Source organism: Aeromonas sp. Y318-1, assembly GCF_027706125.1.
Classification (GTDB): Bacteria; Pseudomonadota; Gammaproteobacteria; order Enterobacterales; family Aeromonadaceae; genus Aeromonas; species Aeromonas hydrophila.
In genome coordinates this window covers 1-57,066 of the sequence record NZ_JAPDCM010000021.1, presented here as the reverse complement: position 1 = coordinate 57,066, position 57,066 = coordinate 1, and the positions used below count along the sequence as shown (strand labels likewise).

Below are 57,066 nucleotides of genomic sequence, written 5' to 3'. Positions count from 1 at the left end.
TGATTTTATCTAGTCCAGTCAATATTTTCCCTGAGATTTCATTAAGTTTATCAAGTAGGCCGTGGTTAATAAATTCGGAGAAGTGATTAAGATTTAAACCATTATTTATAGATGTTTGTCTTGAATGTGCAACTTTTTCCTGAACGTGCGAAGTTGTGTGTCGTGCAATGGTATAATTATAAGCGTAGATAGCTTGTGCTATGATCGTATTATACGTATTTCCGCCAGATATAATAGAGTGTTTTATATATTCATCTTTAGAAAGCCATGAGTCATTGCTGTTTCCTATAACGTGCTGAGATGCACGTGTAGGGACAAAAACGATGCCTTGATGGTTTATAATGTCATTAACCTGTTGCATTAAAGAACCATTCTTAATCGCCTTCCACTTTAAATTGTACATTAATCCAATTTTTAGCACAGCTAGCGCATGTTTAATAAACCCGAATGTAGATAGATTTTCTCTATCTACACTATCGATTATGTCTAAAGCCATTGCTGGGTCTTCATTTTTAATGCAATCAAGTGCGTCTATTAGCACGATATATTGAGAGAGATATTTTTGGTATCGATTGGCTACTTGTTTCGTTAGCGTGATGATTTTAGTGACATTATTTTTGTTAAATTCAACCACTCTCTGATAGTGGTCTTCCGCTTTAATTTCTTGATAATCAAGGATGTTTGAACTGTAATTTAAGTGGTTAGCTATAGGTGGCAGAGATACCATATTTGATAGATAAATTATCTGATATTCAAGTTGATATAATAATTTATTGTCGTTGTCAAATCGATACACTGCTGGGGTTTCAAAAAATGAAATAATTATTTCAACGATCCCATCTAAGTACAGAGTTTTACGTTCATTCAAATCATCAAGGTGCAATGATATAATGGCGGCAGGCATACCAAGCCTTGCAGCTTTAATATGTGCTTTTTCATTTTTAAGATCAAGTAAAGTGCAGATGTGTTGTGCAAGCAGGTTAAGCTTTTCGTTACCAAGGGTGAGTTTCCTATAGATGTTATAAAAATGGCCAAACATACCTGTTTTGTTATCTATATCTTGGAGGATGATTATAGCGGTGTAAGCAGCGGCTATAGGTCTAATGCTAAAAACAGAATTATCAACCTTTGCAGCAGAAAATTTGTGGTTGCAAATTTTAATGATTTGATTCAATTTTGTACAGGTTTGATTTTTTGATCCTGTTAAATAATAAAGGTATTTTAATAAGTCATTAATTAACGACTTATCGCCTTTTAAATTATACTTAATAAGTATGTCTTTATGTATGTCAAAGTAGTTTTGAATATAATTATGCATGTATTGTTTTGCAGCTTCCCTTCCAAATCGCCTCTGTCCGTTATCTTGTATCATTACATTTTCTAATCTTAGAATCTTGTCAAGATGATAATATATAGACATTTCACTTGCTTGTTGCTTAAAAATAGAAATGTCTACGCACATCAACGGAATTAATGCATTTTTAATATAAAGCTTAATTGTATCCTCGGCTGATTCTTTAAGAATATATTCCCTTCGAGCTAATGCAATATACACACTTTCTAATACATCAACATGGTTTGAAATCATGTCGGGCGATAAATTACAGCCAATATGTAAGAGTTCACATATCTCTTCTAGTCTTGGCAGGAGATCATCTTTGTCCGTTTTATTCTGAAAGTGTTCACGGTGCGCATCGAAAGAGCGTTTACTGGTTTGCTCTGTTTTCCGAGCTTCATGCCAAAGGCCAAGGGTGTCTTCTACAGAGTAGATAAATTCAGCAAAAGGATGTGTCTTCATGATTCGTCTGTTGGGTTTGTTGCAGAGTGGTTGTATGTGCATTTTTTGAACACTCAAGATTTGTTTTGTACGAACACAGTTGGATATGGGCGATTAACAATTGATTGGCACAATTGAGAGTTGGCATGGGTGAGTACGAATCGCTCAATCTGTGCTCACCCCATAGGCTTTTCGCTCAAAAAATACTCACAAACTTGCCTTGGAATTGGGGCCGTAGTTTGTCTCCTTTTAACCTACACCATGGTCTCGTCATAATGCGAGCTCATTCAATCAGACGTTAGAAGGATTTCACATGACGCTAGAGACAGTAGATCGCATCATTAGGATGACTGAGCTCACCAAGCTAATTAGTCTTGCTAGATCAACTATTTACGACAAGCTCAACGCCAAGTCTCCTCGACATGATCCCAGCTTTCCGAGGGCGGTTAAGCTTGGCGCATCAGCGATCGGCTGGCGTCAGAGCGAGGTCAATCAATGGATCGCAACCAGGTCACAAAGTAGCCAAACAATGGAGGTCAAAAATGAATCAACACAGAGCCATTGAAGCTGTCATTGAGCGGTTAGATCAGTCCCTTTGGGATACACTGGATGTCGTCGCCTATAAAACAAAGGCCCCGAGATTTATGATCTTGACTCAAATGTTGTCTGTAATGGCTATCGCATCGCAGCAGTTGGTAGATATTAGCCCAAAAAGTGAGATGAAAATACCGGCATCACTTTACACTCTAATTCTAGCTGCTTCTGGCGAGAGAAAAAGCACGGTCGATAAGCTACTGATGAAACCAGTCCGTGAATTTGAAAAATGCTTGGCTGAGCAGGTAGATGCTGCACAGCAGAAATATCAGATCGAACTGGAATTGTGGAATATGAAGGAAAAAGTGTTAAGGAGGGAATTAGGTGAGATGTATAAAAAAGGTGATGAGCAGCCCATTATAATAGAGGCATGGCACACTCACCATTCAAATATGCCTATAGCTCCGTTAGTTAAGAGGATTTTAGCTGAGGATATAACAGTCGCAAAACTGAAGTCGATGTTAGCTGAGAAGAATACGTCATTAGCTCTGGTGTCCGATGAAGCTGGGACACTACTGTCCAGTGACTTGATGAAAGATAATGCATTGTTTAACTCACTATGGTCAGGTCAAACTATACGTGTTGACAGAGCCAATGCCCCTGAAGTTCATATTGAAGGTGCTCGTTTGACTTTGAGCATGCAAATCCAGCCTGATATATATAGAATATTCAGAGATAGTAATGGTGATGCGATGAGAAGCTCTGGATTAGACGCTCGAATTCTACTGTGTGAGCCTGAGTCAGAGATTGGCTATCGTCAAGAAGATAGGGATGATAGCGCATCACTAGATGATAAAATTAAATTAGGTAGATTTAGCTCAAGGATTGATGCATTACTGCAAGAAGGGCTCGAGATGAGAGCACAAGGCAAGGAACGTCATTGCCTGAATTTAACAGAGAGTGCTAAGAAAATTTGGAATGACAAGTTTAATGACATTGAATACGCAATGAGGGGCGGGGAATATTTGGAACACTATAAAGATTTTGGTTCAAAGTTTATGGAGCAGGCGTCAAGAATTGCGGCGGCACTTCATGTATTTACAAACATAAACTACAGAAACACGCTTGTGACTCATGAAACTATGCAGACAGCCATTGCACTGGCTGAAATATATTTGCATCAAGCATTGATAATATTTAGATCGCCCGAGGCTAGGGAGTTCGTGGACGAGACACATGTTAATAAGCTACTGGAGTGGATTATTCATAACTGGAATAATGAGCTGTTTTTGAAAGGTGACATTAGACGAAGTGGCCCACATTGTGTTCGTAATTCGAATAAGCTAGAAGATGCAATAGAAGTTCTTATTGCTCGAGGAGATATCATTTGCTTTAAAAAGAAACAGTCAATCTATATTTCTTTATCTTGGAAGAAATACCCTAGGCTTGTTAGGCGCTCTTCAGTACGTACTCACGATAGGATTTATGTTAACGAACTTGTAGAGTATCGTGGAAGACGCCATTTAGGGATACCATCAGTTGAACTTTTTGAAAGACCGTTGATGGACATGAGGAGTCAATTGCGATGATAAGAGTATGCCCCATACTCATGCAGTAAGATGCAGCATTAACGATTTCGATACCTCGCCTTAAGTAACTTAAGAGTGTTGTTATATATGGATGTATCATTATTGCATCTGAATTAGGAACCCTATATTGATATTTTAGTGTATATATCGATTTGATTGAGTTGTGAGTTAGGTTATTTAAATGAGGCATAGTGCGGTATATGTATTATATATAACAATACATACACTCTTATATACATCCATAGCCATGCACACTACTAACGTTCAGCAGCATACGCTATGCAATCTAACGATGAGAGGAGCATGAAGACTACATGCCTCTAAGCATGTACCACTATGGATAGCATCCAGAGCATGGTGTATTTACTTAAGCAAAAAGCACATCTATTTATTTAATTCAATAACTATACCTCTGTGTCTATTCACCAAGGTAGGGACTCCTATGTTGAATCACTTAAAAAATTCAGTATTGAAGATGAAAGCACTTACTAAATTATACACAGACAGTTACGGCCCCATGAATTGCACCTATTTGAGACGTAGTCTGGATGTTGTTTCCGATACCCTTGCCAGGTATCCCCGTGTTTATGCGCTGCGGGTAGACCTGCGCTTTGCTGTTGAGTCACCTGAAGATGATGCTGACACGCTGACCTGCCTACAGCGGGCTGACCCGTCAGTGATTACTCGCTTTATGGAGTCCCTGAAAAGCCAGCTACGTGCGGACCATTATCGTCAGAAGCGACGTGGTACTCCATCTCTACCGGCCTTTATCTGGTGCCGTGAGCAGGACTCCTCGGCATCTCCTCATTACCACCTAGTGCTGCTCTTTAACAAAGACGTCTATGCCTTTCTGGGAGACTATCGGGACTATGACGCTAACAATATGGGGACCAGGATCCAGAAGGCATGGTGCAGCGCCCTGAGCCTCCCTTACCCTGATAACGCGACGCTAGTGAATTTTCCGGATAATCCGCAGTACTGGTTTGATCGCCAGTCAGCCCGAGAGCTAGACGACAACTTCGAAGCATTTCTGTTTCGTATGGCGTACCTGAGTAAAAAGAATACGAAGAGCGGCGGTGATGGTTACCGCAACTTTGGTACTAGCCAACTGAATCGAACTGAGCATTGATTTATTAGGGGGGCGAATGAAGCTTGCATCAACTGTGTTTACAGATGCTCGATCATTACGATCGGTATTAAAGGGTTTGTCATCGGAGGATTTGTTAGCTCTGAATGGGGTAATCGAGGCGATAGCGCTGGAGCGCATTGAGGAGGAGGAGGCTGCGAGAGTACAAGCGCATGAACGACAGCAGGTGATAGCTGACATTAAAGAATTGCTTGCTTTAGAGTGTATTACTCCTGAAGAGTTGTTAGCGTTCACCAGAAGCCGGTAACTTGGGTAGTATAAACAGCAGCTGCTTCTGTATGAACATTCTAGTAGCATTAATTGGGGTGATTAGGCTGTTAAGCATAGCGAGGGGACCAACCCCCTCGTTTTTTTGTGTTGCGCATAAATACAACAAATTCGAATGGGCACTGCTGGCGGTGGAATGCTATAACAATCATTAACGACAATTGCATCGATGGGGCGTAATAGCGTAATATTAAAAACTATTATTACTACCTGAATCGTGCTGTTCACTATTCAGACCAGTCACCAGAGCGATCCAGATTGAAAGACCTATATCACCAGAGTCAGTAGCTATCCATGTTGCTGACGGTGTGCCCCTTATTGAGAGATCTTAATCATGACTGAATTTCTGAAAGTGTTGCTGAATATCCGTAGCTTGCGGGCTGCATTGCGTGAGCTCTCCTTTGAACAGTTGCAAGAAGCGAATGAGAAGTTCTCCTCGATTTATAACGAGCGGGTTGCTGAGATAGAAAAGACCCGCGCAGCCGATGCCGAGCGTTTGGCCAAGCTGGCCGAATTCCAAGCAATGCTGGCTGATGCTGGCATTGACCCTACTGAGCTCGTACAGGGCGTTCCAGCCGGGAAAGCTCAACGTGATGGCACGAAACGTGCTCCGCGTCCGCCGAAGTATCGTTATATGGCAAATGGTGAAGAGCGCACCTGGACCGGCCAGGGACGCACTCCTAAAGCGTTGGCCGCCATGCTGGAGCAAGGCAGGCAGTTGGAAGAATTCCTGATTTGATGTCAAAAGGACTGGCTAACCAGTCCTTTTTCTATTGCGTTGTTGAGTTATTGAAACTTAGCTCAGCTGACATTTGACGATGGCAACCACGTCAGTGCTGAACCGACTCTGGATGCTGCATCGATATATTCTGACCACCAGACCATCATTTCTCGGCGACGTTCCAGATAATCCGTGCGGTTGTATGCGCTACGGACTTCATCTTTGTCAGAGTGCGCCAAGGCAGCTTCTATAACGTCTCGATCAAATCCTCTCTCGTTCAGGGTGGTGCTGCCCAAGGCTCGCAGGCCGTGAGCGACCAAGGTCCCTTCATATCCCATTCTTTTCAAGGCCGCATTGGCTGTTTGCTCGTTGGTGTGCGTTTTAGGATTACGGATACCAGGGAAGATAAATTCACGATGGCCGCTGATCGGTCGCATGAGGTCCAGGTAGGCAAGTGTCTGCGGCGTCAAGGGCACGTCATGACCTCTGCGCTTCTTCATTCTCTCTGGTGGGATCCGCCAGAGTTTCTTTTCCATATCGATCTCTGCCCACCTTGCTCCGGCCGCCTCGCTGGGGCGAGCCAAGGTATGCAGGCTCCATTCGATGAGGCAGCGGGTCTGCAAATTGATGCTGGCCTTCGATAGCCTGTTCATCAGTTCTGGTAACTGGTTGGGGTTAATGCTGGGCATGTGCTGTTTGGCTGGCCGCTGAAACACCTTGCTGATCCCCGAGCAAGGGTTGGCGTCGATCAGACCAGAGTTAACAGCAAAGGTCATGATCTCGTTCACCCGTTGCGTGAGGCGACGCACGGTTTCGAGTTTTCCAGCAGCAGCGATGGGCTCGATGATCTTGATGGCTCGCTGTGCCTTTATTTCCATAACGGGCACTGTGCCTATCTCGGGGAACAGGTACATTTCGAGAGAACGCCAGAGATCCTCGGCATATGCCGGGGTGACGGAAGGGCGCTTAACATCAAACCAGCGCTTGGCGACGGCTTCAAAGGTGTGCTCGCTCTGTGATAACGCAGCGGATGCCTGCTCATCACGATGGTGTTGGGGATCGATGTTTTGTTGCAGCAACGTTTTGGCTTCGGAGCGTTTCTCTCTCGCTTCAGCCAACGACATCTCCGGCCAGGAGCCAAAGCTGATCATGTTTCTCTGTTTAGTTAGGGGGCGGTAGTAACGCAGGCGCCACAACTTGGAGCCATTGGGCTTGATGACGAGCTCCAGACCAGCCCCGTCGCAGAGGGTGTATTCCTTCTCTTTGGGCTTGGCTGCTTTGATCTCGGTTGGGGATAAGGGACGGGTGATACGAGGCATAGGCATACGCTCCGGAAGGCATACAAAACGATATGCCTAACGATATGCCTAAAAGGGCTGGATGGCAACGCACCCCATTGGACAGCATAAGACAACAAAAAACCCGCAAAGCCTTATGCTATGCGGGTTTCTTGGACTTCGTTGGTCACTGTTGGACCGGTATTTGGTGGAGCTGGGGGGATTTGAACCCCCGTCCAAAATTACTACATCCTTGGCACTACATGCTTAGTCACTCTTTACATTCGCCAACCCGCTGCGGAGAGACACGCCACGAATTGACTAGCTCGATTGGTTTTAATGCTTCCGCCCCGAGCAGGACTTCCACACGATCCTGTGAAGGATGACCTTCCGATTCCCTAGGACACAGGCAAGCTAGGGTAGAAGGGCTCAGCGCAGGTTATTAAGCTGCGAGTGCGTAGTTTTCGTCGTTTGCGACTATTTTTTTGCGGTTTATTAACGAGGCCTACCGCACCTCGGCATGCACCTTGGGTTTCGTGAATCTTGTCGAATCCAGAATCAGCCCCAAGTTGTTAAGAGCGATTGTACGCAAAAATCCTGTCATGGCAAGGCGTTGATGGCAATCGACCGGCCTTGGCCGGTCGATTGCTGGTTTATTGGGCGACGCCCGGCAGGCGGCGCACCATCAACCGCGGTGCTTGTTCTTCATGATGCGCGCTTTTTCCCGATCCCATTCGCGGGCCTTGGTGTCTTCGCGCTTGTCGTGCTCTTTCTTGCCCTTCACCAGGCCGATCTCGACCTTGACCCAGCACTGTTTCCAGTAGAGGGCGAGGGGAACGACGGTGTAGCCCTGGCGGGCAATCAGGCTCTCGAGCTTGTCGAGTTCACGACGGCTCAGCAGCAGTTTGCGGGTCCGGGTCGGGTCGCACACCACATGGCTGGAGGCCGCTTGCAGTGGCAGGAAGCTGGAGCCAAACAGGTAAGCCTCACCATCGCGGAAGATGACATAGGCTTCGCTGATGTTGGCCTTGCCCGCCCGCAGAGATTTGACTTCCCACCCTTGCAGGGACAGACCCGCCTCGATCTTCTCTTCGATGAAGTATTCGTGGCGCGCGCTTCTGTTGAGTGCAATGGTGTTGGACCCGGCTTTGTTTTTACTGTTTTTTTTGCTCATGACGGGCGATTTCCGGCAATGACTGGGAGGAGGGCATTATACGTGGGCAAGGGCGGCTGTAAAACGCGCAGCGGGTCAACTGATGGCTTTATGAGCAGTTTGACCGAGGTTTTACCTCCACAAGATGAAACATGATGATAAAATCGCGGCGATTGGATGAGGAAAAGCCATGCCCCGTATTACTCGCAGTGCCCTGGTGATGTTCAGCGCCGAACAGATGTTCAGGCTGGTCAATGATGTTCACGCTTATCCGGAGTTCCTGCCCGGTTGTGTCGGCAGCCGTGTCCACGAAACCGGCGATGACTATATGACTGCCTCGGTCGATGTGGCCAAGGCCGGGATTGCCAAGACCTTTACCACCCGCAATCTGCTCGATGCCAACCGGCAGATCAAGATGGAGCTGGTGGAGGGGCCCTTCAGCAAGCTGGCGGGCTGGTGGACCTTCACGCCGCTGGACGTGGATGCCTGCAAGGTGGAGTTCGATCTCGACTTCGAGTTCACCTCCAAACTCATCGAGCTGGCTTTCGGCCAGATCTTCCGCGATCTGGTGAGCTCCATGGTGCTTGCCTTCTCCAACCGCGCCAAGGTGGTGTACGGTGCCTGATCAACTCAACATCGAAGTGGTCTACGCCCTGCCCGAGCGGCAGACGGTGCTGCGGCTGCGGGTGCCTGCACAGACCTCGGTGCTGGCCGCCCTCGAGCAATCCGGTATAGTGCAAAAACACCCCGAGATCGATCTGGCGGTCAACAAGTTCGGCATCTACAGCCGACCGGTCAAGGGCTCTGAGTTGCTGCAAGATGGCGATCGTATCGAGATCTACCGTCCGCTCATCGCCGATCCTAAGGAGATGCGCAAGAAGCGCGCGGAAAAGGCCAAGGAAGAGGGGCGTGCCGACGTGGTCACGGGTGGCCGTCCCAATGCCAATCGCAAACAGTCTGACTAAATGCCTGCATTGGCAGGCATGATACTTCGTAAAAAAAGAGTCAGTACTGGCACGCGCCTCATATAAAAAAGGCGCCTTGGCGCCTTTTTTGATCCCGTCATCTACCCGCCAAGTCGAGGGGCTTCACTACAGCTGGAGCAGCTGCTCGTTTTCGACCACTTCGCAGCCGGCGGGCTGGCGGGAGAGGGCGATCATGGCGCGGGCTACCTGGCCGGCTTCGATGGCGCGCCAGCGGCGCAACCTGCCGACCAGGAGCGGCTTCAGCAACGGGTAGATGGCCTGGAAAAACTGCTCCGAGCGGCGCGGCGGCTGACGATCTCCCAGCAACATGGCGGGGCGCACGATAGCGAGTCGTAGCCAGGACTGGGCCAGCAATGCCTGCTCCATCTCCCCCTTGGTGCGGGGATAAAGGGCAGGGGAGTGCGGGTTGGCCCCCAGGCTCGAGACCACCACCAGTCGCTGGCAGGCGTGGCGGCGGGCCAGCTCGGCAAAGGCCAGCACATAGTCGAGATCGACCCGGCGAAAGGCCTCGGCCGAGCCGGCTTCCTTGCGGGTGGTGCCAAGGCAGCAGAAGGCGAGATCCACCGGTTCGGGCAGATTCACCTCGGCCAGCATATCGAAATTGACCGGCAGCCAGTGGTGGGCGGGTTGCGGCTGCCCGGGCTTGCGACAGAGCAGGGTTAGCTCGTGCTCTGCTGGCAGTTGTCGTACCAGCTCGCGGCCGATGAGGCCGCTGGCTCCGGCGATCAGGATCCGGCTCATGCTGCTCTCCCTGTGTGATGAAATTGACGCCCGCAATCCGCTGAGGGGGGACTCTCTGCCAGCGGGTCGTCCGTGGCTGGCGGCGCTAAAACAAAACCGGCGCGAGGCCGGTTTTGTGGATGGGATCAGAGCGGGGTATGGAAGGCCGCTGGCAGCGGGAAGTCGCCGGTGACCGTGGCCAATCTGTCGTTGGCAAAGGTCAGGGTGAGCTCCTTGCGCTCTTTCTCGCCGCGCCCCGGCTGGAATTCATAGAGGTAATACCAGGTGTTCGGGTCAAAGCCATCGCGCAGCATGGCGGAGCCCAGCACGAACTCGACCTGCTCGCGGGTCATGCCCTGGCGCAGTTTGTCGACCTGTTTTTGTTCCACATAGTTGCCCTGAGGAATATCGATGCGATAGACCAGGCTGCAACCAGACAGGGTGAGGGCGGTCAGGGCCGCGGCAATCAGGTGTTTCATCCGCATATCGAGTTCAGATCATCCATTCAAGTCTTTTTAAGCTCGGCAAATCATACCGGCTCCCTCTACGGAAGTAAAAAGCCATTGATCCATCAGCCAATAAAAAGGGCCGCCATGCGACCCTTTCTGCCGATTGCCCCCTTACATGGCGGCGCGGAAGATGGCGACGATCTCTTCGTGGCTCGCCTGTTTCGGGTTGGTGAAGCCGCAGGCGTCTTTCAGGGCATTCTCGGCCAGCAGGTTGAAGTCATCGGCCTTGACGCCGAGCTGCTCCAGTCCAGCCGGGATCTTGACGTCGCGAGCCAGCTGCTGGATGGCGGCAATGGCGGCGGCGGCCCCTTGCTCGTCATTCATGGCGCTCACGTCCACCCCCATATGACGGGCTACATCCTTGAGCCGGCCGGCGCACACCTGGGCGTTGTAGGCCTGTACGTGGGGCAGCAGCACGGCGTTGCAGACCCCGTGCGGCAGGTCGTAGAAGCCGCCCAGCTGGTGGGCCATGGCGTGCACATAGCCCAGGCTTGCGTTGTTGAAGGCCATGCCGGCCAGGAACTGGGCGTAGGCCATCTGCTCGCGGGCGTGCAGATCGTCCCCCTGATTGACCGCGGTGCGCAGGTGCTTGGCGATGAGCTGGATGGCCATGATGGCGCTGGCATCGGTCACCGGGGTGGCGATGGTGGAGACATAAGCCTCGATGGCGTGGGTCAGCGCATCCATGCCGGTGGCGGCGGTGAGGCCGGCCGGCTTGGCCAGCATCAGCTCGGGGTCGTTGACCGACATCAGCGGGGTGACGTGCTTGTCGACTATGGCCATCTTCACGTGGCGAGCCTCGTCGGTGATGATGCAGAAGCGAGTCATCTCGGAGGCGGTGCCGGCGGTGGTGTTGATGGCGATGAGCGGCAGCTGCGGCTTGGCAGAGCGATCCACCCCTTCATAATCCTTGATGCTGCCACCGTTGGCGGCCACCAGGGCGATGCCCTTGGCGCAGTCGTGGGGCGAGCCGCCGCCCAATGAGATGACACAGTCGCAGCCATTGGCCTTGAGCATGGCCAGGCCCGCTTCCACGTTGGTCATGGTCGGGTTGGGCTTGGTCTCGTCGAAAACTGCGCTTTCAATGCCATGTTCTGCCAGCAGGCCGGCGACCTTGGCGACCACGCCGATCTGATTGAGGATCTTGTCGGTGACGATCAGCGCCTTGCGATGGCCATAACCCTTGATATCGGCTGCCGCCTCTTGCAGACAGCCTGCTCCCATCAGGTTGATTGCGGGAATGTAGAACTTGAATGTCGCCATGATGGACTCCGTTTTATTAGCCATTAAGTGGTATGCGGGCGCCAACATAGCATCGTTAGAGGGGATGAAAAGGGGTCAATGGTATCTGCTTTGCAACTTTATGGACTCGATCACGTACCGGAAACATGGGTCGCGACAGGGATTGACAAGGGCCTTTGCCCGTTCGTGGGAAGAAAAACGTTTTTCAATTAATTCATCAGGTTAGCAAACGTTTTGCGCCGAATTTGTCACTGTCAATGCAAGGAAGTGTGAGATGCTTCAAGGAATTGGAAAGCGCTTTCGACCATAGTTGGCGCCTCCCCGACGAGGGGAGTGAAGGCTTGAAAGTACCATAAAGAATCATCTTAACTTGCGCCCTGACCATGCTGGTGGGGAGCAACCAGGAGTCCACTATGTCTGATGTATTTCACTTGGGTTTGAAGAAAGCGGATCTGCAAGGCGCCACCCTGGCGATCGTCCCTGGTGATCCCGAGCGCGTGAAGCGTATCGCAGAGCTGTTGGATAACCCGGTGCACCTGGCCAGCCATCGTGAATTCACTACCTGGCGCGGCGAGATGGACGGCAAGGCCGTGATCATCTGCTCCACCGGTATCGGCGGCCCGTCCACTTCCATCGCGGTGGAAGAGCTGGCTCAGCTGGGCATCCGTACCTTCCTGCGCATCGGCACCACCGGCGCCATCCAGCCGCACCTGAACGTGGGCGACGTGATCGTCACCACCGGTTCCGTGCGCCTCGACGGTGCCAGCCTGCACTTCGCGCCGATGGAGTTCCCGGCCGTGGCCGACTTCGACTGCACCACCGCGCTGGTCAACACCGCCAAAGAGCTGGGTTCCAAGCTGCACATCGGTGTGACTGCCTCCTCCGATACCTTCTACCCGGGTCAGGAGCGTTACGACACCGTATCCGGCCGCGTCGTGAGCCGTTTCCAGGGTTCCATGAAAGAGTGGCAAGCCATGGGCGTGCTGAACTACGAGATGGAATCTGCCACCCTGCTGACCATGTGCACCAGCCAGGGCCTGCGCGCCGGTATGGTGGCTGGCGTCATCGTCAACCGTACCCAGCAGGAAATCCCGAACGCCGAGACCATGGCGAAAACCGAATCTGATGCCATCAAGATCGTACTGGGCGCCGCCCGCAAGCTGATCTGATAGCACCACACCGAGTGGGGGGTGGGGGCCGTTGCGAAAGCGCGGCCCCTATCTTTATCCGCCGTTTACCGCTTTGCCCCTCTTCTGCTTGCCTGCCCCTTGTTTCCCTGCTCCAGGTTACCCCGGTTGCCCCGTCATGGTCGCCAGCGCCAGCGCAAAGGGCGCCTCACAGCGGATCTGCATCGGTTCGCCGCTGACCGGATGAACAAAATCGAGTTCACTGGCGTGCAGCATCAGCCGCGGCGCCTGTTCGCAGCCGGGCGGCAGCAGGCCGCCATAGAGATCGCAACCAAGGATGGGATGGCCCAGCTGCTGGCTGTGGATGCGCAGCTGATGGGTGCGGCCGGTCTCCGGCACCAGTCTGACCCAGGTCAGCGGCACTGTCTGTCCCTGAATCTGCTGCGCTAGCCGCTCAATCACTTGATAGCGGGAGCGGGCGGGTTTGCCGTTGACGGTGCAGATGCTCATCAGCGGAAACAGCGCCGGATCCTTGGCGATGGGGGCGTCGATCACCCCTTCCTCTTCGGCCAGGTGACCGCACAGCAGGGCGCTGTAGGCCTTGCTCACCGCCCGCTGGCTGAACTGGCGGCAGAGCAGGGCGTTGATGGCCTTGTTCCTGGCCACCAGCATGAGACCTGAGGTACCAAAATCGAGGCGATGGACCAGGGTGCAGCCGGGGTAATCCTGTACCAGCCGATGGTGCACCGAGTCGAGGTTCTGCGGATTCTTGCCCGACAGGCTCAGCAGGCCGCTCGGCTTGTTGATGAGCAGCAGGTGCTCATCCTCAAACAGGATCTCGATGGTGGCCGCACAGGGCGGGGCGATGAAGGTGTCGACGATGACGGACATGGGGCGCACGGTTAGAAAAGGGAGGGGGATCATACCCGAACCGGCGAAGCGCGGCGAACTGACTTGAGTGCTGCCGGCAAGTGATTGATCTGTTTGGCCAAGGCGTTTTGTGACTCCCTCCAGAGTTAATCCTGCCTCAGCTTGCTAAGGTATGGCTCCCTGTCATGTTGTAAGGAGTCCGTCCATGGCGTTGCCCGTTATTCTCGATTGCGATCCCGGTCACGATGATGCCATCGCCCTCATCCTGGCGCTGGCCAGCCCCGAACTCAAGGTGCTGGCGGTCACCACCAGCGCCGGCAACCAGACGCCGGACAAGACCCTCAACAATGCCCTGCGCATCCTGACCTTGCTGGGGCGCGACGACATTCCGGTGGCGGCGGGCGCCCCCAAGCCGCTGGCCCGGGAGCTTATCATCGCCGACAACGTCCACGGCGAATCGGGTCTCGATGGCCCCAAACTGCCTGATCCGGGCTTTGCCCCCGTGGCCATGACCGCCCTTGAGCTGATGGCCAAGTGTCTGCGCGAGAGCCCTGAGCCCGTAACGCTGGTGCCGACCGGCCCGCTCACCAATATCGCCCTGTTGCTGGCGGCCCACCCCGAGCTGAAATCCAGGATCGCCCGCATCGTGCTGATGGGCGGCGCAGCCGGAGCAGGCAACTGGACCCCAGCGGCGGAGTTCAACATTTATGTGGACCCGGAAGCGGCCGATATGGTGTTCAAGTCGGGGCTCCCCATCACCATGTGCGGGCTGGACGTGACCCATGAGGCGCAGGTGATGGACGAGGATATCGAACGGGTACGCGCTATCACCAATCCGGTGGCCCAGTGCGTGGCCGGCCTGCTCGACTTTTTCATGATCTACCATCGGGATCCCAAGTGGGGATTTGCTGGCGCGCCGTTGCACGACCCCTGTACCATTGCCTGGTTGCTGGCCCCCGCGCTGTTTCACGGGGTCGAGTGCCGGGTCGATATCGAGACCGGCGGCACCCATACTAGCGGCATGACGGTGGTGGATCGCTACGGTCTGACCGGCAAAGCGGCCAATGCGCTGGTGTTGCTGGGGCTTGATCGGGCCGGTTTTATCGATCTGCTGGTCACGCGGCTGCGGGCCTTTGACTGAACGCAGTTCCACTCTTGCAAGAAGGGGCGAAGCGATGTGGAAGACAGGGCTGGCACTGCTGGCCGGGTTGCAACTGACGGGGTGTGCCACGCCGTTTGAGTCGATGTGGCAGGGGCTGGCGACCTGCGAGCTGGACGATCTCTATCTCGACAGCGAGACCGGCCAGCCGGTGCACCCGCAGCTCAAACACTTCACCCCCTACAAGGTGACGGACGGCTTCGCCTGGTACAAGACCCGCCAGGATCTGCACGGTCTGCCCATCAGCGGCTTTCTCATCCCCTCGTCCACCTTCGAGGTGCATGCCCTGTTCGTGGATACCCCCATCGCCAATGCGCGGCGTCTGACCCACAACGCCTATGGCAGCGAGTTTTCCGACGAGCAGCAGCACGACGCCGGGCTGGCTCCCCTGCTGTTGCGCGACCCCAACAACCCCAAGCGCTCCATCATCGACTGCACCAAGGGGGAGACCCAGGATCCATTGCCGGAGGAGCCGTTCCCCGAATAGGTGCAAGGCCGAAGCCTTGGCACAGATAAATAAAAGAGGGCCAGCCTACAAGGCTGGCCCTCTTTTATTTTGGTGGGCAGAGACCTGATTAGGGATACCCCAGGGTTTCCTTGATGGCCGGCAGTTGGGCCTTTATCCAGGCAGGATTGCTCGGATTGTCCCCCAGTCACAGACGACCTCAGGGGTAACCCAGCGTCTCCTTGATGGCAGGCAATTGCGCCGCGATCCAGGCAGGATTGATGGGCCCCCAGTCACTGATGCGATAGTGCCCCTGCAGATGACGAGCCCCCTCGGTCTGCTCGAAGCCGCAGCTGATGTCCAGCTCGGCCAGGGCGCTGAGCGTATCCTGCGCGGTGCGGCGCGGCATGCCGGTCGCCTCCATGATGGCCGGTACCGTATCCGTGCCCTGGCTGATGAGCCAGGCCACGTAGAGACGGCGATAGAAGCTGGTGCGCGTCTTGCTCGGCTCACTCATTGTCCGTTCCTCCGGCAAGCGGCGTCGCTCATATCTCGTCCTCGAGCCGATCGAAGTAGCGCCAGGTGGCGATGGCAGCCTTACCCATCACCAGAGCCCAGATGCCGAACCAGAACCAGCGGAAGAAGCTCCAGGTGGAGGCGTCGGGCTCGGTGCTCTCAATCTTGGTGACGTTGGGGAACATGGAGAACATGTTGATGCGCCAGCCGTAGGAGGTAATGATGGCCAGCCGTTTTTCGAACTCCATCGACTTGGCCTTGGCCTGCACGTCGGCGGCGTTGAACTTGAAGTAGAAGGGCCAGCCCCACTCGGTGTCTTCGTTGCGGAACACGCGGATCTTCTCGCCGGGCCGCTCGGTATAGATGTAGTAGACGTCGGTGGTGGGACCGTCGGCCGGGTTCTTCTGGCTGATGGGGCCATCCTTGTCGGTGCGTTTCACCTCGACCCCGGTGATGGTGGCGATGGTGTGCTCCGGCAGATAGAAATCGAGCCAGATGGCGGAGACGAGGGCGATGAGCCCGAGGCCGATGAAGGCCGGTTTCTTGAAGGACAGCTTCATGATGATCTCGCATGAGGGGGAGTGACGTGCCTCTACCATACCCACATTTGGTGAGGTAGCCCAGCCCCCAATGAAGCCATGTTATAAAAAAGAGCGTTTAAAACAACAACAAGCCGTCAGCTTCATTAACAGCAAGGCCCCGGATCCGGGGCCTTGTCTGCACTCACGAGGGCGTGGTTACAGCTGGAACTGGGCCAGCTGCTTGCGCTGCTGCTCGGCGAGCTGTGACAGTTCGTGACTGGCGGCGGCACTCTGGCTGATGCCGGCCGCGTTCTGGTTGACGATCTCGTGGATGTTGGTGATGTTGCGGTTGATGTCGGCGGTGACGCAGGACTGCTCCTCGGCGGCGGTAGCCACCTGGGCGTTGGCGCCGTTGATCTGGTTGACCGCTTCGGTGATGCCGCCCAGCAGCGCCTGCACCTCGCCGGAGAGCTGCTGGTTGTGGGCCAGGATGGCGAGGGTCTCCTGCACGCCGCTGTTGGCCGACTGGGACTGGCTCTGCAACTGCTCGATGATGGCCTGGATCTCCTTGGTGGAGTCCTGGGTGCGGGCCGCCAGCATGCGTACCTCGTCGGCCACCACCGCAAAGCCGCGGCCGGTTTCGCCGGCGCGGGCGGCCTCGATGGCGGCGTTGAGGGCCAGCAGGTTGGTCTGCTCCGAAATCCCTTGAATGACCTCGATCACCTTGCCGATCTGCTCTGACTGGGACTTGAGCTGGGCCACCTGCGCGGCGGCGCTCTCGAGGCTGCCCGCCATGCGGCTGTTGGCCTGGATGCTCTCGGCAAACAGCGTCAGCCCCTGCTCGACCCTGTCGTTGGCATCGCGCGCCAGTTCATCGGCCAGGGCGGCGTTGTGGTTGACGTTGTCGGCGGTGCTGGCCAGCTCGGTGACGGCGGAGGCCACCTGCTCGGTCTCGCTGCGCTGCTGCTGGGCGTTGGCTTCGGACTGGGTCATCACGGCGGCGAGCTCGGTGGCGGCGGAGGCCACGTTGCCGCTGATGCCGGTCAGGGTCTGGATGGTGTTGCCAAGCTGGGTCAGGGTCTGGTTGATGTCGGTAGCCAGCTGGCTCAGCTCGTTGTCGCCGTCGGCGGCGGCGCGCACGTTGAAGCGGCCTTGGGCCACGGCACGCATCACCTGCTGCAGCTGGCCGATGGGGCGTACTATCCGGCCGGAGAGCCACCAGCCGCCGAACAGGGCGGCCAGCAGGGCAGCCCCCATCAGCAGCAGGGTGCGCAGCAGGGTGGCGTGGTAGTGGGCCTGCTCCTGGGCGATCTCATCCTGGATCAGCTGGTTGATATGGGCCGACATGGCATCGATCTGCTTGATGAGCTCTTCCCCCAGATCGCGAAAGCGCAGGCGGGCCTGCTCGTAGGCGGCGGGATCGCCGCTGCCCTGGTGCTTGGCGGCCAGCAGCGGCAGCATGTTGTTGCGGGTGTGGCCGAGGTAGGCCTGCAGGGCGGACGCCACCCGGCTGTTGTCCTGCTCGGCGCCGGCGATGACCAGTCTGGCCAGGATGGAGCCGATCTCCTGTTCGGCGGCGGTCAGGTCACCTGGCAGCGTGGCAAAGCGTTCGGGGTCGTAGAGGCCATAGATGGCGGTGGTGCGCAGCCGGTAGGTGGCGTGGATCAGGGTGGCGATATCGTCCTTGTGACGGGTCACGCTGACGGTGGTGTCATTCATGTCGCCGATGGCGCTGTCGATGTCCTGCTTGCCGATCCCGATCATCAGGATCATCAGCAGGCTGGCGAGCAGGAGAGGAATGAGTACTTGCAGACGGATAGAGAGATTATTCAATGACATGAAAGATCCTGGCCCAGAAGAGGAACAAGGCGGCATCTTACACAGGCGCGACAAACCTTGTCACAGGTTTTTATGGCTGAAATCATGCTGAACGAAAAGGTTTTTTCTTGTGTTAAATGAATGTGATAGGCAAGATCGTCGGTCTGTTACCATGGAGGTGTAGTGTGTCCGACTGGATCGATCCCGCCATTCTGGCGCTGTTTATTCCCACGTTCTTTTTTGTCTCCGTGACCCCCGGCATGTGCATGACCCTGGCGATGACCCTCGGCATGAGTCTGGGGGTACGCCGCACCCTGCACATGATGTGGGGGGAGCTCATCGGGGTCGGCCTGGTGTCGGTACTGTCGGTGATCGGGGTGGCGGCCGTCATGCTCAACTACCCGGCGCTGTTTGCCGCCTTCAAATACGTGGGCGGCGCCTATCTCATCTGGCTCGGCATCCAGATGTGGCAGGCCAAAGGCAAGCTGGCCATCCCGGCGGATCTGTCGGCGGCCCAGGAGACCCGTCCCCTGGCGCTGGCCATGCAGGGTTTCGTCACCGCCATCGCCAACCCCAAGGGGTGGGCCTTCATGGTCTCCCTACTGCCCCCTTTCATCAACGCGGCCAAGCCGATGGCACCGCAGATCAGTGCCCTGGTGGCCCTGATCCTGGTCATCGAGTTCTCCTGCCTGCTGCTCTACGCCAGCGGTGGCCGCACCTTGCGCCACTTCCTTGCCAAGAGCGGCAACGTCACCCTGATGAACCGGATTGCCGGCTCCCTGATGTTCGGTGTCGGGGTCTGGCTGGCGCTGGGTTGATGCCATCGCTTGCCAGCTGGCCTGACTCTGCCGAAAAGCCCCGCCCAGCGGGGCTTTTTCGTGATGTCTGCGGATACAAGGACCGACCATGAATACGGTCGCCAAGGCGGGATGGGGAAGGTCGGCCACATTTGCTTACATTTATCCGGTTTGCAAACGGCCGGGATGCCGTCAGTCTCGAATGGCATTCTCTTGCGCCTGCGAGAGAGTGCACAGGGTCCGTTTATTAACATTCCGAGCAAGGAGATTTAAGGATGATGAGGCTGACCAGTATTGCATTGCTGCTGTTTGCCGGCGCGGCAGTCGCCGGCAAAGAGAGAAACCTCGATTTTTACAACATCAAGGAGCCGCAGCTTATCGAGCTGTTTGCCCGTCAGCAGGGGGCGCCGGGTCAGTCGATCAAGACCTTCTCCAGCCTGTTTCTGGGCAATCCCTATGTGGCCAACCGGCTGGTGGGGTCGAACGAGGTGCAGGAGAAGCTGGTGGTGGATTTTGGCGGGCTCGATTGCTTCACCTATCTGGATTATGTCGAGTCGCTGCGTCGCGCAACGAGTGTGCATCACTTCATCGAGAACCTGATGCACACTCGTTACGTGAACGGTGAGGTCAACTACCTGACCAGAAAGCACTTCTTCACCGACTGGGTGCATGGCGACAACAAGGTGAACGACGTGACCCATCTGGTGGGGGGCGCCGCGGTGACCACGGCCAAGCAGCTCAACCAGAAGGCCGACGGCGGCCACTACATTCCGGGGCTGGGGGTGACGGCGCGGGACATCACCTACATTCCCTCCGCCAGCATCGACGAGAACACCCTGAGTCTGCTGGAAGAGGGGGACTACATCGGCATCTACACCGATCTCGCCGGGCTCGACGTGACCCATACCGGCATCTTCATCCGTGGCGAGAACGGCCCCGTGCTGCGCAATGCCTCCTCCCTCTCGAGCAAGATGCAGGTGGTGGACTCCCCCTTCCTGGAGTACGTGCAGAACAAGCCGGGGATCCTGGTCTATCGGCCTCAGGCCGAGGACTCGAGCTCCTAGGGAGGGCCCTGGCCGAGATGGACGCCTTGCGTCCGATAAAAGAAAGCCCCGGACAGTGCCCGGGGCTTCTCTTTTGTTGGCGGTGCTTCCTCAACGGGGTTTGAAGCGGGCGACCCAGGGATTGGCGGTGAGACCGTGCAGGATGACGCTCAGTATGATGGTGCAGAGCACGGTGGCGATGATGGGGCGCTGGCCGAGGAGGGCCGGCTCATTTTGCAGCACCATCACCGCAAAGACGATGCTAGCCAGCCCCCGTGGCCCAAACCAGCCGATGAAGAGCTTGAGTTCAAGCTTGAGGCCGGTGCCGAGCAGGCTCAGCCAGACCGGCAGCATGCGCAGCAGGGTGAGGCTGGCGGCGGCATAGAGCCAGTATTGCCAGTGCAGCAGCTCCGTCAGCATGGGCATCAGGGTGGCGCCGAACACCATCCAGATCACCACCGAGAGCAGATCGCCATACCCCTCGCAGCTGTCCAGATAGGCGTGCTTGTGCTCCCCCAGTTTGCGGCCGATCAGCAGGCCGCCGACGAAGGCGGCGATGAAGCCGCTGCCGCCCAGGGTCTGGGCCAGCGCGAAGCAGAGCAGGGCCAGCCCGGGCATGGTGAGCTGGCGCCAGAGCGGCAGCTGCCAGCCGTTGAGGTAGGCGGTCTTGAGCAGGCGCAGGGTGAGGCTGGTCAGCCCCCAGGCTACCAGCAGGCCGATGCCGATCTCCTCCAGCATGAGGGTGAGAGCCAGCAGGCCGGTGCCGCTGTGTTGCTCGGTGGGGGCGATGAGGGCGAGCAGCAGGAGCAGCACAGGCACGCAGATGCCGTCGTTGAGGCCGCTCTCCTGGTTGAGCCCCTCCCGGATGGGGGCGGGTACTGCCGGGTTGCTCACCACCGCCTTGCCGAGCGCCGCATCGGTGGGGGCGAGTATGGTGGAAAGGATCGCCATCTCCAGCAGCGGCAAGTCGGGGAAGAGCCAGTGACCGAACAGGGCGCCGGCCGCCAGGGTGAGCGGCAGGCCGATCAGCAGCAGCCGGATGGGCAGGGCGCGGTTGGCCAGCAGCACCTGCCAGTTGGTGTTGGCTGCGTCGCTGAACAGCACGATGACCAGGGTCAGCTCTGCCAACAGCTTGATGCCGTCGCTGTCGATGGAGAGGGAGAGCAGCTCGATGCCGCCCGGCCCCAACAGCCAGCCCATCAGCAGAAACAGCAGGGGGCCGTTGACGAGGCGCGATTCAAAGCGCCCGGCGATCAGGCTGTAGACCAGCAGAAAGGCGGCGATCACCGCCAGGTTCTGGTAAATCAGGGACGCATCCATGCAGCCTCCTGTGGCAGGGTCTCTGTGGTGGGGGTCAGTCGGTCAGGCAGTCCGGGTCGAACACGTATTCGCCATCCAGCCAGCGCAGGATCTCGCCGACGCAGGCTTGGTCGCGAAACGGCAGGTAGCGGGCCTTGAGATGAGCCACCTGCTCAGGAGTCAGCTGGGCCAGCCCTATGTCCTGAAACAGCGGCAGATCGGCCTGGATCATGGCGGAGATCTGGGGGCCGCAGGTGGCATTGAGGGAGGCGTGCAGCGCCTTGTCCGGATCGTACTGCTTGCCGAGCTTGTAGCTCATGGGCAGGGTGGCCAGCGGCAGCACCGACAGCGCCGCCTGCTTCATGGGGTTGACCGCATGGCCCGAGGTCAGCTCGGCGAGTTCCGCCGGACGGTTCTCGAAGGCGCGCAGGTGCAGGAAGCTGCTGGCCTTGCTGCCGTCGTTGACCGGGTAGTTGTCCCACAGGAACGGCTTGCGATGCAGCCACTCGGCCACCTGCTTGAGGTGGGCCGCCGGATAGTCGCTGGAGCAGACTTTGGGGCCGGTCCAGAAGATCTCAAAACGCTTGTCCAGCCCCTGCCCCAGATCCTGCAGATAGTGGGGCGGCATGGCGCCGAACACCTTCTCCAGCACGGGGTCCGTCGAGTAGTAGCTGGGGCAGAAGAGCAAGCGGCCTGCGCGGGTGTGGGCCGCGATGTCGTGGGCGATGGTGAGCTGCCAGTGGGCGAGATCCGGGGTATCCCCCTTCATGTCGTCAAACAGCACGGCCAGGATGTCGGGTTTGAGCTCCTCCTCGATGAGCCGCACCTTTTCCAGCAAGGCCGGCCGCTGGCGGGCATAGTCGTGGTGCGCGCCCATGGGGCTCAGGCCCACCCCGAAGGCGAGGCCGTTGTCGCGGCACTGGCGGGCGAGCTGGCGCAGCGCCTCGAGCTGGGCGGCAGGCCAGGGCTTGGCCCAGTGCTTGCGCAGGTAGCCATCTTCCTTGGGGGCATAGAGATAGAAGCCGTAACCGTGGCGGGGCAGCCACTGGGCATAGCGGGCGCGGGCTTCCCAGCTCCAGCCCTTGCCAAAGAAGCCCTCGATCACCCCCAGCTGGGGCGAAGGGGGTTGCAAGCCGGACAACAGGGTTTGGTAAGGCATAGGTAACTCCCTTCTCGCAGAGGACGAGGCAGACAACGACGATCAGACCGGATCTTCTTCCAGAAAGCGCACCCCGATCTTGCGGGGCTCACCCTCGTCCATTTCGGCCACGGTCCAGATCAGTCCCTGCCATTCGACGTGGTCGCCGACCACCAGATTATCGCCCAACTGGTGGGCAATGAAATGGCCAAGGGTCTGATCCGCCACCTCGCTCACATCCAGCCCGTACAGGGGGGCGAGATCCACCAGGTTGGCGGCCGCCTCCAGCAGGAAGTCGCCGAAGAAGCGCGGGCCGAGATCCTGCTCCGGCGCCTGGCTGAACAGCTGGCCGAGGGCGGGCAGGTCGCGCTCGTGGCCGATGACGCAGAGGATGTCATCGGATTGCAGACAGGTACTGCCCGAGGGGTGCAGCAGCTCCTGATCCCGGAACAGGGCGCAAATGCGGGTGCCCTTGGGCATGCGCAGATCCCGCAGCGGCGAGCCGATGCACCACTTCTCGTCGCTCAAGCGATAGACGAAGGTCTCCCACTGGGAGTCGAGATCGATCTCGAGCCCGGAGCGGTTGATGGGTGAGGGGGGCGCCGGTACCTCCACCCGCGCCAGCCTGGAGGCCAGCGGCAGCGAGCTGCCCTGCAAGATGAGCGAGACCAGCACCACGAAGAAGGCGACATTGAAGTAGAGCTGGGCGTTGGGCAGCCCCGCCATCATGGGGAACACCGCCAGAATGATCGGCACCGCGCCGCGCAGGCCGACCCAGGAGATGAACCAGCGCTCGCGGGGGGCGAAGTTTTTGAACGGCAGCAGCCCGATCCAGACCGAGATGGGGCGGGCGAACAGGATCATCCACATGGCCAGCGCCAGCGCCGGCAGGGCGATGGGCAGCAGCTTGTGGGGGGAGGCGAGCAGCCCCAGCACCAGGAACATGCCGATCTGGCTGAGCCAGGTCAGGCCGTCCAGCACCGACAAGGTGGTGCTGCGGCTGCGCAGGGAGAGGTTGCCGAGCAAGAGGCCGGTGAGATAGATGGCGAGGATGCCGCTGCCGCCCACCGCCGTGGTGAGGGCGAAGATGAGCAGGCCGCCGCTGACGGTGAGCAGCGGGTAGAGGCCGGGGGCCAGCTTGGCGCTGTTGATGAGTTTCCACAGCAGCCAGCCACCGCCAAGGCCGATGCCGGCGCCCAGCCCGAACTGCTTGAGCAGCTGCAGCAGCAGAAAACCGGCGTTGAGGTCCTGCTCGGCGCTGGCCAGCACCTCGATCAGGGTGACGGTGAGAAACACCGCCATGGGGTCGTTGCTGCCCGACTCTATCTCCAGGGTGGCGCTGACCCGCTCGTTGAGGCTGCGCCCGCCGAGCAGGGAGAAGACCGCCGCCGCATCGGTGGAGCCGACGATGGCGCCGATCAGCATCCCCTGCATCAGGTTGAGATCAAACAGCCAGGCGGCGGCAAGGCCCGTGAGGCCGGTGGTGATGGCCACCCCGACCGTGGCCAGCGAGAGCGCGGGCCAGAGCGCCACCCGGAACGAGGAGACCCGGGTGCGCATGCCGCCGTCGAGCAGGATGATGGCGAGCGCTAGGTTGCCCACCAGATAGGCGATGGAGTAGTCGGCGAAGTGGATGCCACCGGGGCCATCTTCACCGGCCAGCATGCCGACGGCGAGGAAGATCACCAGGATGGGGATACCGAGACGGGAGGAGAGCGCGCTCAACAGGACACTGGCGCCCACCAACAAGGCCGCGACGAGGAAAAAACTGTTGATGGTGACGGCATCCAATGGCGAACTCCTTCTGTCAAAATGCAAATCAGGCACATTATATGCAGTTTGTTGGGCTCGGTGTGGCTTAATTGTGCATTTATTTGCAGTTTTTTACATTTTCGGTGTCATGGCTGCGAAGGGTTCTGGCCATCAAAAGGGGGTCGTCGGCGTCGCCAGCGTGATGAGCAACGTGACCATGTTCACAAAGTGGACAGATAGCGACAGGGGCACCCGTGGGTGCCCCTGTCGGCGGACTCGAGTCAGTCGTCCTCGTCGTCCTTCACTTCCCGGATCTTGTCCTTGTAGCGGGGCAGCTCTTTCTCCAGTCGCTTCATGTCCTTGATGGCGTTGAGAAACAGGCCGAGCAGGAAGAGCAGTGGCAAGCCTATCCAGAGCCAGAGGTTCATGTGCTACTCCTTTCGTCGGTGGCCAGGGTGACATAGCGGGCCAGGATCTCGTCGAGGTTGGCCAGTATGGTCGCCTTGCCTTCAATATCCGCCTGTTGCAGACAAAGTGCCAGCGCGGCCGGGTCGAGCCGCTGCTCGCGGGACTCAGGCGCAAAGCTGATGTGCCAGGGCTCGTAGGCGACGCCGCTGCCGGCACCGGCCGGCTTGGCGTAAGGCAGGAAGAAGCCGAAGTCGTTCATGCGATCCTCAAGCCACTCGCTCAGGTCGGCGAACCAGCCGCCGGCTTCATACTCCCAGGGCTCCAGCGCCAGCCTGGTGCCGGCGGGCAGGCAGTCCGGGTCATAGATGTCGAGATCGGTGCCCCAGTGGTGGCGACTGGTGCCGGGCAGGGCGCTCCAGCGCAGGATGGCGTGGAGGCGCTCCTCGTCGCTCAGTTGCAGGGCGTCGATGGGCTGGCTGTGGGCATCGAGCAGCGGCCGCTCGCCGCGCCACTTGCCGTTCCAGATGGCAAGCTGGCGATCAAAGCCCCGCCAGCTGGAGGCGGGCTGCAGGTTGAAGCCGGCGTGGGCAGCGGCCACCTGCATGTCGTTGAAGGCGGCTGCGGTGGCGGCCGTCAGCCGGTGCGGGCCTTGCCCCACCAGGATGAGGTGACCTTTATCCAACCCCAGCAGTTGCTCCTGGGTCATGCCAGCAACCTCGCGAGTACCCCTTGGTACATATCTGCCAGCAGATCCAGATCGTCCGCCTTCACGCACTCGTTCACCTTGTGGATGGTGGCGTTGACCGGGCCCAGCTCGATCACTTCGGCGCCGGTGGGGGCAATAAAGCGCCCGTCCGAGGTGCCGCCGGTGGTGAGCAGGGCCGGCTGCTGGCCGTTGACCGCCTCGATGGCGGAGACCGCCGCCGCCAGCAGCTTGCCGGTGTCGGTGAGGAAGGGCTGGCCGGAGAGGGTCCAGTCGATCTGGTAATCCAGACCATGCCTGTCCAGCAGGGCTTCGACCCGCTCGCGGATCATGGCATCGGTGAGCTCGGTGCTGAAGCGGAAGTTGAACTGGACGTGCAATTCGCCGGGAATGACGTTGGAGGCGCCGGTACCGGCCGAGATGTTGGCGATCTGGAAGCTGGTGGGGGGGAAGTAGGCGTTGCCCTCATCCCACACGGTGGCGGCGAGCTCCGCCAGCGCTGGCGCGGCTTTGTGAATGGGGTTGTCCGCCAGATGGGGGTAGGCGACGTGGCCCTGCACCCCGCGCACCAGCAGATCGCCGGTGATGGAGCCGCGCCGGCCGTTCTTCACCACGTCCCCCACCACGGCAGTGGAGGAGGGTTCGCCGACGATGCACCAGGTGATCTTCTCGTGGCGCGCTTCCAGGGTATCGATCACCCGGGTGGTGCCGTTGATGAAGGGCCCCTCTTCATCGGAGGTGATAAGGAAGGCGATGGAACCGGAGTGATCCGGATGCTCGGCCACAAAGCGCTCGACCGCCACCACCATGGCGGCCAGCGAGCCCTTCATGTCGGCGGCACCGCGCCCGTAGAGCACGCCATCCTGGATGGTCGGCTCGAACGGCGGGGTGTGCCATTTGTCCAGCGGGCCGGCGGGCACCACGTCGGTGTGGCCGGCAAAGCAGAACAGCGGCCCCTCGTTGCCGCGGCGGGCCCAGAGGTTGGTGGTGTCTTCGAACACCATGGGCTCGATGACGAAGCCGAGCTTGGCGAGGCGTTCCGCCATCAGGGTCTGGCACCCTTCATCCAGCGGGGTAACGGAGGGGCGGCGGATCAGATCCTTGGCCAGTGCGATGACATCCGACATCAGCGTTCCTTAGCAAAAAAGTTTAACGAGAGAAGAGGGATTGGTAGTGATCGGCCTTGAAGCCCAGGGTCAGCTCGCCGTCTCGATCCAGCAGCGGGCGCTTGATCATGGCCGGATGCTCCAGCAACAGGGCACGCGCCTTGGCGGTGTCGAGCCCCTGTTTGGCCTCGTCCGGCAGGTCACGGAAGGTGGTACCGCGGCTGTTGAGCAGCGCTTCCCAGCCGAGCTGGCTCAGCCAGCGGTCGAGATCGGCCGGATTCAGGCCGTCGGCACGGTGGTCGTGAAAGCGGTAGTCGATGCCGGCCTGCTCCAGCCACTTGCGGGCTTTCTTGATGGTGTCGCAGTTCTTGATGCCATAGAGGGTGGTGGCCATGGGGAGTCCTTGTCTGCGGGCATGGGCCCGGAAAGCTGAAACTTGAGTCCTGAAACGGGGAATCAAGAAGAGGCCCGATTCTGGCATTGTGGCGATCTCAAGGCAACGCCGATGCGCATGGGGGAGGTGGGGCGAGGCGCTGGTCGGGCCTGGGGGGAGGGGAAAAGTGCCCGGCGCGGGACGCGCCGGCGGGCATCAGAGTTCGCTCTGGGTGCGACACCAGAGGTGCAGTTCGGATTCGAACCAGTTGAGCATGGCGTTGTTGTCGTCGCGACGATGGCGAATGAGGCTCACTTCGAAGGTGGGCAGGGCGAAGCGGGTCTCGTACTCCACCAGATCCAGCAGCGGCATCAGCGGGCGCAGCACCCGGGCGGGGGAGGTGAGCAGCAGAGGCGCGCACGGCAGGATGAAGGGGGCCGCCAGAAAGCTTTGCACTATCAAGGGGGTGTGCCGGGTCATGCCGTGGGCTGCCAGCAGATCATCGACGATGCCCCCTTCGCTGCCGCGGGGAGCGACCAGCAGGTGCTGGGCCTGGGCGAAGGATTCGATGCACAGCACCTGGCCCTGCAGCGGGTGGCTGCGGTGGGCGGCGCAGATCAGCTTGTCTTCGAACAGCGGGATGCGGCGAAAACGGCCGGGCACCTCGTCTTGCTTGCTGATCACCATGCTGATGACCCCTTCGTCGAGCTGGCTCTCGTAGTCCGCATTGAGCGGCACCATGTGGATGCGCAGGTTGGGCGCCTGCTGTTGCAGCCGCGCCAGCAGGCTCGGCATCATCACATACTCCACATAGGTGTGGGCCCCGATGCGCAGCACCCCCTCGAACTGGGCGGGGTCGAGCTGCTCAGGGGGGCTGAAGGTCTGCTCGATGTCGTGCAGGATCTCCCGCAGCGGCAGCAGCAAGGCCTCCGCCCTGGCGGTGGGTTCCATGCCCTGGGGAGTGCGGATCAGCAGGGGATCGTCATAGAGCAGACGCAAGCGGGCCAGTGCCCGGCTGACGGCCGGCTGGCTCATGGCGAGCCGTTCGGCGGCCTTGGTGGTGTTGCGCTCCTCCAGCAGTGCCTTGAGCACCACCAGCAGGTTGAGGTCGACGCCTCGTAAATTCATTCTGTGCATAATGGAATACTAATAAATCATTTCCTTAAGCAGGGCCTTCACTTTAGTCTCATTTCCCGTCGATGGTCAGCATGAAGCTTGGATAAATCAGCGATTTATGCAAACCCATGTTGTCCTGTTACCTCTTTCGCGTGGTGCCGGAGGTGGCAAGATTCGACAGCCTGAACTCTTTACTCTGGTCATCCAGAGCGTTGCTTGCTTAGTACCCGCCGTCTCGGCGGGTTTTTTTTGCCTGCGGTTCAGGAAAAGGGGGCCCAAAGAAGTACAAAACGCGCCGGCGGGCGCGTTATTGTGAGGGGTGGATGACTCAGGGCGCAACCGGCCACTGGTAGTCAAACACCTTGGCACGCTCCCAGGGGGCGTCCGGCAGACTGGAGGAGAGGCCGGTATATTTGCCCACATCGTCCACCACGATGGCGGAGAGGATCGGCAACTGGTGCTCGGTGCAGTACATGCGGATGCGTTGCAGCAGCGTGCGCAGCTCATCCTGGCAATTCTCCAGCCCGGCCTGCCTGGCCAGCTTGGAGTAACGAATGGTGGTGCGTTCCTTTGCAGACTCGACGAGGATGTCCCATAGCTTGTAGTCGCAGGTCGTCATGCCTGCGTTGGCTCGGTCTGTCATAACTCTCTCCGGCGCGAAACGGTCGCTGTGTGTCGATGCGCATCTTGGCCAGTTCACTGGCCCCTGACGTTGATCCAAAGCAAAAAAGCCTGAGGTTATTCGCCAGAACGCGTGGCAAAGGGATTCTAAAGGTTTGCCTTTAGTTTAAATTGCTGTTTTTTGTTAAGTGTGCAGCATTTTGTTTTATTGGGTTGCGGTCAAGCCATCTTTCTTGACGGGGATCAATGGGAAAGCGCGGTCAGACCACTAGATTCCGCTCCTCGATAACTTTATCAGGAGTGAATGTTTGGAACTCGTCTTCGTCTTGCTCGTACTGCTGGCCGTGGTCTACGGCATCGTCAAGGATTACAACCCGCAGGCGGTGCTGGCACTGGCCGGCATGGCCATCTTCACCGTCGCCTACTGGCTGGGACTGCACCCCATTCTGCCCGCCGACAAGAGCACCGGCTTCGCCCTGTTCGATCTGTTCGAGGTGTTCAAGGGGATCTTCTCTTACCGGGCGGCGGGGCTCGGCCTCACCATCATGGCGGTGGCCGGCTTTGCCACCTACATGTCCCATATCGGTGCCTCCCAGGCGCTGGTGCGGGTGGCGGTCAAACCGGTGGCGGGCATCCAGTCCAGCTACCTGATGCTGGCCATCTGCTACCTGGTGGCGGTCTTCGTCTCCCTGTTCGTCACCTCCGCCACCGGCCTTGGCCTGCTGTTGATGGTCACCATGTACCCGGTGATGCGCAACCTCGGCATCAGCCCGGCCTCCGCCTGCGGCGTTATCGCGACCTCACAGGCGTTCGAAATCGGCCCGACCCAGACCAACGCCATCTTCTCCGCCGGCCAATCCGGCATGGATCCGACCAGCTATTTTGTCGACTACCAGATCTGGCTGGTGGCCCCCATGCTGCTGGTGACCATGGTGCTGCACTTCTTCTGGCAGCGGCATTGTGACCGCCAGGATGGCTGGGATCCGGCCCTGCATCGCGGCGAGCACGCCGAGCTGGACGAGCAGGGCACCGAGGCGGTAGCCGCACCCACCTGGTATGCCCTGCTGCCCATTATCCCCTTCGTGCTGATGATGACCTTCTCCAAGCTGCTGGTGACCACCATCAGCGTCAGCGTGGAGGTGGCCATGCTGCTGTCGGTCTTTATCGGCATGTTGTGCGAGCTGCTGCGCACCCGCTCGGTGCGCACCGCCTTCGCGGGGCTTTCCAGCTTCCTCGACGGCATGGGCAAGGTGTTCGGCCCTGTGGTGGCGCTCATCGTCTGCGCCGAGCTGTTTGCCGAATCCCTCAAGGCCATCGGTGCCATCGACACCCTGCTGCACTCTGCCAGCAATGCCGGCATCGGCAGCGGCCTGATGACGCTAGTGATGGTGGGTCTCATCATGGTGGCCGCCGTCATCATGGGCTCTGGCAACGCGGCGTTCCTGAGCTTCTCGACCCTGGCACCGGCGGTGGCGGCCAAGTTCGGCGTGCCGGCGGTGACCATGCTGCTGCCGATGCAGCTCGCCTCCAGCATCGGCCGCACCGTCTCCCCCATCGCGGCGGTGCTGATCGCCTGTGCGGGCATCGCCAAGGTCTCCCCCTTCGTGGTGGTCAAGCGCACCTGCGTGCCCATGGCCGGTGCCCTGGTGACCGCGCTGACCCTCAACTATCTGCTGTTTATGTAACCGGGCGGCGGACGGCACGAGCTGTCTGCCCCTTTCATTCGGCCGTCGGGCGGGAGGTGTGTCCTTCCGTCCCAGGAGATGACAATGACAGACTCTCGCAACGCTTTTTCTCTGGATGCCTACCTGGCGGATCTGGCCCCCCTCATCAATCTCGATTGCGGCACCCGCACCCCGGCCGGGGTGGCGAAAGTGGCCGACATCATGACCGAGAAATATGAGGCCATCGGCTGGCAGGTGACCCGCCACCAGTTCGCCGCCGAGTGCGGTCCCTGCCTTGAGGCAACCAATGCGCCGGGGGCGGCTCACTACGACGTGATGCTGGTGGGCCACATGGACACAGTATTCCCCGAGGGGACAGCAGCCAAGCGACCGCTGAAAATCGAAGGCAATCAGGCGTTTGGCCCCGGTGTGTCGGACATGAAGAGCGGCCTGCTCTCCACCTGGTATGCCCTTAAAGAGATGGACCCGGCCGTGCTGGCCAGGCTCAAGGTGCTGGTTTGCTGCAACTGCGACGAGGAGATTGGCTCCCCCTGGTCCAAAGAGTGGCTGGTGAAAAAAGCCAAACAGAGCGGCTGCGTGCTGGTGGCCGAGGCGGCGCGCCCGAGCGGGGATCTCATCAGCGCCCGCAAGGGCAATGCCAAGTACCGCATTACCTTCCACGGCAAGGCCTCCCACGCCGGTTCGGCCCTCACTGAAGGGGTTTCCGCCATCACAGAACTCGCTCATTGGGTGCTCGCCATCAACGAGCAGGTCAACCTCGATACCGGCACCACCATGAACGTCGGCGTGGTGCAGGGCGGCACCGGCGTCAACGTGGTGCCCGACTTTGCCGAGGCGATCGTCGACTTGCGCTTCTGGAGCAATGACGAAGCGGCCGCCGTGCACGAGCGACTCACCTTCATGGCCAACAACCCCTTCCTCGCCGGTTGCCGGGTCGAGGTGGATCGCCAGAGCTTCAAGCCGGCGATGCGCCCGAGTGGCGACACCGAGGCGTTGATGGCACTGGTGGCTGCGGCGGCGAAAGAGGAGGGGATCTCCTTCAATTGGCTGGAGGCCGGTGGCGGCTCGGATGCCAACTTCACCGCCGCAGCCGGGGTGCCGTCGCTCGATGGCTTCGGCCCCATGGGCGGCGGTTTCCACTCTGAGGTGGAATTCCTGCTGCTGGATAGCATAGCGCCGCGCATCCGCCTGCTGCAGCGGGTGCTGGGCAAGCTGGTCAACTAGCTTTGGATGACAAACAAAACGGGAGGCCATCGCCTCCCGTTTTTTATCTGTCCTGTCGGTGCAGAGAGAGCGACAGCGCTGCGCCGCTACCCCTCATCCTCCAGCAGGTAGGCGAGCTGCTGCTGACGGGCAACCTGCCAGTGACCGAGCACCAGCGGCGCCGCAAAGCCCGGGCCGTCGGTCACCATGGTGTGGTATTCCCCCTGCTCGCCGCAGGCATCGAAGCCCCGGCTTGCCGCCAGCTGCTGCAATTCGGCCAGGGTGGCCACATCGAGCGTGCGCCCCACCCACTCGGGGGCCAGCACCTGGGTGTCGACGCAGGAGAGGTGGGCGACGATGCCGCGGGTCAGCAGGTCTGCCAGCAGCGCCTCGCGGCTTTGTTGCCAGAGCGGGGTGTGAACGGCCAGATCGAGCGGGCGGCAGCGCTCGCGGATCCAGTTCGGGGCGCCCCCCACGCTGTCGATATCACCGGTGACCACCCCATCCAGGCGCCACTCCTCTTTTAGCCGTGCCAGCGCCCGCTCATAACCGAGATCGAACGGCGCTTCGATGGTGATCAGCAGATGGGGCAGCCCGAGGGCCGCCGCCTGCCGACGCACCTGTGACAGGGGATGGGCCAGAAAGCGGGGTTCGAGCGGGGCAAAGGTGGCCAGTGCCACCACCTGATGACCCGCTTCGCGGGCATGGCAGAGGGCCTGCATGGCATCCTTGCCGCCGCTCCAGAGCACGATGACGCGAGACATGGGGGAAATTCCGCAAAGAAAAGAGGGGCCATGCTACCCAGAGTGCGGGCGGTTGGCAAAGCGGGATGGGGCAGGGCATAAAACAGCAGGCCCCCGGTGGGGGCCTGCTGGACTGACTGAATGGTGCCTGTTGCTTAGAGCAGTATGCTGGTCAGCAGATAACCCAGGGTACAGGAGGTGGCAACCCCGATCAGACCCGGAATGATGAAGCTGTGGTTGATGATGAACTTGCCGATGCGGGTGGTGCCGGAGCGGTCGAAACCGATACAGGCCAGATCGCTCGGGTAGGTCGGCAGCACGAAGTAGCCGTAGCTGGCCGGCAGGAAGGCGATCAGCAGCTTCGGCTCCACACCCAGCGCCAGCCCCATGGGGGCGATGGCGGTCAGGGCTGCGGCCTGGCTGTTCACCAGCTTGGAGATGAGGAACAGCACCAGGGCATAGGTCCAGGGCTGGGCCTGCACCACGTGGGCCAGGGTTTCTTTCAGCAGCGGCATGTGGGCCTGGAAGAAGGTTTCGCTCATCCAGGCGACCCCGAATACCGAGAAGATCGCCACCATGCCGGCCTTGAACACGGCGCCGTTGGAGATGTCACCCGGTTTGACCTTGCAGCGCATCAGGATGATGGCGCCGGCGATCAGCATCATCATCTGGATCACCAGGTTCATGGAGAGCGGGCCTGTCTTGCCACCCATTTCGAATACCGGGCGCAGGGAGGCGTCGGCCCCCAGCACTACCACGGCGGCGATGGCGGCGAAGAAGATCCAGGTCGACCAGTAGGCCTCTTTCGGGAACTTGGTGTTGAGCAGGGTCTCACCGCCGCCGTAGACGAAGGCACGCTGCTCCGGATCCTTGATCTTGGCCTGGAACTCTTCGTCCTTGTCCAGATCCTTGCCGCGACGCAGGCTCCACAGGGCCGCGACTATGACCCCGGTGAGCGAGGAGGGGATGGCTACCATCAGAATGTCGAGCAGACTGTAGGCCTGACCGATGCCGTGACCGGCCGCCAGGATGGAGACCATGGAGACCACGGCCACCGATACCGGCGAGGCGCAGATCGCCATCTGGGAGGCGACGGAAGCCACCGCCATCGGACGTTCCGGGCGGATGTTCTTCTGCAGCGCGATGTCGGCGATGATGGGGAACATGGTGTAGACCACGTGGCCGGTACCGCACAGGAAGGTGAGGGTCCAGGTGGTGAGCGGTGCCAGCAGGGTGATGTACTGGGGGTGGCGGCGCAGCAGGCGCTCGGCCACCTGCATCATCAGGTTGAGACCGCCGGCGGTCTGCAGGGTGGCGGCGCAGCCGATCACCGCCAGTATGGTCAGCATCACCTGCACCGGTGGTTCGCCCGGGGTGAGACCGAACACGAAGGTCAGCAGGAACAGACCGATGCCGCTGATGAGACCCAGCCCCATGCCCCCAAACCGGGTACCCAGCAGCAAGCAGCCGAGTACCACCAAAAATTCCATCAAGATCATTCCATTACCTCGCGTTATTTAATCCATGTCTGTGCTGTGTTGGGCTCATGGACCGGGATTGTCTGTTTTTTATTTAGCCCTAAAGGGTTAGTGGTTATTGTGCCTGCCAAAAAAGGGCAAAAATTTGAGGTACTTCAATAACTCATCGCTTTTTGATTTAACGTCATAAAAACCACGTATTAACGTTTTTGTTATTTTGCGGGCAATAAGTGGCAGCGTATGGGGCTCAACGGCTGGCGCGGGGCGGGTGTGTCAGCAAGGGGGCATGACGGAGGGCGGCAAGAGTGATTAATTGTGGTGCTGGCAAGGCCGTCCGGCCGCCGAACGGGCAACAAAAAGCCGACCCTGAGGTCGGCTTTTAAGACAAAGTCCTGTAATCAGAACTCGGCGGTGCGCGGGGTGCGCGGGAAGGGGATCACGTCGCGGACGTTGCCCATGCCGGTCACGTAAACCACCAGGCGCTCGAAGCCCAGACCGAAGCCGGAGTGCGGCACGGTACCGTAGCGGCGCAGGTCGCGATACCACCAGTAGTCTTCCTTGTTCAGACCCATCTCGGCCAGACGGGCATCCAGCACGTCCAGACGCTCTTCACGCTGGGAGCCACCGATGATCTCGCCGATACCCGGGGCCAGTACGTCCATGGCGGCGACGGTCTTGCCGTCGTCGTTGAGGCGCATGTAGAAGGCCTTGATGTCTTTCGGGTAGTTCTTCACCACCACCGGGGACTTGAAGTGCTCTTCGGCCAGGTAGCGCTCGTGCTCGGAGGAGAGGTCGATACCCCAGGAGACCGGGAACTCGAAGCTCTTGCCGCAGTTTTTCAGCACTTCGATGGCGTCGGTGTAGTCAATCTGGGCGAAGTCGGAGGCGACGAAGCGCTCCAGACGACCGATGGCGTCCTTGTCCACGTGCTGGGCGAAGAACTCCAGATCGTCGCGGCGCTCGGCCAGCACGGCGTTGAAGACATACTTCAGCATGGCTTCGGCCAGGGCGGCGTTGTCTTCCAGATCGGCGAAGGCCACTTCCGGCTCAACCATCCAGAACTCCGCCAGGTGGCGGCTGGTGTTGGAGTTTTCGGCGCGGAAGGTCGGCCCGAAGGTGTAGACCTTGGACAGGGCGCAGGCGTAGGTTTCGACGTTGAGCTGGCCGGATACGGTCAGGAAGGTCTCTTTGCCGAAGAAGTCCTTGTCATAGTCCACCTTGCCTTGCGGGGTGCGCGGCAGGTTTTCCAGATCCAGGGTGGAGACGCGGAACATCTCGCCGGCGCCTTCGGTGTCGGAGGCGGTGATGAGCGGCGCGGCAATCCACAGATAGCCCTGCTCGTGGAAGAAGCGGTGAATGGCCTGGGAGAGGCAGTTGCGTACCCGGGTCACGGCGCCGACCACGTTGGTACGAGCACGCAGGTGGCCCTGCTCGCGCAGGTATTCGATGCTGTGACGCTTGGCGGACATGGGGTAGGTGTCCGGATCTTCGACCCAGCCCACCACCTTGACGTCGGTGGCCTGCAGTTCGAACGCCTGGCCGCTGCCCTGAGACTCGACCACCAGACCGGTCACTTCCACCGAGCAAGCCGTGGTCAGACGCAGCACTTCATTCTCGTAATTGGCCAGGGTATTGGGGACGACTGCCTGTACCGGATGGAAACAGGAGCCATCGGAGATGGCCAAAAATGAGATCCCCGCCTTGGAATCGCGGCGGGTCCGGATCCACCCTTTCACTGTCTGGGTGGTGCCGACCGCATACTTACCGGTCAGCACATCTACTACGGATGCGTGCGTCATCGAAATATTGTCTCCAGCTTGTTCTTGCAGCGCTATTTGCAACACTTGGGGTCTGGCCCGGGCAATCTTGGCCCATCATGGCAGACTAAGCCGTCAATCTTACCCGCGCAGGTTTGATAAACAAGCAAAAATGTCGGACTCTGGGGGGGATTTCGGCGCCTATCGGCGGATTGGCAGGCCAGTTGGACGGGGGATAAGCGTGAAAGAGCGGCGACGGGGGCCGGACCGGCTGACACGGGTGTTGCAGGGGCTGGTGATGCTCTGCTGGGGCGGTTTCATCGTCCTGCTCTCCCTCTACCACTTCCCCTCTACCACTTCGCCAGACCGCAGACGGCCTACGGTTTTCTGGTCTATGGCGGGGTCAGGGTACGCCAGAGCTGGGATCCCTTGCTCACCCCCTGGCTGCTGCACGGGCTCTGGGGTTGCTGCCTGCTGACCCTGGCGGTGCTGCTGGCAGAGCGCCGACGCTGCCGGCGGCAGGAGGACACGGGGCGGGTGCACCTGACCATCTTGCTGCTGATCCTGATGGCCAGTTTGTTGTTCTACTACCTGGGCTAGCCCTCTTTTCTTCTCTCTGTCGTCTTCTGCTCGTTCCCCTCCATCGGTGCGGCAGGCCGTTTGCCCAGCTGACGCTCCACGCTGTCGAGCATCTGGTTGTAGGCGAGCGCCACCCGGCCAATCTCGTCCCCTTCATCCCCTTCCAGCCGGTGGCCGAAGTCGTGCAGGTCAGTGGCCTCCTCCATGGAGCGGGTCAGCTGGTTGAGGGGGCGGACGATCCAGGTGCGGATGACCCAGAGGGTCAGCAGCAGCCCCAGGCCGAAGATGACGGTGAGGCTCAGCGCCGAGGTGAGGATGTTCTGCTCGACCCGGGTAAACAGGGTGTCGAGGGAGTAGTCAAAGCGCACCGCCCCCAGCACGGTATTCTCCGGTACCTGGTGACAGCTGGTGCAGTCGGTGCCGCGAAAGTCCTTCTTGGCCAGCAGCGGGCGGGTCACCACCAGCTTGCTGTGCATGCCGTCGTGCACCACCTCCAGGCTGCCCTTGCCGGCCAGTGCCAGCTCATCGAACCTGTCCTTGGGCTGCTCGCTCTGGTGGCCAGCCCCGTACTGCTTGCTCACCGCCTCGCTGCGCACGATGCGGGCATCCTCCACGTGGGCGTGCTCGAGAAACTTGCCGCGCAGGGTGTCACGGGCATCCATCTTGCCGGTCAGCATCAGCATGTTGAGGCCGTCGAAGTAGGCCTCGGTCTGCTCGCGGCTCTGCTCCTTGATGAGGGTCAGGATCAGGTCGCGTTCGCGCACCGCCTGGTAGGCGGCGGAGAACACCAGCACCATGGAGAAGATGAACAGCAGGAAGAAGTTGATTTTGGCAGCAATGGAGAGGCGCATGGGAACGGTACATCTGTTGGGTAAAACCCGCGCAGTCTACGCGTCTTGGTCGCCCGGGTCTGGTGTCTCGCTCACATTCTGATGAAAAAGAGTCAAAAGACCCTGCCTGGTCGGGCAGGGCCTGCCACGTCTGACTCAGAACTCGCCACTGTGGATGGCGGCGGTGATGGCGTTGGTCAGCACGGTTAATTGTGCCGGGCTGATGACGAAGGGGGGCATCAGATAGACCAGCTTGCCAAACGGGCGGATCCAGGCGCCCAGTTCGACGAACTTGCGCTGGATGCGCGCCACGTCCACCCGCTCCTTCATCTCCACCACCCCGATGGCGCCAAGCACCCGCACATCCGCCACCGCCGGGTGCAGGGTCAGCGCCACCAGTTCGGTTTTGAGTTGGTGTTCGATGGCGCGGACCCGCTCCTGCCACGGCGAGGCCAGCAGCAGATCGATGGAGGCGTTGGCCACGGCGCAGGCCAAGGGGTTGCCCATGAAGGTCGGCCCATGCATGAAGACGCCCGCCTTCCCGTCACACACGGTGCGAGCCACATGCTCGGTCGTGAGCGTGGCCGACAGCGTCAGGTAGCCGCCGGTGAGCGCCTTGCCCAGACACATGATGTCGGGGCTGATGCCGGCCCAGTCGCAGGCAAACAGCTGGCCGGTGCGGCCAAAGCCGGTGGCGATCTCGTCGGCAATCAGCAGCAGGTCGAACTCGTCGCACAGGGCGCGTACCCACTGCAGGTAGCGGGGATGATAGAAGCGCATGCCGCCGGCGCCCTGCACGATAGGCTCGAGCACGATGGCTGCGATTTCCTCATGATGGTCCGCCACCAGGGTGGCGAGCTCCACTACGCACTGCTCGTCCCACTCGGCGTGGAAGCGGCAGCTCGGCGCTTCGACAAAATGGTGCTCGGGCAGGAAGCCCTTGTAGAGCTCGTGCATGCCGCCATCCGGATCGCAGACGCTCATGGCGCCGAAGGTGTCACCGTGATAGCCGCCGCGCAGGGCGACAAACTTGGCCCTGGGCGTCCCCTTGGCGTGCCAGTACTGCTGCGCCATCTTGAGCGCCACTTCCACCGCTACCGAGCCCGAGTCCGCCAAAAACACCCGATCCAGCCCCGCTGGCGTGATCTCCACCAGCTTGCGGCACAGATCGACGGCGGGGGCGTGGGTGAGGCCGCCAAACATCACGTGGGACATCTTGCCGAGCTGGGCAGTGGCGGCAGCGTCCAGCTCCGGAACCTGATAGCCGTGCACGCAAGCCCACCAGGAGCTCATGCCATCCACCAGCCCGCGGCCGTCGCTGAGGGTGAGGGTCACTCCCTTGGCACTGGCCACTTCATAGCAGGGCAGGGGATGGGTGAGGGAGGTATAGGGGTGCCAGACGTGGTGCAGGTCGAATTCTTGATTGGTCATTTTGTGTTCTGTTGTCAATTGATTTGATCTGGTCGGTGTTGACAGTCTACGCGCGCTCTTTACACTAGCCAACAATTTCAGCCACTTGGCTGCGTGCAACCCGACTCGGGTGCAGGCCGGGTGGCGGCTTCTGCGTTTGCCCATGCAAGCTGGCGGCGCAGGATCCCACTTATAACAATTGGAAGCCATGTATGAATGCTGTCACCGCGGGCGCTCACGCCCTTCGTCATGACTGGACCCTCGCCGAGGTTCAGGCCCTGTTTGCCCTGCCATTCAACGATCTGCTGTTCCAGGCCCAGACCGTGCACCGCGCCCATTTCGATCCGAACGAAGTACAGGTGAGCACATTGCTCTCCATCAAGACCGGTGCCTGCCCGGAGGATTGCAAGTACTGCCCCCAGAGCGCCCGTTATCACACCGGTCTTGAGGCTGAGCGGCTGATGGAGGTGGAGAAAGTGCTGGAGCGGGCCCGCGAAGCCAAGGCCAACGGCTCGTCCCGCTTCTGCATGGGGGCCGCCTGGCGCAACCCCAAAGAGAAGGACATGCCCTACATCCTGCGCATGATTGAAGAGGTGCGCGGGCTCGGCATGGAGACCTGCATGACGCTCGGGATGCTCACCGCCGATCAGGCGGCACGCCTCGGCGCCGCCGGCCTTGACTACTACAACCACAACCTCGATACCTCGCCGGAGTTTTACGGCGACATCATCACCACCCGCACCTATCAGGACCGGCTCGATACCCTGGAGCATGTGCGCGGCGCCGGCATGAAGGTCTGCTCCGGCGGCATCGTCGGCATGGGCGAGCAGGCAAAAGATCGGGCCGGCCTCTTGATGGCGCTGGCCAACCTGCCGCGCCACCCGGAGAGCGTGCCCATCAACATGCTGGTCAAGGTGAAGGGCACGCCGCTGGAGAACCAGGAGAACCTCGATCCGTTCGAATTCATCCGCACCATCGCCGTGGCACGGATCATGATGCCGGCTTCCCACGTGCGCCTCTCCGCCGGGCGGGAGAAGATGAACGAGCAGATGCAGGCCATGTGCTTTATGGCGGGGGCAAATTCGATTTTTTATGGCTGCAAGCTGCTGACCACCCCCAACCCGGACGAGAACAGTGACATGCAGCTGTTCAAGCGGCTCGGCATTCGCCCCGCCCAGTGGGCCCAGAAGCCGGATCAGGTTCAAGAGGAGGAGCTGCTGGCGGAGGTGAGTCGCCAGAGCGAGCCCGCCGAGATGTTTTATGACGCTACCCGCCCCCGTGCTGGGGCCGCGCGGTCATGAACGGCCCTGCAGTAACGGGCCCCTTTGGGTTGAGCGCGGCGCTCTTCGAGCGCGAGCAGGCAGGCCTGCTGCGCAGCCGCATCGCGACCGACGGCGCGAGTGGCGGACGGCTCAGGGTGGCGGGGCGCGATTACCTCAACTTTTCCGCCAACGACTATCTGGGGCTTGCCGATCACCCCGCCATCAAGACCGCCTTCCAGGAGGGAGTCGACCACTATGGTGCGGGCGCCGGCGCCTCGCCGCTGGTGACCGGTTACAGCCGGGCCCACCAACAGCTGGAGGAGACCCTGGCCGAGTGGTTGGGGCTGGAGGCGGTGCTGCTGTTCAACTGCGGCTTTTCCGCCAATCAGGCGGTGCTCAAGGCCTTGCTCGGCAAGGAGCACCTGTTGTGGCAGGACAAACTCAACCACGCCTCTCTGCAGGAGATGGGCAGCCAGCTGCCCTGCAAGATGAAGCGCTTCGGCCACAACGACATGGCGGCTCTTGAGCGGCAGCTTGAGCCAAGCCGAGGCCTTATCGTCTCGGAGGGGGTATTCAGCATGGACGGTGATCAGGGCCCCTGGCGCGAGCTCGCAGCCCTGGCCGCCAAAAGCGGCAACTGGCTGATGATTGACGATGCCCACGGCCTCGGCGTGCTGGGGCCACAAGGGCGCGGCACCCTGGCGGCGCAGGGGGTTGCTCCTGCCAGCGTACACATCCAGATGGGCACCTTTGGCAAGGCGCTTGGCGTCGCCGGTGCCTTTGTGGGCGGCAGTCGCGAGCTGGTGGCGTATCTGGTCAACTTCGCCCGCCACTATGTCTACAGCACCCATATGCCCGCTGCCCAGGCCTGCGCGGTGCGCCAGAGCATCGCACTGGTACGCGCCGCCGACGAGGCCCGCGCCCAGCTTGGTCTGCTGATCACCCGTTTTCGGCAAGGGGCAGAGGCGCTGGGCTGGCAACTCGGTGCCAGCGCTACCCCTATCCAGCCGCTGCTGGTGGGGGAAAGCATCGCTGCCCTGCAACTGGCCGAGCGGCTGCGCGAATGCGGCGTCTGGGCCGGCGCCATCCGCCCGCCCACGGTGCCGGTCGGCACGGCGCGGCTGCGCATCACCTTGAGCGCGGCCCACCGTGAACAGGATGTGGATCGGCTGCTCGATGCCCTCGGCCCCTGCCCGGCGGACGACGAGAGAGGAGGCATCCATGCTTCATGAGCGTTTTCAGGCGGTCGACAAGGCCCAGCTTGCCCGCCGTTTCGGCGCCGCCGCCCGTCACTACGACGCCCACGCCCGCTTCCAGCAGGAGGTGGGGCAGGCACTGCTGGAGCGCATGCCGGACAGGCAGGTTGGCACAGATCTGACAGTGAGCGGGCTGGATCTGGGCTGCGGTACCGGCTTCTTCCTGCCGGCGTTGGCCGGGCGTTGCAACGAGCTGACCGGGCTGGATCTGGCTCCCGGCATGCTGGCGCAGGCCGCCCTTCGCGGCAGCGGCGCCCGCCTGTTGTGCGGCGATGCTGAGCAGCTCCCCTTTGCCGACGAGACATTTGACTGGGTCTTCTCCAGCCTAGCGCTGCAGTGGTGCGAGCGACCGGCCCAGGCCTTTGCCGAGCTGCACCGGGTGCTCAAACCCGGCGGCCGGCTGCTGTTCTCCACCCTGCTGGCCGAGTCGCTCTGGCAATTGCGTGAGGCCTGGCGCACGGTTGACGAGTGTGATCATGTCAATCGCTTCCTCAGCCTGCCACAATTGCAGCATGCCATCGCCGCCGGCGGTTTTGCCGCCCCGGCGCTGGAGAGCCTGACCTGGTCGCTCGGCTACCCCGAGCTCAACGGCTTGCTGCGCGATCTCAAGGGGATCGGCGCCAGCCAGGTCAATGACGAGCGTCATACCGGCCTTGGCAGCCGCCAGCGTCTGCAGCGCCTGAGCCAGGCCTATGAAGCTCATCGCCAACCGGACGGCCTGCTGGCCGCCAGCTATCAGGTGTGCCTCGGCCAGCTGATCCGCCGCTAACCGGCCTCATGGGCCGAGAGAATTGAGAAGCTGCTGCCTGCCATCGCGAGCGTGGGCAGCGGCCCCGTATTGAGGAGACATCATGGTTAAATCCTTCTTCGTCACCGGCACCGATACCGATGTGGGCAAGACGCTGGTCGCCCGCACCCTGCTGCTGGAATTCGCCGCGCACGGTCTGCGCTGCGCCGGTTACAAACCCATCTCCGCCGGCTGTGCCCGCACCCCGGACGGGCTGCGCAATCTTGATGCCGTGCTGCTGCAGGAGGCGGCGAGCCTGCCGCTGCCCTACGATCTGGTCAATCCCTACGCCTACGAGCCGCCCATCGCGCCCCATATCGCCGCCAGCGAAGCGCGCGATGCCATTACCCTGAAGGGGTTGTCGGACGGGCTGCGCCAGATTGAACAGGCGGGGGCCGAGCTGGTGGTGGTGGAGGGGGCGGGGGGCTGGTTCCTGCCGCTCGATCGCAAACATCTGCTGTCGGACTGGGTCAAGCAGGAGAACATGCCGGTCATCATGGTAGTGGGGGCCAAACTGGGCTGTCTCAACCATGCCCTGCTCACCTTCGCCGCCATTCGCAACAACAACCTGCCGGTGGCGGGCTGGGTCATCAACCGGCTGCACGGCTCCATGAGCCACTACCAGGAAAACCTGGATACCCTGCGGGGCTTGCTGCCGGCCCCGTTTTTGGGTGAAATACCCTTTGTAAACAATCCGCTCGAGGCTGATCTGCGCGGGCGACTCGACATTTCGCCCCTGCTCTGAATCCGACATTCAGCGAACATTCATAGAAACTGTCTATTATGCGTGACAGGTGTGGCCCGACCGGCAGCGAACTGGTGACGGGCCACGCGTCCATATCTCACAAGGAGTCAATATGAAGCGAATTATGCTATTCCTGGTGACCAACCTGGCCGTCATGCTGGTGCTGGGGGTGGTACTCAATATCCTGTTCTCGGTTCTGGGGATCAACAAGTCCAGCATTTCCGGTCTGTTGGTGTTCTGCGCCGTGTTCGGTTTTGGGGGTTCCTTTATCTCCTTGCTGATGTCCAAGTGGATGGCCAAGCGCAGCTATGGCGTCCAGGTCATCGAGCAACCCCGTAACGAGACCGAGCACTGGCTGGTCAGTACCGTGGCCCGTCAGGCTCGTGAAGCGGGCATCAAGATGCCGGAAGTGGGGATCTACGACTCCCCCGAGATGAACGCCTTCGCCACCGGCGCCCGCCGTGACGACTCACTGGTCGCCGTGTCGTCCGGTCTGCTCTACAGTATGAGCCGTGACGAGGCGGAAGCCGTGCTGGCCCACGAGGTGAGCCACGTGGCCAACGGCGACATGGTGACTCTGACCCTGATCCAGGGGGTGGTGAACACCTTCGTGATGTTCTTCGCCCGCATCGTGGCTGGCGTCATCAGCAACTTCTTCAGCTCCAACAACGACGAGGAGAGCAGCAGCAGCGGCGGTTTTGCCTACATGATCACCGTGTTCGTGCTGGAGATGCTGTTCGGTGTGCTGGCCTCCATCATCGTCATGTGGTTCAGCCGTCAGCGTGAATTCCGCGCCGACGCCGGCGCCGCCAAGCTGGCCGGCCGTGACAAGATGATTGCCGCGCTCCAGCGCCTCTCCCGCGGTGCAGAGCCGCAGCTGGAAGGCTCCATGATGGCGTTCGGCATCAACGGCAAGCGCTCCATGAGCGAGCTGTTCATGAGCCACCCGCCCATCGAGCAGCGCATCGCGGCTCTGCGCGGTTAAGCGTACCGTACCAATGAAAACGGCTGCCCTCGGGCAGCCGTTTTGCTTTGTGCGCGCAGCTACAGCTTGAAGTGGGCCATCTCCTGGCGCAGCAGCCGTGACAGCTGTTTGAGCTTGGCGGCCTCCTGCGAGACGTGGCGGGCAGCGTCCCCCGACTGCTCGGAGAGGGAGGTGATGTTGCCGACGGTGGAGACCACTTCGTTGGCGGCGGTGGACTGCTCGCGCAGGGTGTGGCTGATCTCCCCCATCAGGCCGGTCAGGTTGGATGCGTGGTTCTGGATGCTGGCGATGGCCTCGCCGGTCTGGCTGGCCAGGCTCACCCCGCGGGAGACGTTGTTGACCGTGTTCTCCATACTGCGGATGGAGGCATCCGCCCCGCTCTGGATCTTGCCGATCATACCGGCGATCTGCTGGGTGGAGGCGGCCGAGCGGCTGGCGAGGTTGCGCACCTCGTCGGCCACCACCGCGAAGCCGCGCCCCTGCTCACCGGCCCGGGCCGCCTCGATGGCAGCGTTGAGCGCCAGCAGGTTGGTCTGATCGGCGATGCCGCGGATCACCTCGATGATCTCCGAGATCTGCTGGGTGTGGCTGTTGAGATCCGCGATGCTGCTGGCGGCGTTGGAGACGGTGTCCGAGATGCTCTGGATGCTGTCGAGGGTCTGCTTGATGACCCCGGAGCCTTCCGCCAGGGTGTTGGCGGAGACCTTGCTCAGCTCGTCGGCGTGGGTGGCGTTGTCAGAGAGGTGGCTGATGCTCACCACCAGCTCCTCGATGGCGGCTGCCATGGTCTGGGTGCTGGTCTGCTGGGAGGTGGCGAACTGGGCGGTCTGCTCCGCTATCTGGGCGATGCTGTCGGCCGAGCCGGAGAGCTCTTCGCTGGAGTGGGAGACCTGGGCGATGATCCCCTTGAGGGTGCCCTGCATGGTGGCGAGCAGACCGATCAGGCTCTCCTTGGCACCGGCCGGCACCTTGATGGGTTGGGAGAAGTCCCCCTCTGCCAGGTGGTTGAGATCGCTTCTGAGCTGGCTGACCGAGGTGCCGACCAGGTCGAGCAGCGCCTTGTAGGTGCGCCAGAGGAAGAACATCAACACCAGACCCAGCGCGATGAACAGGTAGCGCAGCATGGCGGACTGGCTGGCAGCATCGTCCACCGCCTGCTGGGTGCGGTGTTCCATCAGGACGTAGAAGTCGTCGATGGGGGACATGATGCGCCCCTTGTTCTGGTGATAGGCCTTGTCATGCATCATGGCGATGGCCTTTTGCTGGTTGGCGGCCAGATCGCCGTCCGTCTGCTGTACCAGCTTGAAGGCGGCCACCTCGGTGTTGACCAGGGCATCCGAGTTGTTCTTGGCCTCGTTGAGCTTGGCCAGCTCCTCTTCGGTAAAGCCGGTGTCCTTCATCAGGTCGATGAGGCCACGGCGCACCTGGCTGTCCGGCCGCGGGTTCTGGCCGTTGGCGGCGACGAAGTCCCAGTAGATGCGGTTGTAGCCCTGCGGCCGGTTCTGCTCCCCGTTGCGAATGGCCAGGATCCGCATGTACTGCTGTTCGTAGGCCGGATCCTTGGTGATCACGTAGGTGCGGCCGAGGCGGGTCAGGTCGTCGGAGGATTGCCGCAGTTCATCGGCCAGCAGATAGGATTGATAGCGTTGCTGATAGCTCTGCTCGAGTTGCGTTCCTGACCAGCTGTAGGCAAAAAATACCAGCGACAGCAGGATCAGGGTGACGACGGAGAGCAGCAGGTTGAGCTGAAAGGCGGGTCTGTTCTGTTCCATGGTTTGAGCGTCCTTATTCTCACCGGATAACCCCCTTGGTCAGACGGCAAAGGCCGCTACGTCGGAGGGGTTTTGTTGTTGTTGCTGTGAGTATAGGAGCGGGGCCCGGCAAGATTGCGGGGGTTTGGATAAAAGGTGGGCACGAGGGAGAGCGTACCGAAACAGAGAGAAAACGGCCGGGAGCGGGCGCCCGGCCGGTGGGGTTATAGCTGCTCGATCACCTTATTTGATGACAAGGTCGGTGAGCGGCACGGCGCAGCAGGTGAGGATCTTGCCCTCGGCCCGTTCGGCGGCGGTGATGGCTGGGGCATCGGGGTGATCCACCTCGCCCGCGAGCAGGGTCTGCTTGCAGCTGCCGCAGATGCCGGCGCGGCAGCTCCAGGGCAGATCCACCCCTTGCTTGTGGGCCTGATCCAGCACTGTACCCTGATTGTTGCCGGCAAAACGCTGCTTGCCGATGCGCAGTTGCACCGCCTGGTGGGGGCGAGCCACCGAGAGGATGGCGCCGCCAAAGCTCTCCTGGCGGATCCGCTCGGCGGGCACGCCCAGGGCGGCCAGTCTGGCGGCCGCATCGGTCATAAAGCCGTGGGGGCCGCAGATAAACACCTCCCGTCCGGCAAGCTGCTTGACTTGTTTGAGGTGCTCATCGTCCAGCCGTCCCTTGAGCCCCTGCCAGTGCGTATCGGGTTGGCTGAGGATCAGGGTGAGGGTCATCCCCTGCTGCGCCAGGGCGTGCAGTTCGGCGGCGGCGGGAATGTCCGCCTCGCTGCGGCACAGGTGCATAAAGTGCACATCGCCAAGCTCCCCGCGCAAGGCCAGAGTGCGGGCAATGGAGAGCATGGGAGTGACCCCCGAGCCTGCCGAGAGCAGCAGCAGGGAGCGCCCGGTGCCTAAATGAAACTCGCCGGCCGGCGCTGCGGCCAGCAACTTGTCACCGGGTTGCAACTGCTGGTGCAGCCAGTGGGAGATGCGACCGCCCCCCACCTTCTTGACGCTGATGCTGTAACGCTCGGGCCGCTCCGGCGTGGAGCTCAGGGTATAGCGGCGCTGCAGACGCTCGCGCCGCAGGCCCAGGCCAATGTCCAGGCTGATGGGCAGATGCTGGCCCGGCAGATAGTCGGGCAGGGGCTCGCCATCGGCCGCCTCGAACCAGAAGGTCTCCAGATCCCGCGCCAGTGGCTCGCGGGCCACGCACACCAGCTCCCGTTTTTTCGGGGCCGCGTTGGGGTAAACGGGGGCACGGGCGCGCTCCAGCACCTCTATCTCGCTGCCCGCCTCAATCCAGCCCTCGTTGAGGGCCACCAGGTTCTGGCCGAAGTAGACCTCGCCATCCTCGCCGCGCCGGTAGCGGGTGAGGGTGGCTAGCGGCTCCTTGAGGGCATTGAAGCGATCCGTGCCCGGCTCCACCGTGGTCATGATGCAGCGGCTGCAGGGCTTGGCGACCCGAAACTCCACCTCGCCGATGCGGATCCGTTTCCAGCTGTCCTCCTCGAAGGGCAGGGTGCCGCTCGCCACCAGGTTGGTGCGAAACTGGCTCATCTGGTGCAGCGCGTCGGATCTCAGGTTGAGATCCTCAAGCGAGGCCTGGCTTATCAGCAGCAGCGGATAGCCGTCGGCAAAGCTGACCCGGGTGCCGGTCTTTTCCCGAAAGCGGGCGGACTCTTCACCGAGCCAGAGCAGCTGAACCGGCTCCCCCGCCACCTGGCTCAGCCACGCATCGGCCTGGGGCTGGGTCTGCAGGGCGCTGAAGCTGTCGCTCCAGACCCCGGTGGCCCGGGGCGTGCGGGAAAAATCCCGCTCTTGCAGGATGAGGGGATCAAGGCCCGGATAGCGCAGCTGCAGACCGCCCTCGATAGGGGTGGCCACCACCTGCTGCAACTGGGGATGGGTGCGGGCGGTGATGAAGCTGCCATCCGGCTTGACCACCATGTAGCGGCGATCCCCTTGCAGCCCCTCTTCGGTGACCAGGGCGCGGGTCAGTGGCATGCCTGCCGTGGACTTGATGGGGTAGAGATGAATGCTGGCGAGCTTGGGCATGGCCGGGTCCTTGTGCTGTGGTGGTTCCAGTGCAGGAGACAAGATAACGGGAGCTGTTCCGTGCAGCAATCGTTGCAGGAGGGGGGCCTGATGCGCCCGGCTCACGGGGCCGGAGAACGGCGAAGCGTTGTTTGCGGGGCGCGAGCCCGAGTGGTGACTCCTGCAGACGGGCAAGATGTTACACGGGTCACGTTGTGCACTCCATACCTCATAAAGTGCAACATTTTTTGATCCTGATCCGTCATTCGGTACACAAATCCGTCCATTATCGAGTCAGCTTCCAGTTTCTAACGCTTTCGCTTCTTCCCCCTCCGGCCACCGTCTGCCCAGGCAAAACGGTATCAAGCGCCATCGGATGGGGCCTGTCACACAAAAAGAAGAAAGCAATGTATGAGCAAACAACTGGATATGACCCCACAGCCGGATCTCTCCCAGAAAACGGGAACAGGCCCGGTCCGTACTCGGCTACCCGTTTGGCGGCCGGCCCTGCCACCTTGCAACCATGCCTGCCCGGCTGGCGAGAACATCCAGGCCTGGCTTGCCCTGGCCGAAGCGGGCCGCTTTGAGGCGGCCTGGCAACGACTGATCGAAGAAAATCCCCTGCCTGCGGTCCACGGGCGGGTCTGTTATCACCCCTGCGAAACGGCCTGCAACCGTGCCCAGGTGGATGATGCCGTCTCCATTCACGCCATCGAGCGTTTCCTCGGCGATGAGGCGCTGGCCCGTGGCTGGCAGCCTGCACCGCCCGCGCCCGCCAGCGGCAAGAAGGTGCTGGTGATAGGAGCCGGCCCCTCCGGCCTCTCCTGCGCCTGGCACCTCAACCGGCTCGGCCATCAGGTGGAGATCCGCGAGGCGGGCCCGCTCGCCGGCGGCATGCTGCGCTTCGGCATTCCCGCCTACCGCCTGCCCCGCGACATGCTGGACAGGGAGGTGGCCCGCATCGTCGCTGCCGGGGTGACCCTGACCCTCAACCACAAGGTGGAAGACGTACTCAAGGCGCGCGACGAGGGGGGCTTTGACGCCGTCTTCATGGCCATCGGCGCCCATCTGGCCAAGCGGGTCGACATTCCGGCCCGCGAGGCGGGCAAGATCCTCGATGCGGTGAGCTTCCTCGAGCAGGCGAGCCTGGCCGAGGAGCAGGGCTTGCCACCACCCAAGCTGGGACGGCGGGTGGCCATCTACGGCGGCGGCAACACCGCCATGGACGCGGCCCGCACCGCCCGCCGCCTCGGGGTCGAAGAGGCGATGATCATCTACCGCCGCGACCGGGATCATATGCCGGCCCACGCCTTCGAGGCCGACGAGGCCGAGGAGGAGGGGATCAAGATCAACTGGCTGCGCACCATCCGTCAGCTCGACAGCACCAATATCGAAGTGGAGGTGATGGCGCTGGATGCCGAAGGCAAGCCGGTGCCCACCGGCAAGTTTGAAACCCTCGAAGCGGACTCCCTCATTCTGGCGCTGGGTCAGGAGGTGGACTTGAGCGTGCTGGAGAGCATCCCCGGCGTGCGGGTCAATAAGGAGGGGGTGGTGCAGGTTGGCGAGAACCTGATGACGGATGTGCCGGGTCTGTTTGCCGGCGGTGACATGGTGCCCTCCGAGCGCACCGTCACCATCGCCACCGGCCACGGCAAGAAGGCGGCGCGCCACATGGATGCCTGGCTGCGTGGTCGCCTCTACCACAAACCGCTCTCCTACCCGCTGGTGGGGCCCGAACAGTTGCAGCTCTGGTTCCAGACCCATGCCCCTGCCAGCAGCCAGCCGGTCAAACCGCCCTCGGCGCGGGACGACTTTGGCGAGATCATCGGCGGACTGGACGAGACGGCGGCCCGCTACGAGGCGGCGCGCTGCTACTCCTGCGGCAACTGCTTCGAGTGCGACGGCTGTTATGGCAGCTGCCCCGAGCAGGCCATCGCCAAGCTGGGGCCGGGTCTGGGGTATCAGGTGGATGCCGAACTCTGCACCGGTTGCGGTGCCTGCCATGACCAGTGTCCCTGCCATGCCATCGAGTTGCGCCAACCGGAGGAGTCCCAATGAAACATGAATTGATCATGGTCGACGGCAACGAAGCCGCGGCCCGGGTGGCGTATCAGCTGAGCGAAGTGTGTGCCATCTACCCGATCACCCCGAGCTCGACCATGGCCGAACTGGCCGACGCCTGGGCCGCGGAGGGGCAGACCAACCTGTGGGGCAACATCCCCACGGTGGTGGAGATGCAGAGTGAAGGGGGGGCGGCCGGCACGGTGCACGGTGCCCTGCAGGCAGGGGCACTGGCCACCACCTTCACCGCCAGCCAAGGGCTGATGCTGATGTTGCCCAACATGTACAAGATCGCAGGCGAATTGACCTCGGCGGTGTTCCATGTGGCGGCCCGATCTTTGGCGGCGCAGGGGTTGTCGATTTTTGGCGACCATCAGGACGTGATGGCGGCGCGCAGCACCGGCTTTGCCATGCTCGCCTCCGGCTCGGTGCAGGAGGCGCAGGACCTGGCCCTGGTCGCCCACAGCGTCACCCTGCAGTGCCGGGTGCCCTTCATCCACTTCTTCGACGGCTTTCGCACCTCCCACGAGGTGAACAAGATAGTCGCGTTGCATAAAGATGAGATCCGGGCGCTTATCGACAACGACTGGGTGCGCGCCCACCGTGCGCGGGCGCTCAACCCGGATCATCCGGTGATGCGCGGCACCGCCCAGAACCCCGACACCTATTTCCAGTCCCGAGAGAGCGTCAACCCCTTCTACGAGGCGGTGCCGGCGCGGGTGCAGCAGTGCATGGAGAGCCTCGGCGAGCTGACCGGCCGCCACTACCGGCTGGTGGAGTATCACGGCGCCCCCGATGCCACCGACGTCATCGTGCTGATGGGGTCGGGGGCCGCCACCGCCCGCACGACGGTGGATTGGCTCAACCAGCAGGATCGCAAGACCGGGGTGCTGGTCATTCGCCTCTATCGTCCCTTCCCGGTGCAGGCGCTGCTCGATGCGCTGCCCGAGAGCGTGCGGCGCATGGCGGTGCTGGATCGCACCAAGGAGCCGGGCGCCGGTGGTGAGCCGCTGCTGCTGGATGTGCAGAGCGCGCTGATCGACGGCTTGCAGCGTGGTCTTATCAAGCGCCTGCCCTGGCTCAGTGGCGGTCGCTACGGCCTCTCTTCCAAGGAGTTCACCCCCGCCATGTGCGCGGCCGTGTTCGAGGAACTGGCCTGTGATGCGCCGCGCCCCCGCTTTACCGTGGGGATTGTGGACGACGTTTCCGGCCTCAGTCTGGCCTGGCACCCCATCGGCGATCTGGAGCCCGCCAGTCGGGTGCGGGCGCTGTTCTTCGGCCTCGGCGCCGATGGCACGGTCGGTGCCAACAAGAACAGCATCAAGATCATCGGCGAGCTGGAGGGCTTCCACGCCCAGGGCTACTTCGTCTACGACTCCAAGAAGTCGGGCTCGCGCACCGTCTCCCACCTGCGCTTTGGCCCCGAGCCCATCGACGCCCCCTGGCTTATCGAGCAGGCGAGCTTTATCGGTTGCCACCAGTGGGGTTTTGTCGAATCGGTCGATCTGCTGGAGTTCGCCGCCGAGGGGGCGACCCTGCTGCTCAATGCTCCCCATGAGCCTGACCGAGTCTGGGCCGAGCTGCCCGAGCGGCTGCGCGCCCGCATCCGTGCCCTCAATATCCAGCTCTACTGCATCGACGGCGATCGGGTGGCCGAGCGCAACGGCATGGGCAATCGCATCAACACCATCATGCAGACCTGCTTCTTCGCGCTGGCCGGCATCTTGCCGCGGGACGAGGCGATCGCGCTTATCAAAGAGAGCATCGAGAAGAGCTATGCCCGCAAGGGGCCCGAGGTGGTGGCGCGCAACTTCGCGGCGGTGGATGACACCCTGGCTCATCTGCACCAGGTGGCGATCCCGGCCGGTGACGAGCAGATCAGCGACTATCCGCTGCCGCTGGCACCGGGGGGCAGCGAGTTTGTCCAGCGCGTCACCGGCGAGATGCTGGCGGGGCGCGGCGATCGCATCCCGGTCTCCATGCTGCCGGTGGACGGCACTTACCCCACCGCCACCAGCCGCTTCGAGAAGCGCGATATCGCCCGCGAGATCCCGATTTGGAATTCGGATATCTGCATCCAGTGTGGCAACTGCGTCTTTGTCTGCCCCCACGCGGCGCTACGAGCCAAGTTCTACCATCAGGACTGGCTGGCGAGCGCCCCCGAGGCGGCGCAGTCGGTACCCGTCACTGCCAAGGGCTTCCCCGACAGTCGCTACACCCTGCAGCTCTATCCGGAGGATTGCACCGGCTGCGGTCAGTGTGTGCAAGCTTGTCCGGTGCGGGCCGGAGCGGATGAAAGCCATGAAGGCGAGCGGGCCATCGTCATGATTGACAAGGCGCCGCATCTGGCCGGCCAGAAGCAGGCGCTGCGCTGGTTCGAGAGCCTGCCCTGGCCTGCCCGCGAGCGGGTGGATTTCTCCACCGTGCGCGGCACCCAGTTCCTCGAACCTCTGTTCGAGTTCTCCGGCGCCTGCGCCGGCTGTGGCGAGACCCCCTATCTCAAGTTGCTGACCCAGCTGTTTGGTGACCGCATGCTGGTGGCCAACGCCACCGGTTGCTCCTCCATCTATGGCGGCAACCTGCCGACCACTCCCTGGGCCAAGAATGGCGAAGGGAAGGGGCCGGCCTGGTCGAACTCGCTGTTCGAGGACAACGCCGAGTTTGGCTTTGGTTTTCGCCTCACCGCCGATCAGCACCACGGTCAGGCGGTGGCGGCCTTGCAGGCGATGAAGGGGGAGATCGGGGTCGAGCTGGTGGAGTCGCTTGTCAGCGCCCCGCAGCGGCTGGAGTCGGAGATCCGTGCCCAGCGCACCCGGGTCGCGCAAGTGCGGGGGCGATTGGAAGAGGTGAAGTCCGGCAAGGCCCGCGAGCTGCTATCGCTTATCGATCAGCTGGTGCGCCGCTCGGTCTGGATCATCGGCGGCGATGGCTGGGCTTATGACATCGGCTCGGCGGGGCTCGATCATGTGCTCGCTTCCGGGCGCGATGTGAATGTGCTGGTGATGGATACCGAGGTCTACTCCAACACCGGCGGCCAGATGTCGAAATCGACCCCGCTCGGTGCCGTCGCCAAGTTCGCGGCGGGGGGCAAGACCCTGGCCAAGAAGGATGTGGCCTTGCAGGCCATCTCCTACGGCAACGTCTATGTGGCCCGCATCGCCTTCGGTGCCAACCCGCAGCAGGCGCTGCAGGCCTTGCGTGAGGCGGAGGCCTATCCGGGCCCGTCGCTTATCATCGCCTACAGCCACTGCATCGCCCACGGCATCGACATGGAGTTTGGCCTGACCCAGCAAAAACGCGCCGTGGCCTCCGGTCACTGGCCGCTGATGCGCTACAACCCGGTACTGCGCAGTGCGGGGCAGAACCCCTTCAGCCTCGACAGTCTGCGCCCCTCCATCCCCCTTGCTACATATCGGCAGGAGGAGACCCGTTATCGGGTGCTGGCCCAGAGCCATCCACAGGAGGCCGAGCGGTTGATGCAGGTAGCGCAAAAAGTGGCGTGGCAGAAGTGGGCCACCTACGAGGAGATGGCCACCCGCGAGGCCAGCCATTTCCATCCGCCGGTGTGATGATGGGGTTAACTCTGCATAAAACGAAGCGGGCCACTGGCCCGCTTTTTTATGACTGGATTGACAGGGCTCGCTCAGGGGTTGGTGGTACGCAGTACCTTGAGGTGCAGGGTGCGCTCCTGATGGGCCGCTATCTCCTGCTCGGTGAAGCGCATGGGCTGCCACTGCTGACGGGCGAACTGCTCGGTCTGATCGGTGAAGTGTGGGCTCTCGGGGTCATGGGACTGGCCGTAGCTCAGGAAGCGCTCCGCCTTGGGGCCGGCGGCATCAAACTGCAGGGCCAGCACGAAGCTGGAACCGTAGTTGGCGCGATAACGCAGCTCGGGCTGGCCGTCACCGTCGTCATCCAGGCTGCGCAGCGTGGTGCCTGCCACGGCCTTGCCGGTCACTATGTTGGCGAGATCCGAGCTGCTGCGCGAAGGCAGATTGGTCTGCACCATGTTGAACATGCCCTCGAACGAGTTGCCTCCCGGCAGCGCTATGGGGCTCAGCCCGGCCGCTTTTTGCACGAACTGCAGTGCACCGAGCTCGGCATCCGGCGCGATACCGGCCGCCTGCAACCGCTGCTGGGCCTGGGCCAGCGCCAGCAGGGCTGGGTCTTCATCCGGCGCGCCGTTCCAGGGGGCCAGCCCGCTCGGCGTGGTGGCGCCATGGGCCGGATCGAAGGGAGTGGCGAACAGGGCATCCTTGATGTCTCTGTGGCCGCTGGTGCGAAACGCCGTCAACCATTCGCGCATCAGGTGGGCGCCGCGGCTCTCCAGCTGATATTCGCCATCCCAGTTGGCGAGTGCATTGCAGCTCGGCGTCAAGTCCAGCGGGCCGCTGGTCAGCTGGATCAGCGGATGTGCCTGGCAGCGAGCCAGCAGGGGATCTCTGAGCTCACGGGCAAACAGGGAGCCGTTGTGGGTCAGTACCCGTTGCAGCGACTGCAGGGTGAAACGCCGATCGCTTCCGGTCAGTCCCATGGTGTCGGGGGTGCTGATGAGCTGGGCGTTGTAGCGGGTTCGCGGGCTGCGCACCGTCTGCTCCGGCCCGTAGAGGATGGAGTAACCCTCCAGCGGGGCCGCCAGGTTGGTCAGCCAGTGGCTGCTGTTGGCGTTGTAGATGTAGTCGCTGCGAGTCTGGCGGGGGGCCTGGCTCAGGGGAACAAGGCCGGCAACGCGGGTCTGGCCGCTGTCGACCCACTCGAAATCGGGGGCGTTGCCCGGCAGCAGCACGCTGCCCTCGCCATCCAGCCAGATGGGGGCCAGCTGCGGCGTCTGGGACGCTGCTCGCCACCAGGCTTCCGCCTTGGTGCCGAGGCGGGGTACCTGGGTGGCATCCACATAACTGGCCTGGCCCGTCTTGTCGATCAGCAGTGTATTGACCCAGGGCACCCCCTGATGCTCGGCCAGCGCATCGAAGAAGGCCGGGGTGCTCTGGGCCTTGGCCATGGCGAGCCACTGTTCCAGCATCTTGTAGTTGCCGGCGTTGGCATCGCGGAAGCTGATGGCGCTGCTGCTGGTCCAGCCCAGGCTGGGCGAGAGTGAGGCGAGGTTGACCATGGGGCCGAAGTGGCTGGCATAGACGGTCTGGACATAAGGTTGCAGGCTGCCATCAGCCTGGCGTACCTGTACGGTGATCGCTTTCTGGCTCATCTCCCGCCACTGGTCGCCGTAGCGGTAACGCAGCGGATTGGCGGGGTCCAGGGTGAGCTGATAGAGGGTGAAGCGTTTGGACTGGGAGACGGTGTGGGTCCAGCCCAGCTGCTCGTTGAAGCCGATCAGGATGGCGGGAAAGCCCATCATGGTGGCACCGGTCACGTTGAGTTCCCCCGGGATCTGCAGGTGCTGTTCATAGAACCTGAGTTCTCCATCCCAGGGGAAGTGGGGGTTGCCGAGCAGCAGGCTGTTGGCGTTGCTGCTGCGATCCGCCCCCAGTGCCCAGCCGTTGCTGCCGATCCCCTCCGAGGTCAGCAACGAGACGGGATCCAGTTCGGGGGCGGGCAGGGTGGCGCGTGCCCGTGTCCCGCTGGCGGGGGGCTGGGCACTGGCCATGGCGCCGATGAAGCTGCGGCCGCTGGCCAGCTGGGCGAGATCCAGGTGATAGGCCAGCAATTGGATCGGGGTGATGGGTTCGACCCACTCGGCCCCGCGGCAGGGGGAGGGGTAGTCCGCCGGGCCGGCTCGCCCGCTGAGTGAGTGGTTGAAACCCGCCACGTAGCCCTCGATGAGATGACGGGCATCCGGCGCCAGCCTGCCATACAGGGCGGCAGCCTGGGCTGGCAGGTCGAGCGAACGATAGCCCACGTCGGAGAGCAGGTTGCGCTGCTGTTCACCCGCTCCCAGCCAGCGGGATTTTTCTCCTCGCAGCTTCATGATCTGCTCGCTCAGGGTACAGAGGTTCTCTTCGGCATGGGCATAGCCGGCGCCAAAGCCCAGGCTGGCGTAGTCGTTCGCCTTGATGTGGGGAACACCCTGCTCCGTATAGGTGAGGGTGACGTCGTAGTGGCGAGCGGGATCCGGCTCGCTGCTGTTCTCCTGGCAGCCGGCCAGTACGAGGCAGCCGAGCAGGGTAAGGGGGAAGGGCGTTCTCATCTTGGTTCCTTCTGTGGTCCTGACTTGTTATGGTTCTGTTGCTTTTCAGCCGCAGGTGACGGTATTTAAGAGCAGCCCCGGTTTGCTGTCGCCCCGCTGGATGGAACCGGTCGAGAGTTGGAAAACACAATAAAAACAAGGATAAGCAGGTACGGCTCGATGGAGCCGCACCTGCAGGAGGACGCATATGCAGTGGGAAGAAGTGGCCGCCGTGCTCAGTCTGAGCTTGACCGGCATGTTGCTGCTGGCCACGCTCGGCTGGCTGCGCCGCATGCGGCGGGATGCCGCTGCCGGTTATCTGCTGGCCCTGCTCAGCCTGAGCGGCTTGCAGGCGCTGGAATATCTCTATCACCAGCAACAGTGGTTCCACCATTGGCCCCACCTGCTCAAGCTGGCGGATCCCCTGGTGGTGATGCTGCCGTTTTGTCTGTACGGCTATATCAGGGCTCTGCAGGGGGAGGCGGTACTCGGTGGCTGGCGTGACCGGCTGGTGCACGGCTTGCCCATGCTGCTGGTTGCCGCTCTGGCGCTGCCCTACTGGTTGTTGCCGGGGGCCGACAAGGTGAGCTGGATCCTGCTTGGCAAGCAGGGGGATGCGCTGTGGCCCGGGGTGACCCTCTATGGCAACCGCTATCTGGCCTGCATCGCCCTGCTGGGGCTGGCTTACTGGTGGCAGCAGCAGCGTCTTGGGGTGGTCAGCCGCAAACCGGCGCTGCGGGCCTGGGTGGCTCAGTTGCAGGGGCTGCAACTGCTGGTGGCCCTGCTGTTGCTCGGCCGCATCGCCTTGAGCTGGCTCGGCTGGCCGCTCTCTACCGTCTATCTGCAGGCTCCCGTCACCGCCTATCTGCTGCTGCAGGTGCTGGCCCATGCCCGCTTGCCCCAGCAGGGAGGCGCGCCGGAGGGGGGCGTGCGCGAGCGAGCTACTGACGCCGCTTCTGAGCCGGTGCGAGATGACGGTCTGCGCCCCCTGTTCGAGGAGCTGGAACGCCAGCTCGGGCGTGGTGCCTACCGGGACCCCGCGCTCTCCCTTGGCAAGCTGGCCGAGGAGTGCGGTCTGAGCCTTCATCAGGCGTCCAGTGCCATCAACGCCTGTTCAGGGGGCAACTTCTACGACTGGCTCAACCGCCATCGGGTGGAGGAGGCCAAGCGGCTGCTGCAGACGAGTGACGAGACGGTGGCCAATGTCTGCTACCGGGCCGGTTTCAACAGCAAGTCTACCTTCAACAGTGCCTTTCGCCGTCACACCGGCCAGACTCCCAGCGAGTTTCGACGCCAGGGGGCGTAAGCAGTGGTCGCCTCCTGATGAGCGGCCAACAAAAAGCCCGGCGTCGGGCCGGGCTGGCAGGATAAGTTACTTATCCAGGTATTCGTCGAGGCGTCTATTGTGGATGTTGTTTGAGGATGTCGTAGATCTCCTCTTTCAGTTTAAGTTTCTGTTTTTTCAGATCCTTCACCTCGGAGCTGTAGTCGCTGGCGTGATGCTTTTCCAACTTTCTAATCTCCACATCCAGGTCGTTGTGCAAGTCAAACTTCTTTTGGAAACCTGATTACCCATGACCCTCAGCCAGCTTCAAGAGCCGATATGGCATCGGAGGGCTTGCCACGACTGCATGCCCCA

The 57,066-nt window shown here is 60.9% G+C and carries 49 protein-coding genes, 1 other RNA gene and 2 pseudogenes (1 of these 52 only partly in view); 23 read left to right on the top strand and 29 right to left on the bottom strand.

Translation table 11 applies throughout. The annotated features are described in order from the left end of the window. Positions 1–1,798, bottom strand: the 5' portion of a protein-coding gene (locus OKB87_RS22080; protein WP_270828539.1) for a hypothetical protein. Its footprint begins 242 nt before the window's first position; only the first 1,798 of its 2,040 coding nucleotides appear in the window; it begins with the start codon at positions 1,796–1,798; its stop codon lies off the left edge, out of view. Positions 1,799–2,090: 292 nt separating this feature from the next. On the opposite strand from OKB87_RS22080, the gene OKB87_RS22075 reads away from it, so the two are divergent. From OKB87_RS22075 to OKB87_RS22055, 5 genes are all read left to right on the top strand, one after another. Then, positions 2,091–2,342, top strand: coding sequence for a helix-turn-helix transcriptional regulator (locus tag OKB87_RS22075; protein ID WP_270828538.1), 252 nt, complete (start codon positions 2,091–2,093; stop codon positions 2,340–2,342). Beyond that, positions 2,320–3,900, top strand: a complete 1,581-nt coding sequence (locus OKB87_RS22070) for a YfjI family protein (protein WP_270828537.1) — start codon at positions 2,320–2,322, stop codon at positions 3,898–3,900. Before OKB87_RS22075 ends, OKB87_RS22070 begins: the two co-directional genes overlap by 23 nt. 442 nt (positions 3,901–4,342) lie before the next feature. Next, positions 4,343–5,029 (top strand): inovirus Gp2 family protein, encoded by a 687-nt coding sequence (locus OKB87_RS22065; protein ID WP_270828536.1) that lies wholly within the window; start codon positions 4,343–4,345, stop codon positions 5,027–5,029. A gap of 16 nt (positions 5,030–5,045) precedes the next feature. Then, positions 5,046–5,294 (top strand): H-NS family histone-like protein, encoded by a 249-nt coding sequence (locus OKB87_RS22060; protein ID WP_270828535.1) that lies wholly within the window; start codon positions 5,046–5,048, stop codon positions 5,292–5,294. A 354-nt stretch (positions 5,295–5,648) separates the two neighbouring features. Further along, the gene (locus OKB87_RS22055; RefSeq protein ID WP_010673971.1) at positions 5,649–6,053 is read left to right on the top strand and encodes an H-NS family histone-like protein; all 405 of its coding nucleotides are present in this window, start codon (positions 5,649–5,651) and stop codon (positions 6,051–6,053) included. A gap of 62 nt (positions 6,054–6,115) precedes the next feature. Here the strand turns inward: OKB87_RS22055 and OKB87_RS22050 are convergent, their stop codons facing one another. The 3 genes from OKB87_RS22050 to smpB form a co-directional block, all read right to left on the bottom strand. Continuing rightward, positions 6,116–7,354 carry an integrase domain-containing protein gene (locus OKB87_RS22050; protein WP_010673972.1) on the bottom strand — a complete coding sequence of 413 codons (1,239 nt, stop codon included), beginning with the start codon at positions 7,352–7,354 and terminating at the stop codon, positions 6,116–6,118. 164 nt (positions 7,355–7,518) lie between these two features. Then, positions 7,519–7,878: a transfer-messenger RNA gene (gene ssrA, locus OKB87_RS22045) on the bottom strand. Between the two features lie 119 nt (positions 7,879–7,997). Beyond that, positions 7,998–8,486: an SsrA-binding protein SmpB gene (gene smpB / locus OKB87_RS22040; protein WP_011705343.1), complete on the bottom strand. Its 489-nt coding sequence runs from the start codon at positions 8,484–8,486 to the stop codon at positions 7,998–8,000. Positions 8,487–8,655: 169 nt separating this feature from the next. Here smpB and OKB87_RS22035 point away from each other — a divergent pair, with 169 nt between their 5' ends. After that, entirely contained in the window at positions 8,656–9,090 is a 435-nt protein-coding gene (locus tag OKB87_RS22035; RefSeq protein WP_011705344.1) for an SRPBCC family protein, read from the top strand. Beyond that, positions 9,083–9,430, top strand: a complete 348-nt coding sequence (locus OKB87_RS22030) for an RnfH family protein (protein ID WP_024943861.1) — start codon at positions 9,083–9,085, stop codon at positions 9,428–9,430. The genes OKB87_RS22035 and OKB87_RS22030 overlap by 8 nt, the downstream gene beginning before the upstream one ends. 126 nt (positions 9,431–9,556) lie before the next feature. On the opposite strand, the gene OKB87_RS22025 is transcribed toward OKB87_RS22030, so the two are convergent. The 3 genes from OKB87_RS22025 to yiaY form a co-directional block, all read right to left on the bottom strand. Continuing rightward, on the bottom strand, positions 9,557–10,192 hold the full coding sequence (locus OKB87_RS22025; protein ID WP_270828534.1) for an NAD(P)H-binding protein: 636 nt from the start codon (positions 10,190–10,192) through the stop codon (positions 9,557–9,559). Positions 10,193–10,317: 125 nt separating this feature from the next. Then, positions 10,318–10,656, bottom strand: coding sequence for an outer membrane protein assembly factor BamE (locus OKB87_RS22020; protein ID WP_011705347.1), 339 nt, complete (start codon positions 10,654–10,656; stop codon positions 10,318–10,320). 135 nt (positions 10,657–10,791) lie between these two features. After that, positions 10,792–11,943: an L-threonine dehydrogenase gene (gene yiaY / locus OKB87_RS22015; protein ID WP_045790276.1), complete on the bottom strand. Its 1,152-nt coding sequence runs from the start codon at positions 11,941–11,943 to the stop codon at positions 10,792–10,794. 392 nt (positions 11,944–12,335) lie between these two features. On the opposite strand from yiaY, the gene udp reads away from it, so the two are divergent. Continuing rightward, positions 12,336–13,091: a uridine phosphorylase gene (gene udp, locus OKB87_RS22010; protein WP_011705364.1), complete on the top strand. Its 756-nt coding sequence runs from the start codon at positions 12,336–12,338 to the stop codon at positions 13,089–13,091. A 117-nt stretch (positions 13,092–13,208) separates the two neighbouring features. Here udp and OKB87_RS22005 read toward each other — a convergent pair whose 3' ends face one another. Further along, complete coding sequence (locus tag OKB87_RS22005; protein ID WP_270828533.1) at positions 13,209–13,973, bottom strand: RluA family pseudouridine synthase; 765 nt, start codon at positions 13,971–13,973, stop codon at positions 13,209–13,211. A gap of 151 nt (positions 13,974–14,124) precedes the next feature. On the opposite strand from OKB87_RS22005, the gene rihA reads away from it, so the two are divergent. Both rihA and OKB87_RS21995 read left to right on the top strand, forming a co-directional pair. Continuing rightward, on the top strand, positions 14,125–15,060 hold the full coding sequence (rihA, locus tag OKB87_RS22000; protein WP_270828532.1) for a pyrimidine-specific ribonucleoside hydrolase RihA: 936 nt from the start codon (positions 14,125–14,127) through the stop codon (positions 15,058–15,060). Positions 15,061–15,094: 34 nt separating this feature from the next. After that, positions 15,095–15,565 carry a hypothetical protein gene (locus OKB87_RS21995; protein WP_016350162.1) on the top strand — a complete coding sequence of 157 codons (471 nt, stop codon included), beginning with the start codon at positions 15,095–15,097 and terminating at the stop codon, positions 15,563–15,565. Positions 15,566–15,743: 178 nt separating this feature from the next. Here OKB87_RS21995 and OKB87_RS21990 read toward each other — a convergent pair whose 3' ends face one another. From OKB87_RS21990 to OKB87_RS21980, 3 genes are all read right to left on the bottom strand, one after another. After that, positions 15,744–16,040 carry a winged helix-turn-helix domain-containing protein gene (locus OKB87_RS21990; protein ID WP_029303501.1) on the bottom strand — a complete coding sequence of 99 codons (297 nt, stop codon included), beginning with the start codon at positions 16,038–16,040 and terminating at the stop codon, positions 15,744–15,746. Between the two features lie 28 nt (positions 16,041–16,068). Further along, positions 16,069–16,599 (bottom strand): DUF1523 family protein, encoded by a 531-nt coding sequence (locus OKB87_RS21985; RefSeq protein WP_016350163.1) that lies wholly within the window; start codon positions 16,597–16,599, stop codon positions 16,069–16,071. Between the two features lie 177 nt (positions 16,600–16,776). Beyond that, positions 16,777–18,399, bottom strand: coding sequence for a methyl-accepting chemotaxis protein (locus OKB87_RS21980; RefSeq protein ID WP_194760453.1), 1,623 nt, complete (start codon positions 18,397–18,399; stop codon positions 16,777–16,779). A 164-nt stretch (positions 18,400–18,563) separates the two neighbouring features. On the opposite strand from OKB87_RS21980, the gene OKB87_RS21975 reads away from it, so the two are divergent. Together OKB87_RS21975 and OKB87_RS21970 are read left to right on the top strand one after the other, a co-directional pair. After that, on the top strand, positions 18,564–19,196 hold the full coding sequence (locus OKB87_RS21975; protein ID WP_011705371.1) for a LysE family translocator: 633 nt from the start codon (positions 18,564–18,566) through the stop codon (positions 19,194–19,196). Positions 19,197–19,450: 254 nt separating this feature from the next. Further along, positions 19,451–20,239: a DUF1460 domain-containing protein gene (locus tag OKB87_RS21970; protein ID WP_270828531.1), complete on the top strand. Its 789-nt coding sequence runs from the start codon at positions 19,451–19,453 to the stop codon at positions 20,237–20,239. Between the two features lie 90 nt (positions 20,240–20,329). Here the strand turns inward: OKB87_RS21970 and OKB87_RS21965 are convergent, their stop codons facing one another. From OKB87_RS21965 to OKB87_RS21925, 9 genes are all read right to left on the bottom strand, one after another. Further along, on the bottom strand, positions 20,330–21,538 hold the full coding sequence (locus tag OKB87_RS21965) for a cation:proton antiporter (protein ID WP_270828530.1): 1,209 nt from the start codon (positions 21,536–21,538) through the stop codon (positions 20,330–20,332). Between the two features lie 34 nt (positions 21,539–21,572). Further along, positions 21,573–22,676: a beta-N-acetylglucosaminidase domain-containing protein gene (locus OKB87_RS21960; RefSeq protein WP_049049209.1), complete on the bottom strand. Its 1,104-nt coding sequence runs from the start codon at positions 22,674–22,676 to the stop codon at positions 21,573–21,575. A 42-nt stretch (positions 22,677–22,718) separates the two neighbouring features. Next, on the bottom strand, positions 22,719–24,446 hold the full coding sequence (locus OKB87_RS21955; protein WP_270828529.1) for a potassium/proton antiporter: 1,728 nt from the start codon (positions 24,444–24,446) through the stop codon (positions 22,719–22,721). A 242-nt stretch (positions 24,447–24,688) separates the two neighbouring features. Beyond that, on the bottom strand, positions 24,689–24,835 hold the full coding sequence (locus OKB87_RS21950; RefSeq protein WP_005298986.1) for a hypothetical protein: 147 nt from the start codon (positions 24,833–24,835) through the stop codon (positions 24,689–24,691). Then, positions 24,832–25,521: a M15 family metallopeptidase gene (locus OKB87_RS21945; protein ID WP_270828528.1), complete on the bottom strand. Its 690-nt coding sequence runs from the start codon at positions 25,519–25,521 to the stop codon at positions 24,832–24,834. The genes OKB87_RS21950 and OKB87_RS21945 overlap by 4 nt, the downstream gene beginning before the upstream one ends. After that, positions 25,518–26,645, bottom strand: coding sequence for a succinyl-diaminopimelate desuccinylase (gene dapE / locus OKB87_RS21940; protein WP_270828527.1), 1,128 nt, complete (start codon positions 26,643–26,645; stop codon positions 25,518–25,520). Before dapE ends, OKB87_RS21945 begins: the two co-directional genes overlap by 4 nt. A 22-nt stretch (positions 26,646–26,667) precedes the next feature. Continuing rightward, positions 26,668–27,018: an ArsC family reductase gene (locus tag OKB87_RS21935; protein ID WP_270828526.1), complete on the bottom strand. Its 351-nt coding sequence runs from the start codon at positions 27,016–27,018 to the stop codon at positions 26,668–26,670. A gap of 195 nt (positions 27,019–27,213) precedes the next feature. Continuing rightward, entirely contained in the window at positions 27,214–28,125 is a 912-nt protein-coding gene (locus OKB87_RS21930) for a LysR family transcriptional regulator (protein WP_005298997.1), read from the bottom strand. Between the two features lie 316 nt (positions 28,126–28,441). Then, the gene (locus OKB87_RS21925; RefSeq protein WP_024943845.1) at positions 28,442–28,756 is read right to left on the bottom strand and encodes a hypothetical protein; all 315 of its coding nucleotides are present in this window, start codon (positions 28,754–28,756) and stop codon (positions 28,442–28,444) included. 286 nt (positions 28,757–29,042) lie between these two features. Between OKB87_RS21925 and dcuC the strand changes: the two genes are divergently transcribed. Both dcuC and OKB87_RS21915 read left to right on the top strand, forming a co-directional pair. Beyond that, positions 29,043–30,419, top strand: a complete 1,377-nt coding sequence (gene dcuC / locus OKB87_RS21920) for a C4-dicarboxylate transporter DcuC (RefSeq protein ID WP_016350174.1) — start codon at positions 29,043–29,045, stop codon at positions 30,417–30,419. 84 nt (positions 30,420–30,503) lie between these two features. Continuing rightward, positions 30,504–31,643 (top strand): M20 family metallopeptidase, encoded by a 1,140-nt coding sequence (locus tag OKB87_RS21915; protein WP_270828525.1) that lies wholly within the window; start codon positions 30,504–30,506, stop codon positions 31,641–31,643. 86 nt (positions 31,644–31,729) lie between these two features. On the opposite strand, the gene OKB87_RS21910 is transcribed toward OKB87_RS21915, so the two are convergent. From OKB87_RS21910 to asnS, 3 genes are all read right to left on the bottom strand, one after another. Next, on the bottom strand, positions 31,730–32,386 hold the full coding sequence (locus tag OKB87_RS21910) for an adenine nucleotide alpha hydrolase (protein ID WP_270828524.1): 657 nt from the start codon (positions 32,384–32,386) through the stop codon (positions 31,730–31,732). Positions 32,387–32,520: 134 nt separating this feature from the next. Further along, entirely contained in the window at positions 32,521–33,864 is a 1,344-nt protein-coding gene (locus tag OKB87_RS21905) for an anaerobic C4-dicarboxylate transporter (protein WP_017410023.1), read from the bottom strand. A gap of 377 nt (positions 33,865–34,241) precedes the next feature. Beyond that, positions 34,242–35,642 (bottom strand): asparagine--tRNA ligase, encoded by a 1,401-nt coding sequence (gene asnS, locus OKB87_RS21900; protein WP_043124168.1) that lies wholly within the window; start codon positions 35,640–35,642, stop codon positions 34,242–34,244. A gap of 241 nt (positions 35,643–35,883) precedes the next feature. Here asnS and OKB87_RS21895 point away from each other — a divergent pair. Beyond that, positions 35,884–36,200 (top strand): annotated as a pseudogene (locus tag OKB87_RS21895) (hypothetical protein). Here OKB87_RS21895 and OKB87_RS21890 read toward each other — a convergent pair. Continuing rightward, complete coding sequence (locus OKB87_RS21890; protein ID WP_270828523.1) at positions 36,197–37,030, bottom strand: HAMP domain-containing protein; 834 nt, start codon at positions 37,028–37,030, stop codon at positions 36,197–36,199. The pseudogene OKB87_RS21895 and the gene OKB87_RS21890 overlap by 4 nt on opposite strands. Before the next feature lie 135 nt (positions 37,031–37,165). Further along, entirely contained in the window at positions 37,166–38,440 is a 1,275-nt protein-coding gene (bioA, locus tag OKB87_RS21885; RefSeq protein ID WP_270828522.1) for an adenosylmethionine--8-amino-7-oxononanoate transaminase, read from the bottom strand. A 191-nt stretch (positions 38,441–38,631) separates the two neighbouring features. On the opposite strand from bioA, the gene bioB reads away from it, so the two are divergent. The 5 genes from bioB (at position 38,632) to htpX (ending at position 43,454) form a co-directional block, all read left to right on the top strand. Beyond that, entirely contained in the window at positions 38,632–39,720 is a 1,089-nt protein-coding gene (gene bioB / locus OKB87_RS21880; RefSeq protein WP_270828521.1) for a biotin synthase BioB, read from the top strand. Next, positions 39,717–40,913: an 8-amino-7-oxononanoate synthase gene (gene bioF / locus OKB87_RS21875; RefSeq protein ID WP_270828520.1), complete on the top strand. Its 1,197-nt coding sequence runs from the start codon at positions 39,717–39,719 to the stop codon at positions 40,911–40,913. The genes bioB and bioF overlap by 4 nt, the downstream gene beginning before the upstream one ends. Continuing rightward, on the top strand, positions 40,903–41,706 hold the full coding sequence (gene bioC / locus OKB87_RS21870) for a malonyl-ACP O-methyltransferase BioC (RefSeq protein ID WP_270828519.1): 804 nt from the start codon (positions 40,903–40,905) through the stop codon (positions 41,704–41,706). Before bioF ends, bioC begins: the two co-directional genes overlap by 11 nt. An 82-nt stretch (positions 41,707–41,788) precedes the next feature. Further along, complete coding sequence (gene bioD / locus OKB87_RS21865; RefSeq protein ID WP_011705390.1) at positions 41,789–42,469, top strand: dethiobiotin synthase; 681 nt, start codon at positions 41,789–41,791, stop codon at positions 42,467–42,469. 112 nt (positions 42,470–42,581) lie between these two features. Continuing rightward, on the top strand, positions 42,582–43,454 hold the full coding sequence (gene htpX, locus OKB87_RS21860) for a protease HtpX (protein ID WP_270828518.1): 873 nt from the start codon (positions 42,582–42,584) through the stop codon (positions 43,452–43,454). A gap of 59 nt (positions 43,455–43,513) precedes the next feature. Here htpX and OKB87_RS21855 read toward each other — a convergent pair whose 3' ends face one another. Continuing rightward, positions 43,514–45,226: a methyl-accepting chemotaxis protein gene (locus tag OKB87_RS21855; RefSeq protein ID WP_270828517.1), complete on the bottom strand. Its 1,713-nt coding sequence runs from the start codon at positions 45,224–45,226 to the stop codon at positions 43,514–43,516. Between the two features lie 222 nt (positions 45,227–45,448). Next, positions 45,449–47,263, bottom strand: a complete 1,815-nt coding sequence (locus OKB87_RS21850; RefSeq protein ID WP_270828516.1) for a hybrid-cluster NAD(P)-dependent oxidoreductase — start codon at positions 47,261–47,263, stop codon at positions 45,449–45,451. 390 nt (positions 47,264–47,653) lie between these two features. On the opposite strand from OKB87_RS21850, the gene OKB87_RS21845 reads away from it, so the two are divergent. Next, positions 47,654–49,300 carry an NAD(P)-binding protein gene (locus OKB87_RS21845; protein WP_270828515.1) on the top strand — a complete coding sequence of 549 codons (1,647 nt, stop codon included), beginning with the start codon at positions 47,654–47,656 and terminating at the stop codon, positions 49,298–49,300. Next, positions 49,297–52,872, top strand: a complete 3,576-nt coding sequence (gene nifJ, locus OKB87_RS21840; RefSeq protein WP_270828514.1) for a pyruvate:ferredoxin (flavodoxin) oxidoreductase — start codon at positions 49,297–49,299, stop codon at positions 52,870–52,872. The genes OKB87_RS21845 and nifJ overlap by 4 nt, the downstream gene beginning before the upstream one ends. Positions 52,873–52,946: 74 nt before the next feature. Here the strand turns inward: nifJ and OKB87_RS21835 are convergent, their stop codons facing one another. Further along, complete coding sequence (locus tag OKB87_RS21835) at positions 52,947–55,448, bottom strand: penicillin acylase family protein (protein WP_270828513.1); 2,502 nt, start codon at positions 55,446–55,448, stop codon at positions 52,947–52,949. Between the two features lie 187 nt (positions 55,449–55,635). On the opposite strand from OKB87_RS21835, the gene OKB87_RS21830 reads away from it, so the two are divergent. Beyond that, complete coding sequence (locus tag OKB87_RS21830) at positions 55,636–56,733, top strand: helix-turn-helix domain-containing protein (RefSeq protein ID WP_215783126.1); 1,098 nt, start codon at positions 55,636–55,638, stop codon at positions 56,731–56,733. 94 nt (positions 56,734–56,827) lie between these two features. Here OKB87_RS21830 and OKB87_RS21825 read toward each other — a convergent pair. Beyond that, a pseudogene (locus OKB87_RS21825) lies at positions 56,828–56,989 on the bottom strand (DUF465 domain-containing protein); the annotation flags it as partial. Between the last annotated feature and the right edge of the window lie 77 nt (positions 56,990–57,066).

Bases quoted from the DNA above. Each gene is read 5' to 3' on its own strand.
- bioC (WP_270828519.1), top strand. From the start codon at position 40,903: ATGCTTCATGAGCGTTTTCAGGCGGTCGACAAGGCCCAGCTTGCCCGC.
- OKB87_RS21985 (WP_016350163.1), bottom strand. From the start codon at position 16,599: ATGAAGCTGTCCTTCAAGAAACCGGCCTTCATCGGCCTCGGGCTCATC.
- OKB87_RS21910 (WP_270828524.1), bottom strand. From the start codon at position 32,386: ATGTCTCGCGTCATCGTGCTCTGGAGCGGCGGCAAGGATGCCATGCAG.
- OKB87_RS22065 (WP_270828536.1), top strand. From the start codon at position 4,343: ATGTTGAATCACTTAAAAAATTCAGTATTGAAGATGAAAGCACTTACT.
- OKB87_RS22050 (WP_010673972.1), bottom strand. From the start codon at position 7,354: ATGCCTCGTATCACCCGTCCCTTATCCCCAACCGAGATCAAAGCAGCC.
- OKB87_RS21915 (WP_270828525.1), top strand. From the start codon at position 30,504: ATGACAGACTCTCGCAACGCTTTTTCTCTGGATGCCTACCTGGCGGAT.
- OKB87_RS21960 (WP_049049209.1), bottom strand. From the start codon at position 22,676: ATGCCTTACCAAACCCTGTTGTCCGGCTTGCAACCCCCTTCGCCCCAG.
- OKB87_RS21990 (WP_029303501.1), bottom strand. From the start codon at position 16,040: ATGAGTGAGCCGAGCAAGACGCGCACCAGCTTCTATCGCCGTCTCTAC.
- OKB87_RS22005 (WP_270828533.1), bottom strand. From the start codon at position 13,973: ATGATCCCCCTCCCTTTTCTAACCGTGCGCCCCATGTCCGTCATCGTC.
- bioF (WP_270828520.1), top strand. From the start codon at position 39,717: ATGAACGGCCCTGCAGTAACGGGCCCCTTTGGGTTGAGCGCGGCGCTC.
- OKB87_RS21980 (WP_194760453.1), bottom strand. From the start codon at position 18,399: ATGTCATTGAATAATCTCTCTATCCGTCTGCAAGTACTCATTCCTCTC.
- OKB87_RS22025 (WP_270828534.1), bottom strand. From the start codon at position 10,192: ATGAGCCGGATCCTGATCGCCGGAGCCAGCGGCCTCATCGGCCGCGAG.
- OKB87_RS21935 (WP_270828526.1), bottom strand. From the start codon at position 27,018: ATGGCCACCACCCTCTATGGCATCAAGAACTGCGACACCATCAAGAAA.
- bioA (WP_270828522.1), bottom strand. From the start codon at position 38,440: ATGACCAATCAAGAATTCGACCTGCACCACGTCTGGCACCCCTATACC.
- htpX (WP_270828518.1), top strand. From the start codon at position 42,582: ATGAAGCGAATTATGCTATTCCTGGTGACCAACCTGGCCGTCATGCTG.
- bioB (WP_270828521.1), top strand. From the start codon at position 38,632: ATGAATGCTGTCACCGCGGGCGCTCACGCCCTTCGTCATGACTGGACC.
- OKB87_RS22020 (WP_011705347.1), bottom strand. From the start codon at position 10,656: ATGCGGATGAAACACCTGATTGCCGCGGCCCTGACCGCCCTCACCCTG.
- nifJ (WP_270828514.1), top strand. From the start codon at position 49,297: ATGAAACATGAATTGATCATGGTCGACGGCAACGAAGCCGCGGCCCGG.
- OKB87_RS21950 (WP_005298986.1), bottom strand. From the start codon at position 24,835: ATGAACCTCTGGCTCTGGATAGGCTTGCCACTGCTCTTCCTGCTCGGC.
- OKB87_RS21970 (WP_270828531.1), top strand. From the start codon at position 19,451: ATGATGAGGCTGACCAGTATTGCATTGCTGCTGTTTGCCGGCGCGGCA.
- OKB87_RS21995 (WP_016350162.1), top strand. From the start codon at position 15,095: ATGTGGAAGACAGGGCTGGCACTGCTGGCCGGGTTGCAACTGACGGGG.
- OKB87_RS21850 (WP_270828516.1), bottom strand. From the start codon at position 47,263: ATGCCCAAGCTCGCCAGCATTCATCTCTACCCCATCAAGTCCACGGCA.
- OKB87_RS21835 (WP_270828513.1), bottom strand. From the start codon at position 55,448: ATGAGAACGCCCTTCCCCCTTACCCTGCTCGGCTGCCTCGTACTGGCC.
- udp (WP_011705364.1), top strand. From the start codon at position 12,336: ATGTCTGATGTATTTCACTTGGGTTTGAAGAAAGCGGATCTGCAAGGC.
- OKB87_RS22035 (WP_011705344.1), top strand. From the start codon at position 8,656: ATGCCCCGTATTACTCGCAGTGCCCTGGTGATGTTCAGCGCCGAACAG.
- smpB (WP_011705343.1), bottom strand. From the start codon at position 8,486: ATGAGCAAAAAAAACAGTAAAAACAAAGCCGGGTCCAACACCATTGCA.
- bioD (WP_011705390.1), top strand. From the start codon at position 41,789: ATGGTTAAATCCTTCTTCGTCACCGGCACCGATACCGATGTGGGCAAG.
- OKB87_RS21855 (WP_270828517.1), bottom strand. From the start codon at position 45,226: ATGGAACAGAACAGACCCGCCTTTCAGCTCAACCTGCTGCTCTCCGTC.
- OKB87_RS21930 (WP_005298997.1), bottom strand. From the start codon at position 28,125: ATGAATTTACGAGGCGTCGACCTCAACCTGCTGGTGGTGCTCAAGGCA.
- OKB87_RS21965 (WP_270828530.1), bottom strand. From the start codon at position 21,538: ATGGATGCGTCCCTGATTTACCAGAACCTGGCGGTGATCGCCGCCTTT.
- dapE (WP_270828527.1), bottom strand. From the start codon at position 26,645: ATGTCGGATGTCATCGCACTGGCCAAGGATCTGATCCGCCGCCCCTCC.
- yiaY (WP_045790276.1), bottom strand. From the start codon at position 11,943: ATGGCGACATTCAAGTTCTACATTCCCGCAATCAACCTGATGGGAGCA.
- OKB87_RS21845 (WP_270828515.1), top strand. From the start codon at position 47,654: ATGAGCAAACAACTGGATATGACCCCACAGCCGGATCTCTCCCAGAAA.
- OKB87_RS21925 (WP_024943845.1), bottom strand. From the start codon at position 28,756: ATGACAGACCGAGCCAACGCAGGCATGACGACCTGCGACTACAAGCTA.
- rihA (WP_270828532.1), top strand. From the start codon at position 14,125: ATGGCGTTGCCCGTTATTCTCGATTGCGATCCCGGTCACGATGATGCC.
- OKB87_RS21945 (WP_270828528.1), bottom strand. From the start codon at position 25,521: ATGACCCAGGAGCAACTGCTGGGGTTGGATAAAGGTCACCTCATCCTG.
- OKB87_RS21830 (WP_215783126.1), top strand. From the start codon at position 55,636: ATGCAGTGGGAAGAAGTGGCCGCCGTGCTCAGTCTGAGCTTGACCGGC.
- OKB87_RS22055 (WP_010673971.1), top strand. From the start codon at position 5,649: ATGACTGAATTTCTGAAAGTGTTGCTGAATATCCGTAGCTTGCGGGCT.
- asnS (WP_043124168.1), bottom strand. From the start codon at position 35,642: ATGACGCACGCATCCGTAGTAGATGTGCTGACCGGTAAGTATGCGGTC.
- OKB87_RS21890 (WP_270828523.1), bottom strand. From the start codon at position 37,030: ATGCGCCTCTCCATTGCTGCCAAAATCAACTTCTTCCTGCTGTTCATC.
- OKB87_RS21905 (WP_017410023.1), bottom strand. From the start codon at position 33,864: ATGATCTTGATGGAATTTTTGGTGGTACTCGGCTGCTTGCTGCTGGGT.
- OKB87_RS22060 (WP_270828535.1), top strand. From the start codon at position 5,046: ATGAAGCTTGCATCAACTGTGTTTACAGATGCTCGATCATTACGATCG.
- OKB87_RS22075 (WP_270828538.1), top strand. From the start codon at position 2,091: ATGACGCTAGAGACAGTAGATCGCATCATTAGGATGACTGAGCTCACC.
- OKB87_RS22070 (WP_270828537.1), top strand. From the start codon at position 2,320: ATGAATCAACACAGAGCCATTGAAGCTGTCATTGAGCGGTTAGATCAG.